This window comes from Caballeronia sp. LZ034LL, assembly GCF_031451215.1.
Taxonomy (GTDB): domain Bacteria; phylum Pseudomonadota; class Gammaproteobacteria; order Burkholderiales; family Burkholderiaceae; genus Caballeronia.
Map to the genome: position 1 here is coordinate 965,384 of NZ_JARUXR010000002.1, position 57,142 is coordinate 1,022,525.

Genomic DNA, 57,142 nt, shown 5'->3' on the forward strand with positions numbered 1-57,142 from the left:
TCCTCGACTCAGCCGTCATGAACCTGTCCTTCGCTTTTCGATGACGGCCAGCATAGCGCAGATCAAGTCAGCGACCCAGGCACAGACTGAAGAAGCGCATCAGCTCGTCGGCCAGCTTCTGAGGCTGCTCTTCGGGTATGTAATGACCGCACGCTTCGATCACGCCGCCGTCAAGCCGCTCGCACAGCGGCTTCATCAGTTCGTGGATGGTCGGCGCGCTGCCGACGTCGCCGCCGAGCGCCAGCACCGGCGGCCGGATGCGTTTGGCGAACAGCTCCCGGTTCTGGCGCATGTCTTCCTCGACGGCGCGGTAGTAGCCCAGCATGCCGCGCAGTCCGCCGGGCGACGCATAGGCTTGCACGTATTCGTCGACATCGGCGGCTTCGAAGGTGGTCATCGCATTCGCGGTCTTGCGGTTGAAGAACCATTCGATCAGGATGCGCTCACGGCCCGCAATCAGGGCCTCGGGCAGGTCTTCCACCGCATTGAACAGGAAATGCCAGCTGCGCCAGTTCGACGGCGCCGTGACCGACACTTCCGGCTTGAGCGTGATGCCCGGAATATTGCCGTCGATGAACACGATGCCGTCGAGATCGTCCGCATAGTGATGCGCATACGGGTACGCGATCCACGAGCCGATGTCGTGCCCCACATAGAAATGCCGGCCCACGCCCAGCGTCTTCAGCAAGTCGTGGATGCGGGCCGCCGCGGTTTCGGTGTCGTAGCCGCTCATCGGCTTGTCGGTATAGCCCTGCCCCGGCAGGTCGATGGCGATGGTGCGGTACGCGCCCGCCAGCAGCGGCTGGACGCGGCGCCACGCGTACGCCGTTTGCGGGAAGCCGGCGAGGAGCACGACCGTCGGCCCGGTTCCGCCGTCCACCATGTGATACCGGATGTCGCCGCTGCGGACGAAGCGGCGCTTGAACGGCTTGCCGCCGAGATCGATCACGCCTTCCATGAGAGTCCTCTTCGTGAATGAAGTGAAGCCTTGCATGCCGATTGTATCGGCGCTCTGCCAACGTTTCAGACGATGGCTTCAGGCAAGCTCGCGCGCCTGCCGCGGGTAATGCGCCGCGACGAACTGCGCGCTGACGAGGCCCGCATCGAGGTCCGCCGCAATGCGAGCCACCGGCCGCCGGGCGGGATCGCCGAAACCGCCGCCGCCCGCATCGCGAATCTCGACGATGCCGCCGTCCGGAATCAGCACACGCGCCTTCGGATCGGTTTCCACGCCATCCACGATCACCCGCCGGTGCGCGCCCGGCTGTGCGCCCGCGAAGCCCTTCGCCGCAATGCGCGTGCGCGACGCCATGAACGACGCTTCCAGCGGCCGTCCGGTGTCGTTGCGGATCGCGAACACCTGGCCGTTGCCGCCCTGATACTCGCCGGGTCCGCCGGTGTCCTCCAGCACTTCCTTGCGCAGGAACGTGCAACTGATCTGCTGCTCCCAGAACTCGACCGAGCCGCCGATGATATTGGCCGGCGCCGGCAGTGCCGCGCGGCCGTCGTAGCCCAGCAGCGCGCCATAGCCGCCCGCCGAAAAGTAGATGGACGAATACGGCTTGCCCGCGCGCGTCTGGCCGCGCAGGTTCATCTGGAACACCATGCCCGAGTCGGCCTGCACGTCGTGCGGAAAGGCATCGGCGAGCGCATTGAAGATCAGCGGCCCGACGAAATGCCCGAACACATGGCGCGCGCCGGTCGGGTTCGGACGCAGCGCGTTCAGGATGCAGTTGTCCGGGGCGTCGATGGTGACGAAGTCCAGAATCGCCTGGTTGTTCGGGATGTTCGGCGCCACCAGCACCTTGGTGCAGAAGTAGCAGAACGCGCGCGTGTAGCACAGCGGCACGTTCACGCCGCGCGCCACCACGGGGTCCGTGCCCGCGAAGTCATAGGCAAAGCCCGCGTCGCTCAGCGTCACCGCGACGGCCAGCGTAATGTCCGGGAAATCGCTGCCGCCCTCGACCGGGATCGTCGCCGCATAGCGCCCCTTCGGCATCGCTTCGAACTTCGCGAGGATCGACTTGCGCGTCAGGGCGAAGATGGCGTCGGCGGCGTCCGTCGTCGTCGCGAGCCCGTGCTCCGCAAGAATCCTGACGAGCCCCTGCGCGCCCACGTTGCAGGCCGCGATGTTGCAGTAGATGTCGCCGAGCACGTAATCGACGGTACGCACGTTGTTCCGGATGAACTCGATCACAAAGCGGTTCTCCACGCCCGCCTCGTACAACTTGACCGGCGGGAGCGAGAAGCCTTCTTCGTAGACATCGCGCGCAACCGAACCCATCCCCACGCCGCCGACATCCGCCAGATGCGACACGGTCAGGCAATATCCGACGAGTGCGCCCTCATGAAACACGGGCTTCATCACGTTGATGTCGAAGGTATGACCGGTGCCGATCCACGGATCATTGGTCACGATGATGTCGCCGTCGCGCAGCGTGGCTGCATCGAATGCGTCGAGCATGTGGCCCAGCGTGCTCGGACCCGTGCCGGTGAACGACGGCACGCTGGTCGCACCCTGCGCGATCAGACGGCCGCGTGCGTCGAACAGCATGCAGGAGAAGTCGCCGCTGGCCCGCACCATCGTCGAGAAGGCGGTGCGCTCCATGGCCGAGACCATTTCATCGGCGACGGAAACGAAGCGCGACCAGATGATGCCGGCATCCACCGGGTCCATGTTGATTGGGGTTGTCACTGCATGATCTCCGCGATGAGGTCCAGCGTCGGCGCCACACGAGCGTGCGCGTACGCGGGTATGTAGAGGGTCGTGTCGTTCTCCTCGATCAGCGCCGGACCCGTCCGCGTCCAGCCGACCGGCAATGCATAGCGGTTGAACACGGGCACGTCGGTCCAGGTGTCGCGCTCACCGTCGCTGATGTAGCAGGCGCGCGGCGCCTTCTCCTGCTGCGCGGCGGGCGTCAGCGCGTCGTAGGTGAAGCGGCGCACGGACTTGAGCTGCTCCGGCATCGACACCTCGACCTCCCAGGTGCTGATCTCGATGCCGTAGTCGGCGAAGTTCAGGCCGAAAATGTCCTTGTACGCGGCAAGAAAGCGCGTGCGAATCGCGGCGGCATCGAGATAACGTCCTTCAGCGGATATCTCGACCGTCACCTCGGAGTCCTGCCCCTCGTAACGCATGCCGAGCTTCACGCTGGTCTGCGCGCCGCCCGACACGAGTTGCCGCGCATACGGCTCGGCAGCAATGAGCGCATCGACTGCGCGGCGGATCACTGCATCGTCCACGTCCGCGAGGTTCATCTTGCGCGTCTGTTGCAGCACGATGCCTTCGCTGCTCGCGAACTGACCCATCGCCGATGCCACGCCCGCGGCGAACGGAAAGATCACCCGGCGGATCGACAGCAGACGGGCAATGGGCAGCGCATGTACCGGCGACGAACCGCCGGTGCAGACCAGCGTGGCCCGCCGGTAATCGACACCGCGTTCCGCCGCATGCACGCGAAAGGCGCGCGCCACGTTCTCGTTGATCGTGCGGTGGATGCCGAGCGCCGCGCGCTCCACGGCGATCCCGAGCGGGCGCGCGATCCGTTCTTCGATGACCCGCTGCGCTTCCGTCCGCGTCGCCTCGATGCCGCTGTTGCGAAAGTTGGCTTCGCCCAGAAAGCCGAGGAACAGGTTCGCGTCCGTGACGGTGGCTTCGGTGCCGCCGCGCGCATAGCACGCCGGTCCCGGCGCCGCGCCCGCGCTGCGCGGTCCGACCGAGAGCGCGCCGCGTTCGTCGATCTCCGCGATGCTGCCGCCGCCCGCGCCGATCTCGATCAGATCCAGCGCCGGGATCATCAGCGGGAAGCCGCTGCCCGCTTCGAACGCCCCTTCACGCGCCACTTCGAGCCCGGCCTGCACATCCACCTTCCCGCCGATCAGGAACGCGCCCTTGGCGGTCGTGCCGCCCATGTCGTAGGCGAGCACGGTGTGCGCGTCCGGCGCGGCATCGTCGGGCGCGTTGCGCGCGGCGATCTCGCGCGCCGCCAGCACGCCCGCCGCCGGCCCGGATTCGATCAGCCGCACCGGCGCGCGCACACAGTGATCGATCGGCAAGGGCAAGCCCGAGGACGTCATCATCAGCAGACGGCCGTCGAAACCTTTCTCGCGCGCGCCGGCATCGAGGCGCGTCACGTATTGCGCCAGCAAGGGCTTGGTGAACGCGTTCACCGCGCAGGTCATCCAGCGTTCGTATTCGCCGGAACGCGGCGCGAGCGCGCTGGACACCGAGACGACCGCATCCGGAAACGCTTCGAGCAGCCAGGCTTCGACGAGCCGTTCGTTGGCGGGATTTTGGAACGCATGCAGGAAGCAGATGGCGAAGTTGCGGATGCCGGTGTCCTCGGCCAGCCGCTGCACCTCTGCCAGCAGCGTGTCCCTGTCGGGCTGCCGCACGACTTCGCCGTCATAGCCCACGCGCTCCTGCACCGGCACCTTCAGCCGATGCTTCGTCAGTGGCTTCGGAAACGCGAGCCGCAGGTTGGACACGTTGTAACGATGCTCGCGGCCGGTCTCCAGCGTCGTGCCGAAGCCTTCGGTATGCAGCAGGATGAAGTCGTGACCGCGCCGCTCGATCACGGCATTGGTAATGACCGTAGTGGCATGCAGGAACACGTCGCAAGCGGCGAGATCGAGGTGCGCGTCGTCGCGCAGATGATCGAAGCCCGAGAAGATGGCTTCTTCCGGGCGCGGCGGCGTGCTCAGCACCTTTGCGGTGGTCACGCGGTGTGTCTCGTGGTCGAGCACGACGAAGTCGGTGAAGGTGCCACCGATATCCACTGAAACAGCAAACCTGGACGTCATGGTGTTTTTCATTTGACGATGCAATGGGCGAAGGGTCGTGGCGTTCATTTCATGCCGAGGTGTTCGGGCAGCCACAGCGCGATCTGCGGAAACGCAATCAGCGCGATGCCGAACAGGATGAGCAATGCGAGGTACGGCAGCGTGGCTTTCGTGATGACGGACAGCTTCTCGCCGGTGATGCCCTGGATCACGAACAGGTTGAAGCCGATGGGCGGATGCACCTGCACGATCTCGACGGCAATCACGAGGAAGATGCCGAACCAGATCGCGTTGAAGCCGGCGGCGAGCACCATCGGCAGGACGATGGGCAAGGTGATGACGATGATGGAAAAGCCTTCCAGGAAGGAGCCGAGCAGGATGTAGCCGATGAACAGCACGAACAGCAGCGCGAACGGCGACAGATGCAGCTGATGCACGAAGGACGCCGCCGCCTGCCCGACGCCGAGGAACGCCGAGGCGCTGCCGAGGATCGAGGCGCCCAGGATGATCAGCGCGATCATCGAGCAGGTCTTCACCGCGCCGAGGCCCACTTCCTTGAGCTTGGCGATGCTCAGGTCGCGCTGAAACCCGGCAATCGCCAACGCGCCCACCACGCCGGCCGCCGCGGCCTCGGACGGCGTGACCAGCCCGCCGTACATGCTGCCGAGCACCGCGCCGATGAGCAGCGAGACCGGCGCGAGATGCCTTAGCGAAGCCCAGCGCTCGCTCCACGGCAGCGTCGCCATGCTCTCTTCCTCGGGGATCAGCTTCTTGTTCCAGGTCGTGTGAATCATGATCCACGCCATGAAGCACGAAGCCAGCAGGATCGCGGGCACGAGTCCGGCCGCGAACAGCTTCAGCACCGACACCTGCGCGAGCACGCCGTACACGATCATGATGTTCGAGGGCGGCACCAGGAAGCCCAGCGTGCCCGCGCCCGCGAGACTGCCCATCGAGATGCGGCGGTCATAGTGACGCCGGTCGAGTTCGGCGAGCGTCACGCGCCCGACGATCTGCGTCGTCGCGGCCGAGGATCCGGAGATCGCCGCGAAGAGCGAGCAGCCGATCACGTTCGAATGCAGCAGCTTGCCGGGCAACAGACTGGCCCATGGCGCGAGTCCCTTGAACAGCGAAGTTGAGATGCGCGTGCGGAACAGGATCTCGCCCATCACGATGAAGAGCGGCAGCGCCAGCAGTTCCTGCGTGGTCATCACGTTCCACGCGTACTGCGCGACGAGGCGGTCGACCGGAATCGACTTGAAGATGAAGAGCGCGAGCGAGCCGGTGATCGCCAGCGTCAGTCCGACCCAGATGCCGATGGACAGCCCGCCGAACAGCAGGACGCCCATCGTGGCCAGTACGGTTCCCATATGCGTTACCTCCGTGTGATCGCCGCTGCGCTCAGCGGATCAGGTTCTTGTCTTCGACCGGCTCGCCGAGCAACAGCTGGCCAAGACGCGCGAGCAGTTGCAACGCGAGCAGCATCGCGCCGAACGCAACCAGCGCTTCCGGTATCCACAGCGGCGTATTGCTGGCGAGCGAGCGTTCGTCGAGCGTGTAGGCCTGATACGAGAAGTGCGTCATCGCGATGGAGAAGAAGGTGGCGAAGGCCAGGCCCGCCGCGCTCGAGATGCATTCGAGCGCCGTCACCACGGCAGGCGACGCATTCGACAGCAACACCCGCACACGAATGTGGCCGCCGGCACGCAACGTGAGCGCCGCGCCGAACGTGAAGGTCACGGCCATCAGGTACGAGCTGTATTCCCATGCGATCGGAATGTCCTTCGGCAGCCAGCTGACCACGCTCGACAGCGTCCGCACGACGATGCCCGCGATCATCAGCAGACACAGCAGGAACAGGCACAGCGCGCCGAGCCAGCCGTCGAGCCGCGCGAGCGTGTCGATCGCGAGCAGCGCCTTCTGCGCGAACGTACGGCCCCGGGAGCCCGTGACGTGGGCTCCTGATTCGATGTTTTCCATGATTGATTCGCTCCGCTTCGGTCCGTGGCCGGTGCGAGAAAGAAGATGCGGCGGCTTACTTGCCGGCTGCCTTCAGGTATCGATCCAGCAGCGGCCGGGCAGCGGGCACGGCCTGTTCGAAGGCGGTCCAGCTCGCCTTGCCCTTCGCCGCCATCGCATTGCGCACGTCGGCGGGCGGCGTGTAGATCGCCATGCCTTTTGCCTTGAGCATCGTGAAGTTGCGCGTGTCTTCTTCTCTCGCCGCTTCCCAGAACTCAGGTTCGAGCTTCGCGGCGAGTTCCTCGATCGCTTTCTGGTCTTTCGGGCTGAGCTTGTTCCATGCGTCGAGATTGACCGTGACGCCTTCGAAGTTCGACTGCCAGTTGACGACGTTGCAGAACTTCTGGAAGTCCCAGAACTGACCGTCCACCGCCGACGATGTAGACGTCGACACACTGTTGATCACGCCCGTCGACAGCGCCGGCACCACTTCGCCCCACGGAATCTGCGCAGGCGATGCGCCCAAGCTGCGGAAGAAGTCGCTGCCGTTGCGGTCGGTGGTACGGATCTTCATCGAGCGGAAGGTATCCGCATTCGCCAGTTCGGCCTTCGAGAAGATGTTCTGGCCGGGCCACGGAATCGTGAACAGCAGCTTCTGGTTGAACTTCTTGAATTCGGCGTCGTAGTAGGGCTTCGAGACGGTGCGGAAGGTCTTCATCTCGTCGAAGCCGGACACCAGATACGGCACGGACGACGCGCCGAGGACAGGCGAGACGCCCACTTGCTGCGCGAACTGGAACGAGCCGATCGGCACGAGTCCGTCGCGGATCACGCCGAGCATTTCAGGGCCCTTGAAGCCGAGTTGTCCGCCGGCGTGAACGGAAATCTGCACGTCGTTCTGCGTGGCCGCGGCCACAGCGGCCGCGAATTTTTCGTCCAGTTTCGTCTGGTAATTGCCGGGCGCGTTGGCGGTCGCGAAGTCCCAGTTCACGGCATGCGCGGGCATCGCCGCAAGCGATGCAACGGCGCACGCGCACGCCGCGCCCAGCATTTTTAATCCGTTCATGTCTCACCTGTTCGAAGGGGTTCATTGGCGAGATCGGGCTTCGCCTGACTCGACTTCGATCAGGTTAATCAGCCGGTATAGGGCCGGCCAGTTCAAAAAAGAAATGACTTGTTGAATGAAATTCAACGGCGCGGAGGGCATGCTTCAAGCAGCATCAGCCGCCCTCCATCAGGGCGTCTGGCGCTCAGGCCTTGCTCACCCGCACGCCGCGCGCACCCGGCGTACGCGCCGGCGCGGTCTTGTAGTGCGTGCTATAGAGCGTCGCGCCGACGAACGTCAACCCGCCGACAAGATTCCCGAGCACCGTGGGAATCTCGTTCCACAGCAGATAGTCCATCAGCGTGAAGTGACCGCCGAGCATCAGGCCCGACGGAAACAGGAACATGTTGACGACCGAGTGCTCGAAGCCCATGTAGAAGAACACGAGAATCGGCATCCACATCGCGACGACCTTGCCGGTGACCGAAGTCGACAGCATCGCCGCCACGACGCCGGTGGACACCATCCAGTTGCACATCACGCCGCGAATGAAGAGCGTCAGCATGCCCGCCGCGCCGTGCGCCGCATAACCCAGCGTGCGCGCCTCGCCGATCCCGCCGATCTTGTGCCCGATTGCGTTCGGCGCCTCCGAAAAGCCGAACGTGAAGATGATGGCCATGAACAGGGCCACGGTCAGCGCGCCCGCGAAGTTGCCGATGAACACCAGCGACCAGTTGCGCATCACGCCGCCCCATGTCGCGCCGGGACGGCCATCGAGCACCGCGAGCGGCGCGAGCGTGAACACGCCCGTGAGCAGGTCGAAGCCCAGCAGATACAGCATGCAGAAGCCCACGGGAAACAGCAGCGAGCCGACCAGCGCATTGCCCGTGTTGATGGTGATGCTCACCGCAAACGCCGCTGCCAGCGCAAGGATGGCGCCGGCCATGTAGGCGCGGATCAGCGTATCGCGGGTGGACATCAGGAGCTTGGACTCGCCGGCATCGATCATCTTCGGAACGAACTCGGCGGGAGACAGGTAGGCCATGGTTGTACTCGCTTTGAAAAGCCAAAAAAAAAACCGCGCACGGGCGACGCATTCACATGCGTGACCTTGTGCGCGGACTTCGTTATCCACGGGTTGACGCGCAGCGTGTTGCGTGCGCGACGATCAAACCACCGTTAGCTTGATGGCCTCTAAAAGCACCTTCCATACCAGGCGACATTCATCACGGTATGGCGGGGCGCGCGTGCCGATCATGCGTTCGCGGCTGCACTGAGGATGTGCTTTGTCGAATCGCGCGGGACCAATCTAGTGCAGGCGTGCTCAGGAAGAGCGCTTGTCCGGCCGTGCATGACCCGGCGAGAAGCTCACCGTCTCCGGCGCGATCAGGAACTCTTCGGCAAGCTCCACGAGCGAGCGGTTGCGGTCCATCGAGGTCTTCTGCAACAGTCTGAAGGCGACGTCCTCGCTGAGACCATGACGTGCCATCAACGCATGCTTCGCCCGCTGCACGAGCTTGCGTTCATGCAGTGCGCGACGTGCTTCGTCGAGTTCGACTTCCATGCGCGCCAGCCGTGCCGACTGCGCCTCCAGCACCGACTTAAGGCTGCTGACCGTCGCGCGGTCCGCGCCGGTCAATGTATCCGACGAGACCGGAGCGCCATCGCCGGCGAAGAAATGATCGAGCGCCTGCGCGTGCGTGGGCGGCGTGTCGCGCAACGCCTGCAACAGCGCTTCGGAATCACGGAGCGCCTGTTGCGCGAGCGCGATGGAGGCATCGCACGCGGCGCGGCCGAGCGCCGTCAACGCGAGTTGCAGATGCCACAGGTCGGTGATGCGCGCACTGCTGGCATCGAACCAGGATTCGGTCAGCGATGCATCGAGCGTCTCGCCCGCCTGCGCGCCGCACAGGATGCGCCGCAGCCGCATCAGCGCGCCGGCATGCGGTGTGAGTGCCCGGCTTGTCCACCAGTCGGCCTGGGCGGCATCGGCGAAATTCTCGAAGACTTCGAGACTGCGGTCCTGTGCGTGGATCAGATGCAGCAAGCGTTGCTGCTGGTCCGCCGGGAAGCCGCCCGACGCGAACATGTGCGCGCCCACCGCGCGTTCCTGTCCGGCTTCTTCCTTGCCCTGCACCACATGCACCAGCGCGACGAGCAGCCGCGAGATGGCCGGCTCGGGCGCGCCGTCGGCGAGCTGGAACACGAGTTCCATCAAGCCGCCGATCACCTTGCTGAAGGCCAGCACGGATGCCGGCGCGGACATGCCGCGACGGTCGATCCGTCCGCGCAAGGCATCGAGCGAGTCGAGGTCGAGCAGCACCCATGCGATCAGCGCCAGCATGCGCGACGACGCAGCGCGCTCCGGCGCGAGCTGGAGTTCGAGATGCGCCTGCAATTGCGCGATGAGCGGCGCAAGCTCGCCGCGCGCCGTCATGCGTTCCTCGCTGAAGCGCTTGCCGCCGGATGCGAGAAAAATGCTCGTGATGCCGCGCTCGCGTTGCAGGACGTGAATGGTGCGGCCGATGAGATCGACGAGTTCGATACGGTCGGCCAGCAGCTGCAACGCGGCAATCTCTCGTTGCTTGGCGCGCAGCGCGAACTGCGAGGCGGGTGCGAACATCGTTCCGGAAAAAACTGAATGCTGGTTGCACGGATTGTAAGCCGGACAATATTCGCCGCGGTTCAGCGTGGCTTCAAAACACGGACGCACGGATTTTTGAAGTGTTCAACTGTGCATCCCGCTGTTTGAATCGACAGGAGGAAACGTCATGCAATCGCAGATCTCGCAGTTGTCGCGCGCCACGCTGAGCGAGGCGCTCGTCGCCGCCAAGGCGCGTCTTGGCATGACCTACGCCGAACTCGCGGAAGGCACCGGCCTGAGCGTGCCCTACGTCACGGCGGCGATACTCGGCCAGCATCCGCTGCCGGAACAGGCCGCGCAGAGCGTCGCCGAAAAGCTCGGCATGAACGGCGATGCCGCCGCGCTGCTGCAGACCATTCCCCTGCGCGGCAGCATTCCCGGCAACGTGCCGACCGACCCGACCATCTATCGTTTCTACGAAATGGTGCAGGTCTACGGCACGACGCTGAAGGCGCTCGTGCATGAACAGTTCGGCGACGGCATCATCAGCGCGATCAACTTCCGTATCGACATCAAGAAGGTGGAGGATCCGGAAGGCGGATCGCGCGCGGTCATCACGCTGGACGGCAAGTTCCTGCCGTACAAGCCCTTCTGAGCGGGCGCGCGATGGCGCGACGACGAGCTTGCTCGTCGCGCCGCCGTCACTCGGCCAGAAGCGACCCGATCACCCGATCCATACTTTTAGCTTGTCTGGTTAGTTCATTTTAAACGATAATGATTCTCATTGATGCAGAAATCCATGCGCGTGACCTTCACCCGTCCCCTGGATCGAGCCCGGACAAACCAACTCTCTTCCAGTGGTCGAACGCTATTACCGCGAGCTGTTGCGATTTCTTTCACGGCGAGTGAAGGACACGGACACGGCATCGGACATCGCTCAGGAAAGCTACGCCCGCGTGCTGGCGCTGCATGCGTCGGGCACGGCGATCAATGATGCGCGCGGCCTCCTGTATCGCACGGCGCGCAACCTCGTCATCGACACGTTCAGGCGCGCCAGCGTGCGCACGCAGCATGTCGTCGAGCTCGACGACGACCATGAACCGCTCGCCGACCCCTGCACCCAGCCCGAACATGCGTGGGAAGCGTCCCAGCGCACGCGGATGCTGATCGGGGCGATCGAGGCATTGCCGCCGCGCTGCCGTGAAGCGTTCATGCTGCATCGGTTCGATGGCCTGAGCCATCTCGAGATCGCCGCGCGCATGGGGATTACGCGAAACATGGTCGAGAAGCACATCATTCGCGCCGTGCTGGCCTGCCGGAGGGAACTGGCGGCCTGGGATGGTACAGTCCGCACCGACGATTGATCGCACCCCCGCCCCCACGATGTCAGGTATTCGCCTCGTCATGCGTCTTCATCCTCATGCGCGCTGACGACAAGACCATGAGACGACCCACTCCTCCCTCCGACGCTTCCTCACACGACGACGACGTCGAACAGCAGGCCGCGACCTGGTTCGTGCAGCGCCGGGAGCGAACCGACGCAGCCGGCGACGCCGCGTTCGCCGCGTGGCTCGCGCAACGCGCGGCGCATCGTGAGGCTTACGACAGTGTCGCGGCGACCTGGGCAGCGCTCGGCGCTCTGCGTGACGAAGACATTGCGCGCCTGACGCCCAGGCCCGCGTCGCCGGGCCGCCGTCTCTTCGTGCCGCGCTTCGCGATGGCTGGCACGGCGGTCGCAGTGGCGGGCGGCGCGCTTGGCTGGAAGCTCCTGCGCGACGAATGGCTGCGCACGCCCGCCTACGCACAGCGCTTCGAGACGCGCCGTGGCGAGCTTCAGGCCGTGTCGCTCCCCGACGGCAGCACCGTGCAACTCGATACCGGCACGCAACTCGAAGCGCGCTTCTTTCCGGACCGCCGCGACGTGCGGTTGACGCACGGACAAGCGATGTTCACGGTGGCATCGGATGCACGGGCGCCGTTCAACGTGTTCGCGCGCACCGTGACAGTCACGGTAATCGGCACCCGCTTCGCCGTGCGCTGCACGGACACGGGCCTCGAACGCGGCAATGTGCGGATCGACGTGGAGGAAGGACGCGTGCGCGTGGCTGCGGCGTCGCCGTCCTTGGTCGAACTGGTTGCGGGGCAGACCGTTGCCACCGATGCCGCAGGCCGCCTCGAACAGGTTGCGTCCGTTTCACCCACCGATGTCGGCGCATGGCGCGAAGGCCGCGTCAGTTTCGACGACACCACGCTCGCGCACGCGCTCCAGGAATTCGAGCGCTATGCGCCGCTGCATGTGGTTATCGCCGATCCCTCGGTGGCCGCGATGCATCTGACTGGCAGCTTCGACGTCAGGCAGGCTGCGAGCTTCATTCGTGCGTTGCCGCGCGTACTGCCGGTGCGCGTGCGCAGCCATGGCGACATGACCGAGATCGTGCGCGCCGTCTGAGCGTTCCATTCGCAAAAAAATTTTGATATCGATGTCAGGGTCCGCGGCAGCGCTGCGTCTTCTCCGGTAGTGCCTTTAATTCATTACCGTTGGAGATGTCGTTGATGCTGCACCCTCGCCTTCCGCTGACCGCCATCACGGCGGCCGTCGTTCTTGCCGTCGCGTCGTTCAATGCGTCCGACGCACGCGCTCAAACACCGTCCGCCGCAACCGCTCCCGCGAGCTTCGACTTCGCGATTCCGGCGCAACCGCTCGGCGGCGCCTTGAACCAGCTTGCACGCACCGCCCGCGTGCAGATGCTGGTCGAGCCTTCGCTGGTGGCGAACCGCATTGCGCCTGCCGTGACAGGACGCATGACCGTGTCGCAGGCACTTGGACGCGTGCTTGACGGCAGCCCGCTCGTCGCGGACACGGAAGGCAGCACGGTGATCATTCGCCATGCAGCGCCCGCCGCACCGACTCAAGCCAGCAGCACGGATGCAACCTTGCCTGCCGTGAGCGTGACGGCAAACGCGGACAACGTGCAGCCGCCCACCGAAAAGACCGGCGCTTATACGATCCGCTCGACCACGGCAGGCAGCAGGATTGCGCTCGCACCGAAGGAAACGCCGCAATCGGTATCCGTGCTCACGCGCGCCGAGATGAACGACTTCCAGCTGAACAGCGTGAACGATGCATTGCGTCACGTGACAGGCGTGACCGTGGAGCCGTACGACTCGTATGCGACCGACTTCATGTCGCGCGGCTTTCACATCACGAACCTGCAATTCGACGGCGTCGGCACGCCGCTCGAATACACGTCGCAGTATGGCGACATCGACACGGCACTGTATGACCGCATCGAGGTATTGCGGGGCGCGGATGGACTGAATGCGGAGACGGGCAACCCGTCGGCTACGGTGAACTTCGTCCGCAAGCGGCCGACTTACCAGTTCCAGGCATCAGGCAACGTGTCGTATGGATCGTGGGACACGAAACGAGTGGACCTCGATCTCTCCGGTCCGCTCAATCAGGCCGGCACGGTGGCGGGCCGTCTGGTCGCGGTGCATCAGGACGGCAATTCCTGGACTGACCGCCTGCAGCCGAGCAAGGATATCGTCTACGGCGTCGTCGAGGCGAACCTCACGCCGGGCACGCTCGCCACCGTGGGCTTCAGCTACGAGTCGAACCGTCTGAAGGGCGCGAGCTGGGGCGGCCTGCCCTTGCTCGATGCAGCGGGCAATCAGCTCAGCTACGGCGTCGGCGCGAGCATGGCGCCGAAATGGGCCTACTTCAACACGCAGGAACAGCGGGCCTTCGCCGAACTGAGCCAGCAACTCGGTTCGCGCTGGACCTGGAAGACGACCGTCAACTACAACGACATCTACAACAACGCCAAATTCTTCTATCCGTACGGTGCGCTGAACGCCGACGGCTCCGGCGTCAATTCGTACACGTCGTCGTATGTGTCGTCGAACCATCAGCTGGTGCTGGATTCGAACGTCACGGGCAAGATCGATCTGTTCGGCCGCACGCATGACCTCGTGTTTGGCGCCAACTTCTCGCGCTCGCAGTTCTCGAATCCGTCCGCTGAAGGCGATGGCGACGGCGTGCCCGTCGCCTACGCCGACCTGCTGGCGGGCACCTATCCGGAGCCGTCCTTTGGCGCCGCGACGTCGCACGTCAACTATCTCGACGTGCGCCGCTCGCTCTATGCATCGTCGCGCTGGAGCCTGACGGACCGCGCGCATCTGCTTCTCGGGATCAACTATACGCAGGCCGCCAGCAGCGGCAGTTCGGACGGCGCGGGCTACAATCAGCAATCGGTAGGCTCGGCTCCCTATATCGGCCTGACCTACGATCTGACGCGGCAAATTACTGCCTATGCCAGCTTCACGAAGATCTTCAATCCGCAGACCGATCTCGACGTCAACAACCAGTTGCTCGGTCCGGCGCGCGGACGCAGCGTGGAAGCAGGCATCAAGGGCGCGTTCCTCGACAACCGCCTGAACACCTCGCTGACGGTGTATCGGATTCACCAGTCGAACATCGCGACGCAGGCCGGCTTCAATCCGGACACGGCGAACTACTATTACTCGGCGGGCGACGCGACCTCGCAAGGCATCGAAGCGGAGATTGCCGGGAAACTGACGCATGACTGGAACGTCAGCGCGGGCGCGACCATCCTGCGGGTCTACGACAACACCGGGCAATCCACGCAGTTGTTCGTGCCGCGCAAGTCGGCGCATCTCTCGACCACATACCGGCTGCCCTGGCTCGATCACAAGCTCATGCTCGGCAGCAGCGTGCGCTGGCAGAGCGCCACACGTTATGTGGAGGAAGGTGTTGGCACCGCCTATCAGGGCTCGTATGTCGAACTCGATCTGATGGCCCGCTACGATGTGAACCGCCACTTCACCATCACCGGCACGTTGAACAACGCGCTCAACCGGAAGTACTGGGCCACGACGGAATACAGCTATGGCACGTATGGCGCGCCGATCAATGGCAGTGTCAATCTGACCTGGCGGTACTGAGCGCAGCAAGCGGCGCTTCGTGGTTCGCAGCGCCCTGCGCGGGCGCGAGACCCATCAGCCGCGCGAGCGTCGTCCAGCGTCGCAGCGCCGCGCGGTATTCATCATCGGCCTGGGCATTGATATAACGCGCGGCGTCGAGCCCTTCCAGCTCGTGCGCCAGCGCCGCAACGTCATGCTGTCCGCGCGGCGGCTTCGCGCCCTGCAACGCATCGCTCATTTCTGCTCCAGCCATACGCCGTCCGGCGTCTTCACGACATAGTCGTTCGCCGTCTTCATCGTGACGGTGCCTTCATTCTCGCCGATCATCGGCGTTTGCGGCAGATTGGCCGCGTATTGCGAGAGCGTCACGCGCGGCTTGAACGGGCTGTTCGACACCAGGTTCGACAGCAACTGCGCAACCGCGAGGAAACTGGTCGGCTGATCGACGACGGTGGTCGGCCCATGATTGCCCGTGAAGCCGACCAGACGCACGCCCACCGGTCCATGCACGACGGAAGGCGTCGGAATCTCGCGCAGGCCGGCGACCTGATTGTTGTCGCCGCGCAGGGCCGCACCGTGTTCGGGCACGAACAGGATCACTGCGCGCCGGCCCGATTGCTGGATCAGATCGGCGAAACGGTCGAAGTCGCTCATCAGCTTGTTGACGCGCACCGGATACGACTCCAGGCTCGTGAGCCTGCTGTTGGGGAGCTTGTTGCCGTCGTGCAGGCTGATGGTGTTGTAGTAGAGCGCGACCGGCCCCGGCACCTGCGCGCGTTGCGCATGCCAGTTCGCCAGCGTGCCGTGCCCCGCGAGCGGCGAGGTTCCACGACCAAACCGAGACCGCCCGTCGAGTGATCGCTCGTGCGGCACGCGACCGTGCTGCCGTCGTTGAGCACGAGCGTGGCGGGCATGTTCATCGCGATGCGGTGCGTGACGCGCACCTGCCGCGCCCAGCATCACGAGGTTGTAGAGCGTCCAGAAAACGTTCATCAGGATGGTCGCGGCTTCGTCGCCGGCATCGAAGGCGAGGCGGTAGAGACCGAAGGCCATCGCCCCCGCGTTCAGGCCGAGCAGGATCAGGTACGGCTTGCTCATTGCCCAGTCGAGATAGGTCTGGTCGATGCGACCGCCCTTGTCCGTCACGTTGAACTTGCCGTGCTTCGGGCTGAAGAACGCGATGGTGGTCGGCAGCGCGATGTACCACGCCAGCACGGACTCATACACCTCGGCCCAGAACGAATGTCGGTACTTGCCCTGCATGCGCGAGTTCGCGATGTTGGCGATCACGATGTACGGCAGCACGAATCCGGCAATCGTGGTCGCCGCCGCGTTGATGAAGTACACCTGGAAGAACAGGTACCACCTCGGCATGGTGAGGAACATCAGGCGCGGGATGCCGTAGAAGAAGTGCAGCATCGCGTTGCCGTAGCACAGACGCTGGAAGAAGCCGAGGCCCCGCCCGATGAACGGATTGTCGATGCGGAAGATCTGCGCCATGCCGCGCGCCCAGCGCGTGCGCTGCTTGATGTGGCTCGCGAGCGATTCGGTGGCGAGACCGGCGGCCTGCACGGTCGGCAGATACGCCGTCGTATAGCCGAACCGGTGCAGCTTGAGCGCCGCATGCGCGTCTTCCGTCACGGTTTCCACGGCGATGCCGCCCACCTCTTCCAGCGGCGCGCGCTTGATGACCGCGCACGAACCGCAGAAGAAGGTCGCGTTCCACAGGTCGTTACCGGCCTGCACGAGGCCATAGAACAGGCTGCCTTCGTTCGGGACGCGGCGGAAGGTGCCGAGATTGCGCTCGAACGGGTCGGGCGAGAAAAAATGATGCGGCGTCTGCACCATCACGCACGCCGGATCCGCGAAGCAGGTGCCCATCGTCGCTTGCAGGAAGGAGCGTGTGGGCACGTGATCGCAATCGAAGATCGCGATGTAGTCGCCCTGCGTCTTCGCCAGCGCGCGGTTGATGTTGCCCGCCTTCGCGTGCTGGTTGTCGTCGCGCGTGAGATAGCCAATACCCGCCTCACGCGCGAGCGCCTCGAACTCGGGCCGGTGGCCGTCGTCGAGCAGATAGATGCGCAACTTGTCCGCCGGCCAGTCGATGCCCTGCGCCGCGAACAGCGTCGGCTTCACGACAGCAAGCGGTTCGTTGTATGTCGGGATATAGACGTCGACGCTCGGCCACAGAGCGGGATCGGCGGGCAGCATCGACACCTTGCGATCGAGCGGCCAGGCTGTCTGGATGAAGCCGAACAGCAGGATGATCCACGTATAGGCTTCGGCGGCGAAGAGCGCGTAACCCACCACCGCTTCGCCCGGCGTGCGGAAGTCGAGCGTCTGCGTGCTGCGCCACCAGACATAGCGCGCGGTGACGAGCAGCGCGATGCCCGCGAGAATCAGCACCGGCATGCGTCCGGGAATGCGGCGGATGACCAGCGCCACGCCGATCAGCACGGCAAAGAAGCCGAACTGGCCGGGCCCCGCGAGCGGCGAGGTACCGACCAGCGCCCACAGCAGCAGCCCGATGGCGGCCAGCACAGGCAGCAGGAAATGCACGCGGCGGAGGCCGTTCGCACCGCCTTCGAGATGCGCGCCCCAGCGGGACCATGGCAGCTTGTCGATCTGTGCCTCGATCTTTGAAGGATCGCGCCTGATCGGCATTGCAGGCGTGAAGCGCGAGACTCTTCGGAAGTTGAGCCACAAGGCTTTCGTCTGGGGCGTGTATGTCGCACAGGACATGCGAGGCAAAAGCGTCAGCCGAAGCCTGCTCTCGCGAAGCCATCGCCTTTGCGCAACGAACGCCGGGCATCACCCAGTTGAACCTGACCGTGAATGCAGACAATGCGGCCGCGATACGGCTCTATGCATCGCTCGGCTTCGAGCAGTTCGGCCCTGAACGCAATGCGATCTTCGCCGAGGGACGCTTGCACGACGAGATGCTGATGCAGCTCCTCCTCGACCCGCAAAGCCGCTGAAGACACGAGCGCCCGCGAACTTTGGTGCGACCGCTTCATGAGCGGTTGTGTAAGCGCGCGTTCCAATCGTTTCCATTCCGAAGTTCTTCCCTCCTCCAGAGTATCAATTTTCGAAACGCATTCCGCTATTTATCGGCGAAAAATATTCCGTTACACGAAAGCCCTGACGGACGCGACGGATCGCAAAGCACAGCCACGTTAAAGAGCCATTGCCGACGAAATTGCTGTTCGAGGTAATACGCACGATTGGCTGAGGTCATGTTTGCGCGCGGTTTTTTTTGGAACGGCTCACCACCGTTTCGAAAAACGTATCGCCCGTAAATGTGATTGCGCAAATCAAGTCGAAGACGTCCTACGAGGTTCAACCGATCATGAAAGCCACCGTCACCCTCCTCGCGCTTGCAGGCGCTTTTTATCTTTCCAATGCCCAGGCGCAGGTCATCGTGGCGCCGCCGCCGGCTGTCGTCGTCGCACCGCCGCCTCCTGTCGTGGTCGCCCCGCCGCCGGTGGTCGCGCCAGCGGGCGTGGCCTATATCGCGCCCGTGGGCGTGGCGCCGGCCCCCGGCTATCTGTGGCGCTATCACGTCGGCGCCGGCTGGGGATGGTGGCATCCGCATTACGGATGGCATGAGCATTACTACGGATGGCATGCGCCGGTCGTTTATCACCGGGGCTATCGCCGGTGGTAAGCCGGGCAAGGGCGCAAAAACTGACCACACCGTATTTTTTATTTGCATTGGAACTCAGATGAACAAGCTATTCGCATTACTCGTCACCTCGACTTTGTTGGCCGGAATGCTCGGCGGATGTGTGGTCGAGCCCGTGCCTGCCGCGCAATGGGTGCCGGCGCACTATGGTCCTTACGGCGGCTGGATCCCGGGGCACTGGAGATGATCGGGCCAATCGGTTCTGACGCACGCGTGCATGCCGCCGGACCTCGCGAAGAGGCTGGCTCGACTGTTTATCGCTGGAGTGGCGAAATCTTGAAAACTCTTTTTGTAATCACCGCGCTCGGTCTGGGCGCAGCACTGGGCGGGTGCGCTGTGTACGACACGCCCGGTGGCCAGCTGGTCGGCCCCATAACGGCCGCGCCCGTGGCGGCATCCACCGCTGTCGATACGACCGTGACGCCCGCGCAGACCGCACCTGTGGTGGCGCCGGCCACCGTCGTGACGGCGGCTCCGCCCGCGCCGGTCGTGGTCGCACCGCCGGCGCCTGTGGTTGTCGCACCGCCCGCGCCTGTGGTGGTTGCGCCAGCGGTCGTGGCGCGGCCCCCTTATGTATGGGTGCCTGCGCACTATGGGCCTTATGGCCGCTGGATACCAGGACACTGGCGCTACTACTGATGGGCATCATGCCGGAGGCGGTTCGCGTCCTTGCAAGGCGATGCACGCGCGAACCGTCCTCACCCGCAAGGCATCACATTCAATCCGAATACTTCTTGATGAGCCGGTGCAGCTCATGCACCGCCTGCCCGCCCTTCAACGCGCTGCCCCACAGCGTTCCCGTCAGATGATCGTGCTTGGCCAGCGCCTCCGGATCTTCCGTGATGGTGCCCACGCCATAGCGCAGGTTGGTTGGCTGGCCGATCCGGAACGGGCTGTTCACGAGATACCGCCGCCCTTCCGCATGGATGATCTGATAGCCGGAGGTGGGCAAGGGCTGTGTCGTCAGGCCGATCTGAACATGCATCGGCGGCGAGGCGATCAGGTCGGCCATGTGCCCGATCTCGCGCGCGGCCTCGCGCCTGAGTTCGGCGCGCTCCGCATACGGCTTGTCGGCCGTCACCGCGAGTCCATTGGCGAGATAGCGTTCGATGCTGCTCAACGGAACGATGTTGACCATCGCCGGTTGTCGGAAACGGAAGATCGCCTTGCGCCGCTCCAGCACCTGCAACAGCCGCTTGCCTTCGGCGGGCGTGAGCGGATCGAGGTCCTGCGGATCGTGCAGGCTGCGCGCGAGCGAGCGGTCGTAACCCGCCGAACTCAGCACGTAGATCAGCGGCCCGAACACCACTGACACCCGGTCCGCCTTCTCTTCCAGACTCGCGACCCGCTCAAAAAAGCGGAACCCATCGGTCAGGTATTCGGCGCCGAGCCCGAGCAGCGTGCTCGGCGACATGCCATATACCCGCGCGAATTTTTCGAGCGTTTCCAGCTTGACGATGTTGCCCGCTTCATACCGGTGCAGCAGCGCGCGCGAGACGCCGATGGCCTCGGCGACTTCATCGGCGGTCATCTTCAATTGCTGGCGATGCCATTTCAGGCGCTCCCCGATGGCGCGAAAACTCTCCATGCGTTCCGTTTTTTAGTGGTGGTCCGTGACTCAAAAAAGTTACATGCGCCATAAATATGCGTCAAATCATAAAAATGAGCGTTGGCCCGCTGGTTTTGCCGCCCGATACTCGCTCCATCCAACCAGGAGCACTTCATGCCCATCATCCGACTCGACGGCGCCCGCGTTCACTACACCGACAGCGGTGGCGAAGGCCGCCCGGTCATCTTCCTGCATGGCGGTTTCGGCAGCTCGTCCGAACTCTGGCAACGCACCATCGACGCGCTGCCGCCCGGATATCGCGGTCTCGCCATCGACAACTTCCTGCGCTCCGATGCGCCGCCCGATGGCTTCACCATCGAAGCGCTCGCGCGCCGCGTGGCGGCCTTCATCGACCGGCTCGAACTGGAGCGGCCGGTGGTAGTCGGTCATTCGATGGGCGGCGTCGTCACCCAGATGACGGCCGTGCGCTATCAGGAAAAGCTCGGCGGCATCGTGCTGGTCTGCACGGGTCCGTCGATGACCAATCACGCGCTGGGCCGCGCGCTGCTCGCGCAACTGGAGAACGACGGCATCGAAACGATGCGCGAGATCAGCGCGCACTGGTTCCGCGAACTGCCGCAACCGTTCTTCGACGGCTACGTGGAGCGCGCCAAGGCCGCGCCGCTGACGGCGATGATCGACATCCAGTCTTCGCTGATCGAGACCGACATGCGCCCGCATCTGCCGGGCGTGCAGCTTCCCGCGCTGGTGGTCTGGGGCGCGCACGACAGCGGCCGCACGATGGAGCATGCGCAGCGCCTGTTGGATGGCCTGCCGAACAGCACGCTCGCCGCCATGACCGACAGCGGCCATTCGCCGATGCTGGAAACCCCCGCCGTATTCGACGAAGCCTTCCACGCTTTCCTGAAGTCCATTCCGGAGTCTGCACGATGAGTTTCACCGCTACGTTCAAGCGCCGCCTGGGTGCGGCCATGTTGTCGGTTGCCGGCGCGATGGCGCTGCTGAGCCACGCCCCGGCCGCGCATGCCGACACGCTCGACACCGTGAAGAAGACCGGTGTGATCCGCGTCGCGGTGCCGCAGGATTACGCGCCGTTCGGCTCGGTGGGCAGCGACATGGAGTTGCACGGCTACGATGTCGAAGTGGCGAAGCTGACTGCCGCCGCGCTGCATGTGAAGCTACAGATCGTGCCGGTGACGATGGCCAACAAGATTCCGTTCCTCGTCACCAACAAGGTCGATCTCGTGCTGAACCTCGGCAAGAATCCGCAACGCGCCGAAGTGATCGACTTCACCTCGCCCTACGCGCCGTACTACACGGCGGTGTTCGGTCCGCAAGCCGATGCACTCACGGACGTCGGCGGCCTGAAGGGCAAGAAGATCGGCGTGGTGACGGGCTCGCAGGAAGACCTCTTCATCACGAAGAACGCGCCGGCCGGCACGCTGTTCTCGCGCTATCAGGACAACAGTTCGGCCGTGGCGGCCTTCCTCTCCGGGCAGACCGAATATCTCGCGACGGGCAACATCGTCGGTGCGAAGCTGCTGGCCGACAATCCGCAGAAGCATTTCGCACAGAAGCTCCTGCTGATCGATTCGCCGGTGTGCGCCGCCGTGCGCAAGGGCGACAGCGCCATGCTGGCCGCCGTCAACAGCGTCTTCGCGGCACAGAAGGCCAGCGGCCAGCTCGACGCGTTGTCGCGTCAATGGCTCAAGCAGCCGCTCGACGCAAAACCCTGACGCACTCCGCTGCCTCATCCGCTTCCCACGCGTTGCATGAGGCAGTGAAGCGCCCTTCCGCCGCATCCTGCTTCGGATAGCCTCAGACCATGTCCTATCAATTCGACTTCGGCGCCATTGCGCCGTATCTGCCCCTGCTCGCCCAGGGCGTGGCAATGACGCTTGCAGTCAGCATCGCCGGCGGCCTTGGCGGCTTCGCGCTGAGCATCGCCGGTGCGTGGATTCATGCGGAAGGCAAGCCGTGGGCCCGCGGCATCACGCGTGCCTATGTGGAGGTGTTCCGCAACACGCCGTTCCTGATTCAACTGTTCTTCATCTTCTTCGGCTTACCGCAACTGCATGTCAGGCTCGATGCCGTCGAGGCCGCGCTGTTGGCCGTGATGATCAACTTCGGCGCCTACGGCACGGAGATCCTGCGCAGCGCGATTGCAGCGACGCCGCGCGGCCAGCATGAAGCCGCCGCGAGTCTCGCGCTGACGCGTCTGCAAACCTTCCGTCACGTGCTGCTGCGGCCCGCATTGCAGAAGGTATGGCCCGCACTCACCAGCCAGTTCATCATCATGATGCTGACGACTTCCGTCTGCTCGCAGATCGCGCTGATGGACCTCTCGCATGTGGCGGACTTCATCCAGGGCCGCACCTTCCGTTCATTCGAAACCTACGCCGCCGCAACGCTCACGTATCTGCTGCTCGCCCTCGCGCTGCGCCATGCGCTGCGCACGCTCGGCAAGCGCTTCGTGACCGCGCGCCCCGCGAGATAAGCCGCCATGGACTTTACTCTGTGGGACATCCTGCGCGTGCTGCTCGCCTCGCTGCGCTGGACCGTGGCGCTCTCGTGCGTCGCCTTCGTCTGCGGCGGCGCGCTGGCCTTCGCGATCATGTGGCTGCGCCTGACGCCCGCACGCCTGCCGCGCGGCGCGGCGGCCGGCTTCATCGAACTGTTCCAGGGCACGCCGCTGCTGATGCAGCTGTTCATCGTGTTCTTCGGCATCGCGCTGTTCGGCTTCGACGTGCCCGCGTGGCTCGCGGCAGGCCTGGCGGTGTCGCTGTGGTCGGCGGCGTTTCTCGCTGAAATCTGGCGCGGCTGCATTGAAGCGGTGCCGCGCGGACAGTGGGAGTCATCCGCTTCGCTGGCGATGACACGCATGCAGCAATACCGTCATATCGTGCTGCCGCAGGCCTGCCGACTCGCCGTCGCGCCGACGGTCGGCTTCTGCGTGCAGATCGTCAAGAACACCTCCGTCACGTCGATCATCGGTTTCGTCGAACTCACGAAGGCGGGCACGATGATCAGCAACACGACCTTCCGACCGCTCGAAACCTTCGGGCTCGTTGCGCTGATGTACTTCCTGCTGTGCTCGGCGCTGTCCGCGCTGAGCCGTCATCTGGAGAAGCATTTCAATGCCCCTTATCGCAATTGACCAGGTCACCAAGCGCTTCGGCGGTCACGAAGTGCTCAAGGGCATCGATCTGAACATCGGCGCCGGCGAAGTCATTTCGCTGATCGGCAGAAGCGGCTCGGGCAAGAGCACGCTACTGCGCTGCATCAACGGACTGGAGAGCATCGATGGCGGCCGCATCGATGTGGCAGGTGCGCCCCTGTCCGACGACGCCGCCGCGCTCAAGCAGTTGCGGCTTCAGGTTGGCATGATCTCCCAGCAGTTCAATCTGTTTCCGCATCTGAGCATTGGCCGCAACGTGATGCTCGCACCGATGATCGTGCTCGGCATGAAGCCCGCCGAAGCACGCCGGCAAGCGGGCCTGCAACTGGAGCGCGTCGGCCTCAGCGACAAGTTCGATGCCTATCCCGATCAACTGTCCGGCGGGCAGCAACAGCGTGTGGCGATCGCGCGTGCGCTGTGCATGTCGCCCAAGGCGCTGCTGTGCGACGAGATCACCTCCGCGCTCGATCCGGAACTCGTGCAGGAAGTGCTCGCCGTGATGAAGCAACTCGCGGCGGGCGGCATGACGCTCGTGATGGTCACGCACGAGATGCGCTTCGCGCGCGAGGTCTGCGACCGCGTGGTGTTCCTGCATCAGGGGCGCATTCATGAAAGCGGCACCCCCAACGTGCTTTTCAATCAGCCGCGCACCGACGAACTGCGCCAGTTCCTTGCAGCGGCCCACGATGCATGAGCGCACTCGCATGACGGCATCGACTGAATACGCGCGCATTGCGCAGCATCTCTTCGACACGGTGCGCAAAGCCACCGCTGAAGGTCGTGGCGTGACGCGCGCATCCTACGGCACGGGCGAGAGCCGCGCGCTCGACTTGCTGACGTCATTCGCACAGGAGCAAGGCTTCGCTGCACATGTCGATCGCGCGGGCAACGTCACCTTCTCGCATCCCGATGACGCACGCACGCGGCCCATCCTGTGCGGCTCGCACATGGACTCCGTGCCGGAGGGCGGCAACTTCGACGGCCTCGCAGGCGTGATCGCGGGCCTGCTGTGCCTGATGCGACAGCGCGACGAAGGACAGCAAGGGATGCATCCGCTGCGCGTGCTCGCGCTGCGCGGCGAGGAAAGCGCGTGGTTCGGCAAGGCGTATATCGGCTCCAGCGCGCTCTTCGGCCGCTTGCCGCATACGACACTGGGCGCGCAGCAGCGCTCCACAGGCGAGACGCTCGCGGCCTGCATGCGCGAAGCAGGCGCCGATGTGGAGGCCATCGCGGCGGGCGAAGTGCTGCTCGACGCGAACGACGTCGCGGGCTATATCGAGTTGCATATCGAACAGGGTGCGCTGCTCGACGATGCACAACGCGCGGTCGCGATCGTGCCGTCGATACGCGGCAACGTGCGTTATCGCAATGTGCGCTGTATCGGCGAGCCGGGTCATTCGGGCGCGGTGCCGCGCGAACGCCGTCACGATGCGGTGTTCGCGGCGGCCCACGTGGTCAGCGCGCTCGATGCGTACTGGAAGCGCGCGCTCGCCGAGGGCGCGGACCTGGTGATCACGTGCGGCGTGTTCGGCACGCGCGCGGAACAGCACGCGATCTCGCGCATTCCAGGCGAAGTCGATTTCAGTTTCGAAGCACGCAGCGCGGACCCCAACGCGCTGGCGCAAGTGCTCGACGTGTTCGAACGCACGCTCGCGGACACGGCTGCATCGCATGGCGTGCGCTTCGAAACGGGCGCGCTGTTGCAGACGGCGCCCGCGCACATGGATGCGGGCTGGATCGGCTTGCTCGAACAGCATGCGCAGGCACTGAACCTGCCGGCGCCGCACGTGCCGAGCGGAGCGGGTCACGACGCCGCCATGTTCGCCGCAGCCGGCGTTCGCAGCGCGATGATTTTCGTGCGCAACCAGAACGGTTCGCACAATCCCGACGAGGCCATGCGTCTCGTCGATTTCATGGACGGCGTGGCGCTGCTGTATGAAAGCATCAACGCCTTCGCCTGACTGGTCGCATGACGCGACGCCTCATCTTTGGAGAAGGAACTATGAACCTGGAACTGGCAGCGGCATCGCTTTCGCGACGGGGTCTCGGCTTGACCGATATCCGCGAGTTCGCGCTGCAATGCCGTGACGGCGCCCGTCAGCCCGGTGGCGATGCCGCCGCGCTGATCCTGCTCGCGGAGAAGGCTTCGGCGTTCTTCGAGCGGCATGAAGGCATCGCGATGACCAACGACTCGCTGCACGGTTTCGTCGAGTCCCTCAGTGGCGATGTCACGCGTCTGCGCACGGCCACGACGGCAGGCGATGCCGCGTTGATCGAGGCGTTGAATACGTTCGCCTCGGCCTTCTCGAACGACGTGGTGATCTGAGCGCGGCGGTCTTCAGCGCATCAGGACGATATGAGTGGCGCGCTCGGTCGGAACATGTTCGACGGTCCGGTATCCCAATGCATGGAGATCCAGTCCGTCGAAGAGCGGTTCTCCGGCGCCCAGCACAACCGGCGCCATCGCGAGATGAATCTCGTCCACATGGCCCGCCTGGATGTACTGCTTCACCGTGGAAGCCCCGCCGCCGATCTTGACGTCCCGTGCGCCCGCCGCTTCGCGGGCCCGCTGCAGCGCTTCATCGATCCCGCCGGTGATGAAGTGAAACGTGGTGCCGCCCAGCATCTCGATGGAAGGCCGCGCGTAATGCGTCAGCACGAACGTGGGCGCGTGATAAGGCGGATCTTCGCCCCACCATCCTTTCCATTGATCGTCGGGCCATTCTCCACGCACCGGTCCGAACATGTTGCGGCCGAGAATGAAGGCGCCGAAGTTATCCATGGCGCGGTGGGCGAAGCTGTCGTCGGGACCGGTTTCGCCATCGTCCTTGCCTTGCATCGCGCGGAAGGTGCGCGTCGGGAAGAACCACTGGAAGATTTCGTGGCCCCGCACGCCGAGCGGATGGTCCAGGCTCTGCGCGGGGCCCGCAGCATAGCCATCGAGTGAAACGCCGAAGCCGGCAACTTTTACTTTGCTCATTCACGTCTCCGTGTCAGGTCGTGCATGTCGGTCACGAGAGCATGAGCACGAATCGACGCGGACGCAATAGAGGTTTGTCTTTTCAAGGCTGCCCTTCGAAAGCCTCCGCCGTGCCGATATCCGGGAGCCAGTCGAAGCGTCGCCGGGTCCACGACTGCCGCTTCGGCACGCCGAGTTCGTAACGCTGCTTCAGCGCGCCTATTCGCAACGAATAAGAAGCAGGGTTCTCTTCCGCCGACGAATACACCGGCCCGCCGCACTCGGCACAGAACGCGTGGATGCGGCGCGCGCCGCTGTCGGCGGTCTTCAGATAGCGTTTGGGCTCGCCCCTGAGGATGCGAAAGCTCTCCGCCGGCGCGGCGATGTTCACGCGAAACGCCGAGCCGGTCAGCGTCTGGCAGTCCGCGCAATGACAGATGGCGACGGTGCCAGGCGTGACGTCGGCTTCATAGGCGATCGCGCCGCAATGACATTGCCCTTCGACTTTCATGGACACCCTCCGATCAGATCTTGAAGCTCTCCAGCGTCGCGGGATGGAACAGTTCTTCCGGTTGCAGCAGCCGGCTCGACAGCCCTTCATCATGATGCCGCTGCAGGAAGCGCGACAACACATGCCGGTTGGGCGCGAACCCATACGACCAGAAATCATGCCCCATCAAGCGGCGCGCATTGCTCAACTGTTCCTCGACGAAAGGCAACGTCACCTTCGTGGCCGACGTGTCGCTCAACTTTGCAAGTGCTACTGCCTTGCTCTTCTCGAACGCCTTGGCCACCGCGCCCGGCAGCCACGGATGCCGCTCGGCGAGCGTGCGCCGCACGCCCAGCAGATGCATCACCGGAAACAGCTTCGTGCGCGTGTACCAGTCGGCGGCGGCTTTCTGCGGATCGTCGTAAAGATACTTCACGTTCGGATGACCGTTCGTGAAACATGACGGCGCGCGCGGACCGATGACCGCATCGATTTCACCGGATGCCAGCATACCCGTGATGGTCGCGTTCGACGGCGCGTTCTCCAGGCGTACATCGACGGGAAGATTCAGCGTGATCTTTTCTTCACGGCCGGTCTCTTCATAACCGCCACGCACCCATGTCACATCCGACGCTTTGACGCCGTGGTCTTCTTCGAGAAACAGACGCGCCCATACATTGGCGGTCAATTGATACTCGGGCACGCCGATGCGCTTACCTTTCAGATCTGCAGGCGTATCGATGCCGCGATCATTGCGCACATAGATGGACGTATGACGAAACGCGCGCGACGGAAACACCGGCACGCCGATATACGGACTCGTGCCCGCCGCCGTCTTCACGCTGTAACTGGAGAGCGACAGTTCGCAGATGTCGTAATCCGCGTGACGGAATGCGCGAAAGAAGATCTCTTCCGGGTCTTGCAGCATGAACACCGGATCGACGCCGTCGATCTGCACTTCGCCATCCACCAGCGGCCGCATGCGGTCGTAGTTGCCCACTGCAACCGACAGATTGAGCTTGCTCATATTCAATGTTCCTGTGTTGTAAGCGTCTCGTCGCCGATGAGTACGTCGCGCTGTTCGGCGCTCGAACGCAGCATGGCAAGGCAGATTTCCAGCGTGCCGCGCGCCCACACTCCGTCATGCAGCGGCGCGACATCGCCCTGCACGGCGGCGATCAGTTCGTCGATGACTTCGGCGCGCGGGACCTGTGGCGCATCCAGCGCGATGCGTTCGCAGCGCTCGTCGCCATACACGGCGATGGCGTCCGGCAACGGCCTCAAGTCGCCCCGTTCGCAAGAGACGATGAGCGGGCCGAAGTGCTGATGCCAGCGTGCTTCGGAACGAGTGGGCGAATACGCGGCGCCGCCATACGTCCCCGCAGCCTTCAACTGCGCCTCTTCATCCCGCGACTGCACACGAGCCAGCTTGCGGCGAGCAGCGCCATAGTCCGCGGCGTGCTTCGTCTGCCCCATCTCGCCGATCCAGCCGGTCCATTCATCGGAATCGAAGTGCGCATAGCCGTTGTAGGAGAGCGTCGCGAACGCCCCGTTCTCGAACCACAAGGTCGCCGTGTAGGCGCCTTCGGTCGGACGCGAGGCGTCCCATCGGCCGACCGCTGCACGAATGCGCGTCACGCGGCTTCCGGCGAGCATTCGCACGATATCGACCTGATGCGCCGCCTGACTGAACACCGCGCCGCCGCCCTCTTCCGTCTGCAATTCCTCGGGCCTGCGCGGCCGGTACAGATAGTCGGTGAAGTTCAGCGCCTGGATCATCTTCACGTCGCCGAAGGCACCCGATGCAATCAGTTCGCGCGTGCGCAGATACGGCGTGTCGAAGCTATGGCAATGACCGACGATCAGATGCACGTGCGCTTCACGGCATGCGTCGATCATCGCGTCGCATTCAGCAAGCGAGAGCGCCATCGGCTTCTCGACCAATACATGCTTGCCATACCGCGCCGCCACCCGCGCATGCGCTGCATGAAACTGATGCGGACTCGCGATGTACAGCGCATCGATGTCCGTCCGGCGCGCGAGCGCTTCGATATCGGCGAAGGTGGGCGCATCGAAGTCGGCGGTGAACTGCGCACGCGCCGTCTCGCGCGGGTCGCATGCCGCGACCAGACGCACGCGCGGATCCGCGAGGAAGGTGGGCAGCATCAACGAGAACGCGCGCCCGAGTCCTGCGATGCCAAGCCGCAGCGGCTCCATCAGACCTGCACCTGATAGTTTGTTTCAAGCTCCGGCGCCGCTTCCGCAGCGGGCTCGATCCACACCGGATGCGCTGGATATTGCTTCCAGTCGGTGTCCTTCGGCACCATCGCCTGGAACGAGCACACGTGGCGCGGAATCGCCTGCTCACCCGTACCGATACCGGCCTTGCCCGCCTGAAATTCCCGCAGCGCGTCGAGCATGCGGCGGCGGAATTCCACCACGGCCACATCGCTGGCGCCGAGCCTTTCTTCCGTACGATCGGCGATCGGACCCATCGTCACCCACATCGCGATGTCCTGATTCGGGAAGCCCTTGATGCCGGTGAAGTTGCCGTTCTTCATCGCCTCGCGATCCTGCCAGAAGCGGTTGTCGTGATTGCGCAGCGGCCGGTATGTCGCATCCAGATCGACGCCCACCTGCTGCCCGAGAAACTTGCGCCATGTTTCGGTTTCCGGCGTCTTGTCCGGATGCCCCCACGCCATGAAATAAAAAGCGGTGCTGGTGTCGTCGCAGGGCACGTTGATGTTCGCGACGTTGTAGAGGTTGTTCGGCGGAATCAGCGCGGTGGCCGGCGCGACGAACACCGTGGAGCGCACATAGTCATGCGTCGCGGCGTTCTGGATGGGACGGCGCAGCGCGGCATAGCGGAAGCCATAGCTCGTGCGATGCACTTGCAGGCGCGGCGCCTTGTCCGTCGAAGGACGCAGCCAGTTCTTCGCGGTGGCTTCCGCGCCGCCCACGCGCGCAGGCACGAAGTCCGACGAATGCAGACTCGAGCTGTGCGCCGAATCGATCGCGCCTTCGAGAATCTGCGCCCAGTTGCACGGCACGATGACCTTGGCGATGCTCACGCGCGTGTCCTCGGTCGGCGCCCACGCGGGCGCAACGAACGCGGGAATCGCGTCCTGCGGGCCCATGTAGGCCCAGACGAAGCCGCCCCATTCCTTCGTTTCATAAGCCTTGTGGCGGACCTTCTTCGTCATGTCGCTGCAGGAAGGCTCCGAGACCATTTCGATGACGTTGCCCTTCACGTCCATCTTCCAGCCGTGATAGAGACAGCGCAGGCCGCAGTCTTCGTTGCGTCCGTACACGAGCGACACGCGGCGGTGCGGACAGTATTCGTCCATCACGCCGACGTTGCCATCGGTATCGCGAAACACGACGAGATCTTCGCCGAACAGCCGCGCCTTGACCGGCGCGCCGTCCGGCTCGCTCACTTCCTCGATGAGACAGACCGGCGTCCAGTGACGACGCATCAACTGGCCCATCGGCGCGTCGCCTTCGACGCGGCACAGCAATTCGTTTTCTTCATGCGTAAGCATTTGCGCTTCTCCTGACCTGCGTATCTGCAATCAATGCAATGGGGATGAATTCAAAGATCCAGCACGAGTTCTTCGCTCCGGGCGCGCGACACGCAGATCATGATCTGGTCGTGCTGCTCGTCTTCGCCGAGCACCATGTCGCGATGCTCCGCCACGCCCGCGCACAGCTTCGTGCGGCACGAACCGCACGTACCGCTCTCGCAGGAACTCGGCGCGCGGATGCCGTTGTCGCGCAGGATTTCGAGAATCGAGCGGTCGGCGGGAATGGCGAAACTGCGACCGGTCCGTTCCAGTTTTATGTTGAACGGCGTGTTCTCCGCCGCGCGCGACTGATCCACGCCGAAGCTTTCGAAATGCACGCTGCCGGTCGGCCAGTGACCCGTCATGTCACGCACGCCATCCATCAGCGCGCGCGGACCGCAGCAGTAGACGTGTGCTCCGCTGCCGGGCTTTTCGAAAACGGGCCAGAAGTCGAAGGCCTGGGCGAGGTCGCCGTGATCGTGATGAACCACCACATGCGGCTGCCATTCCTCACTCGAGAGTTCATCGAGGAACGCCGTGGTTTCGGGGCTGCGCGACACGTAATACAGCTTGAAGCGCGGGCCGCCCGTGGCCTTGAGATGACGCATCATCGAAAGAATCGGCGTAATGCCGATGCCGCCTGCGACAAACACGAAGCTCCGCGCGCGCTCGCTCAATCCGAACTCGTTGCGCGGCTCCGAGACCTCGATGCGCGCGCCTTCCTCTACCTTGTCCGCCATGCTCACCGAGCCGCCGCGACCGGCTGCTTCGCGCTTCACGGCGATCACATAGCGGTCGGTTTCGGCGGGATCGCCGCACAGCGAATAGTTGCGGTTCGCCCCGCTCGGCACCCGCACCGTGAGGTGCGCGCCCGCCGTGAACGGCGCCAGCTCGCGCCCGGCCTCTTCGCGCAACTCGAAACGGAAGATGCCTTGCGCCACGCACTCCTTCTTCGTCACCACGAGCGTCCTGAATGACAGTTCGTGGTTCGCCGACTCGTTCATTGCACCTGCTCCCTTGCTGATCTCCATGGTCTTTATGTTAGATATCTAATCATTTAAGGGCAAGCGGGTTTTCCCTGAACGCGTCATTTTTTACTGGTGCGCCGTTGCAAAAAAAACGGCGCCTTCAAGACGAAGACGCTGTGCTGCCGCAAAAAAACGGAACGTCAGGAGAGCTTTTCCGCGTGCTCGCGCAGCGTGTTCGCCGGCACGCCGATCAGCACCGCCAGCCCGCCGAGCATCACGATCGCCGCGATGGCCGCAAGCCCGATCGCCAGGCTGCCCGTCATGGTCTTGATCCAGCCGAGCGCGATAGGCCCGCAGAATGCGCCGACCTGGCCGAGACAACTGATCGCGCCGATGCCCGCAGCAGCGCCTTCGTCGGAGAGATAGGCCGGCGGAATCGACCAGATGATGGCCGCCGCGCCGAAATACGAAATGGAGATCATGCCGAGACAGATGATCGCGGCCGCCGTGTTACCCGACAGCACCGGCAACAGGAAGCCGCCCAATGCGCCAATGGCCGTGCAGGCAAAGAAGTGCCAGCGGCGTTCGAGCGTGACATCCGAACTGCGCGCCACCGCGAACATGCCAAGCGCGCCGATGATGTACGGCAACGCGGACAGCAGGCCCACGTTGAGCACGTCCGATACGCCGGCCTGACGAATGATGGTCGGCGTCCAGTAGTTGAGGATCGTGCCGCATAGGGGCACCGTGCCCCAGCCCGCCGCGAGGATATACACGCGCGGATCCTTCAATGCGACCAGCAACTGGTGGCGCGTGTGCTTTTCCGTTTTTTTCTCGGCACGGTCGGCGGCGAGCGCATCGAGGATGATCCGCTTTTGTTCGTCGTCGAGCCAGCGTGCGTCCTGCGGGCGATCGACGAGATAGAAGAACGCCACCACGCCCATCAGCAACGCGGGCAGGCCTTCGAGAAAGAACAGCCATTGCCAGTTGCGGAAGCCGAGCACATCGACGAAGTTATGCAGGATCCAGCCCGACAGCGGCCCGCCGATGATCCCCGCCGCCGCAATCGCCAGCAGGAAGCGCGAGGTGATGCGTGCACGCCGTGCGCCCGGATACCAGTAGGTCAGGTACAGGATGATGCCGGGCCAGAAACCCGCTTCCGCTGCACCGAGCAGAATGCGCGCGATGTAGAACTGCATCGGCGTGGTCATGAAGGCCATCGCGGTGGAGATGCCACCCCACAGGATCATGATGCGCGAGATCGTCAGCCGCGCGCCGATCCGCTTGAGCCACAGCGTGCTCGGCACTTCCAGCAAGATATAGCCGATGAAGAACAGGCTGACGCCGAGGCCGTAGGCGGCATCGGACAGGCCGAGATCCTGCTTGAGATGCAGTTGCGCGAAGCTCACGTTCACGCGGTCCAGGTAGTTCAACACCCAGCAGACGAAGATGAACGACATCAGCCGCCAGGTGACCTTGTGATAAGTCGCCTCGACGCGCGCCGCTGCTGCGTCCGATTCCGACATGAATTGCGTGACTGTGGATTTGGCCACCAGACTCTCCGTTTCCCGCATCGATGAGGATGACGCGTGAGCCGGCTCGATCGTCCGGCTCACGCTTTGGTTTTTATTCGATATCTAATCATAATGGTAAGGAGGCGGCGGTTCGCGAACAAGTTCGGGTTTGCACGGAGAGCGTCGCGCGCGCAGCCGGACGGCTGATTGAAGGGAGCAACTGAAGGGGCCAGCGGCTATCATGTCGGGAGATACCCGCTTTCATGAAAGAAGACATCGCCATGACACGAAAGAAGACCGTTGAAGGCGCGCCGCGCGAAACCGTGGAAATGCTGCGCCACTGGCACGAGTCCGTGCCGAACGACCGTCTCGCGCACCTCGTCAAGGACGCCGCGCGCTCGATGGTCCGCGCATTGCAGATGCGGCTCGCGGAACACGCGGTGTCGTTCGGGCACTGGACCTTCCTGCGCATCCTGTGGGAGACGGACGGGCTCACGCAGCGCGAACTGAGCGAACAGGCCGGCGTGATGGCGCCCACGACGTTCGCGGCCGTCACGGCGATGGAGAAGCTCGGACTGGTCGAGCGTCAGCAACGTCCCGAGAACAAGAAGAACACGCATGTGTATCTCACGGCCGAGGGCCGTGCACTGAAGGACAAGCTCGTGCCGCTCGCGGAGGAAGTGAACGACATCAGCGTGACCGGACTGAGCGAGCGCGAGATCAAGGTCGCGCGCAAGGTGCTGTTGACGATCATCGAGAATCTCGCGGATGACGAGTCGGGTTCCACCGATCCGCGACGGCGTGTACTGTCCACGCGCGAATTGGGCAAACTGATCGCCGAACGCGGCGAGAGTCTGGAAGACGCTTGATTCGGCATATGCACAACTGGATCACCACGCCCATCGACGCCGCGCTGCTGCGCGGCGCCATCGAACTCGAACACACGCCGTATGGCGTGCGACCGCATCGCCTGCCGGCCTGGGCACGCAAGCAGTGTCCCGATCCGCAACTGATGCTCGCGGAGGCCAAGCCCTCCGGCGTGCGGCTCGTGTTCGATACCGCCGCGACCGACATCGAACTCGACGTCCTGCCCACGCGCTATGTCCATGCGGGTGCGCCGGTGCGTCCTTCGGGCCTCTACGATCTCATCGTCGATGGCCAGCTCACGCAGCAACTTCGCGCCAAAGGCGGCGACACCGTCACGGTCGATGCAGCGACGAACACCACATCGGTGCAATCCGACGGTCCTGTCACGCTCGCGTTCCAAGGTCTGCCGGAAGGCCGCAAGCGTATCGAGATCTGGCTGCCGCACGACGAACTCAGCGTGCTCGCCGCGTTGCGCACGAACGGCCGCATCGAAGCAGTCGGCACGGAGGGCAGGAAGACATGGATGCACCATGGCAGTTCGATCAGCCAGGGCTCGAATGGCGACAGCCCCACGTCGATATGGACCGGGCTCGCGGCCCGTCGCGCGGATGTCGAGCTGACGAATCTGGGCTTCAGCGGCAGCGCGCTGCTCGACCCGTTCACGGCGCGCGTCATGCGCGACACGCCGGCTGACTTCATCAGCGTCAAGATGGGCATCAACGTGGTCAACTTCGATCTGATGCGCGTGCGCGCCTTCGGTCCGGCGATGCATGGCTTCATCGATACGATCCGCGACGGTCATCCGCACACGCCGCTGCTGATCGTCTCACCGCTCTATTGTCCGATCCACGAAACCACGCCCGGTCCGGGTGCATTCGATTTCGCCGCGCTGGCCGAAGGCAGGATAGCGTTTCGCGCGACCGGCAACCCGGACGATGTTCAGGCCGGCAAGCTGACCTTGCAGGTGATTCGCGAGGAGTTGCGCCGCATTGTCGAGCAGCGCGCCGACGACGATCCGAACCTGCATTATCTCGACGGCACGCGTCTGTATGGTCCTGAAGACCATGTCGCGTATCCGCTGCCCGATGCGTTGCATCCGGATGGAGCGACGCATCGTTTCATCGGCGAGCGCTTTGCACATTTCGCGTTTGCCGATAACGGTCCTTTCTCGCGGCGCGACGCCCGCTGACGGTCACGCGCTACGCCCCTATTCCGGCATCTGCGCCCCGCGCCATATCCGGCACTGCTGACGCACGACCTCATGCAACGAATCATGCGCGCCGTACACACGGCGCAGCCATGCGGCATCGCATGCGCCTTGCGTCACGGCGCGCCGGATGTCCACCAGTCCCTCTTCCGCGCCCAATGCCTGCGCATGTGGCGCCAGGACGTCCAGCGTGGCGAGGATGCGTTCGTGGATCGGCGCGCTTTGTCCGGTCTCGGGATCGACGCAAGCGCCGTCCATACCGAAGCGGCATGCCATGAAGCGGTTCGTCCGATACACCTCATAGTCGCGCTCGCTGAGACGTAACGGCCGGTCGACCAGCAAATAACGCGAAAGCGCCTGGATATACGCGGCGATGCTGGCAGCCCATTCGACGCGCAATGGCGTATCCATCACACGCACCTCGACGGTGCCATAGCCCGGACTCGGGCGAATGTCCCAGTAGAAATCCTTGAGGCTATGCACCAGCCCGGTATTCGTCATGCGCTCGAAATAGGCCTCGAAGTCGGACCAGTTCGTCACGAATGGCGCCTGACCCGACAGCGGAAACGGCGCAACCGAGTTCAGCCGTGCGCACTGGAATTGTGTGTCGCTGCCCTGCACGAAGGGCGAAGCAGCAGCCAGCGCGATGAAATGCGGCACATAGCGCGACAGCGAATGCAGCAGGACGAGTGCCGAATCTGCATCGGGACAGCCCACGTGCACATGCTGGCCAAAAATCGTGAATTGCTGATAAAGCGCGCCGTACAGACCCATCAAATATTCGGAACGCTCGCGCCCGTCGGAACGCTGGTCGTACCAGTTCTGGAAGAAATTGGTGCCGCCGCCGCATACGCCGACGTTCAGGAAATCCGCCGCGCGCACCAACGTGTCGCGCAGTGTCTGCAATTCGCTGCGCGCCTGATCGAAGTTCCGGCAGACGCCGGTCGACAACTCGATCATCCCTTCAGTTGTTTCGGGATTGATCGCGCCCGCGAAGCGCTCTTCCCGCACGCGCGTCAGGAGTTCGGTGGTGGCCTTGGTCAGGTTGTAGTCGTGTGTGTTGACGACCTGGATTTCAAGTTCAACGCCGATCGTGAACGGATCTGATGATGCAAAGGCTTGCAGCATGGGATGTCCTGTGCGGTCGGGAAGCGCGTGTTTTCATTCTACGCGCGCCGTCCCTACGCGATGGCCATCCGCGACGCACGTCCGTGCCATTCCGATTCAGGTCTGAAGCCAGGCATCCGCGAGCGTCGAATAGAACAGCATCGGTCCCTTGCGCAATCCCTTGAGCCGGCTCGAATAGAAGCCGAAGAACTTCAGTTCGAGAAGGTTGATCGAGGGCACGTCGGTCTGCACGAGCAACTGCATCTCGTCGATGAGCGCCTTGCGCTTCGCGACATCGCCCTCTTCCTGAATGCCTTCGATGATCCGGTCCATCTGCGGATTCGCATAACTGGATGCATTGCTGGACGGCACGCCCTGCTTGATGTTCTTGCTCCAAAAACGGCGCGTGACGCCGATCTGCGGATCCGGATAGGCGGAATACCACATCGAGGCCGTGTCGAAATCGCGTTCTGTATAAAGCTTGCGGATCACGCCCGGCAGATCGAGATTGACCAGCGTCATCTCGACGCCCACATTGCGCAACTGCTGGCGCATCAGTTCCGCCGCACGCAGGTACACCTGACCATAGGCCACCTCGGTCACGTGATCGATACGCAAGCGCACGCCGTCCGCACCGCGTTTCAGTCCGGCTTCATCGAGCAGACGCTCGGCTTCCTTGGGATCGAACGCATGTTGCGGCAGTCCTGGCTTGAAGAACTGCTTTTGATAGCTCGGCACGCAACTCTGCGCGACATCGGCGAGACCGAACCAGACGATGCGAGCCAGCGCGGCCCGGTCGATGGCATGCGCGAACGCACGCCGCACGCGGATATCGTCAAAGGTCTTGCGGCGGTAATTGAAGTCGAAGAAGAACATCGGCGCGGGCGCCTGCCAGCCGACCGTATCGAGCACGAGCTTGGGGTTCTTCTGCAAACGCGCGACATCCACTTCCGGCACCGGGTTGTTCGCAGCGAACGTCAATTCGCCCGTCTCCAGCGCGACCGCACGCGCCGCCGCGTCCGGCACCATCTTGAAGATGATCTGCTCCAGATAGGGCTTGTTGTCCTTGCCCGAGGCACCCTTGTCCCAGTAGTCCGGATTGCGCTGCAAGATCACATGACTGCCGCGCACCCACTCCTTGAACATGAAGGCGCCGTTTCCGATTGGCTTCACGTTCCATGGATTCGTCAGCGGATCGGTGCCCTCGTACAGATGCTTCGGGACGATCTGCGTTTCAGTGCCGAACAGTACGGCCCACAGCACCGGCGAAGGACCGCTGAGCCGGAACACGACGGTATGCGGATCGGGCGTATCCACGCCGATCACCTTCGCCAGATTCGACGCGCCACGCGGATGCGTCTTCTTGACGACGTTGAGGATCGAATACTGGACGTCGGCGGAAGTGAACGGCACGCCGTCGTGCCACTTGACGTTCTTGCGCAGCCGGAAGGTGATCGACTTGCCATCGGGCGCGGTGTCCCACGATTCGGCCAGTTGCGGCTTCGGGCGATAGTCGCTGTCGTAGGTCAGGAGGCCATCGAAGATATTCGCCGAGATCACCACGGCCGGACTGGAGATATTGATACCCGCCACGAGACCGCCCGGCTCGGGCGTCACGTTGGCGATCAGCGTTCCGCCCCGCACGACGGCGCCAGGCAGCGAGGCTGCTAGCGCCTGCGCCGCGCTAGCGGAGGACACGAGGCCGGCTCCGGAACTGGCAAGCAACAATTGCAGCATGCGGCGGCGTGTGATGAGGGGCGAATCCGGATTCATGGGCAGATCGGCAGGCAAGGTTATGCGCGGCTGGACGCCGTGCTTTCGAAGGACCGAAAGCGTAGGCCATGCTCGCCGTCGCGCGAACCAATCTGATCTGCTATGCAAAGCTCGCGTGCTGGAAACGCGGTTTGCGCGCGTATAAGGTTGTGACGAATGCTTGGTTCGGAAAGCCGCGTGGCATTTCTAGAATGGGGCTCTCCGCGGAATGCAGCATGCTGCATGCAAAACGCATAACGCATAACGCAAAATGCAAAACGCGACCTCTCTCGAACACCGTGACCGGTACCCACCCATGCCCTTTGCCATCGACGCTTTCCGCTTCATCGACGCTGCCACCCTGCGCGCCTGGCTCAACGATGGCCGCGAACTCGCACTGCTCGACGTGCGCGAGGCCGGACAATTCGGCGAAGGCCATCCGTTCTTCGCGATCCCGCTGCCGTTCAGCCGGCTCGAACTTGATGCGCCGCGCCTGCTGCCACGCACCAGCGTGCGCATCGTGCTGATCGACGACGGCGCGACGGCCAGCGGCGCAGACATCGACCATGCGCCGGTCGCGCAGCGGGCCGCCGCGCGTCTGCATGCGCTGGGCTACGGCAATCTCGCGGTGCTGGAAGGCGGCGCGCCGGCCTGGCAGCGCGCAGGCCGGACACTGTTTCGCGGGGTCAACGTACCGTCCAAGACATTCGGCGAACTCGTCGAACACGCATACGGCACACCGCATGTCAGTGCATCGCAACTGGCACGCTGGCGCGCCGAGCGCGGCGGCTGTCCGCTCGCGCTGATCGACGGACGCACCCGCGAAGAGCATCGCAAGATGGCGGTTCCCGGTGCGGTATGCGTGCCGAACGGCGAGCTGTCTGCGTGGGTGGACGCGTTCGCGGGACCGCCCGACACCACCATCGTCGTGCATTGCGCAGGCCGCACGCGCAGCATCATCGGCGCGCAGACGCTGCGCAATCTCGGCGTGCGCCGCGATGTGTTCGCACTGGAAAACGGCACGCAAGGCTGGGCGCTCGCGGGCCTGGCGCTCGAACACGACAGCACGCGCAGTTATGCCGATCTGCCGCCGTTGAGCGAAGCCGAACGCGATACCGCGCGCGAACGGGCACGGGCGCTGGCGGAGCGCTTCGGCGTCAGCGCCGTGGACGCCGGTACGGCGCGGCAATGGCTCGGCGATCCCGCCCGCACCACGTATCTATTCGATATCCGCACCGCCGAAGAGTACCGCCGCGATGGCCTGCCGCTGGCCCGGCACGCGCCCGGTGGCCAGTTGATCCAGGCAACGGACCAGAGCGTGGCCGTGCGGCATGCGCGCATCCTGCTGGTGGATCATGACGGCATTCGCGCACCGGTGGTGGCGCACTGGCTGGTGCAGCTGGGCTATGACACGGCCCTCGTGGAAGCGGGATCGCTGGCGTCGGCGTCGGGGCAGGCGGGCGCTGAGGCCGAGTCATCTTCCACAGTGGACGAAGACCTTCCCGTCGATCCGGCCGCCCTCGTGCTCGATCTGCGCGCCAGCGAAGCGCATCAGATATCGCGGCCGGCCGGAAGCATCTGGACGAACCGCGCGCGTGTCTTCGACACATTGCGCGCCCGCGACGTGCATCGCGATGCGCCGCTGATCGTATTCGCCGATGCCCGTTCGCGCGATGCCGCGCGTCTCGTCGTGCAGGATCTGCGCGATGCCGGCCATGCACGTGTGACCCTCGCGGCATACGAGATCGCAGGCTGGCCCGTGGATGACACGCCGCTCCGTCTCGCGCCTGAAGACCGCATCGATTTTTTATTTTTTGTACACGATCGGCACGACGGCAATCTCGATGCCGCGCGCGCCTATCTCGAATGGGAAACCGGCCTGATCGCGCAATGCGCGGAGGATGAACTCGCGGTGTTTCGCGTGGGCGAGGCGGCGCTGAGCGGGCGCTGATTCACGCCGCATCCGCTCCACGCTCGTACTGACTGCGTGGACGCGGCAAGCCCAGATGCTCGCGCAAGGTCGTGCCTTCGTACTCGCGTCGAAAGATGCCCTTGCGCTGCAACAGCGGCACGACATGATCGACGAACGCCGCCAGGCCGGACGGAAACACATCCGCGTTCAGATTAAAACCGTCCGCGCCGCGTTCATGAAACCAGCGCGCGATATCGTCGGCGATCTGCTCCGGCGTGCCGACGATCATCCTGTGCGCACCCGGATTGCGATCGAGCAGGTCGCGCACCGTGAGACCTTCGCTGCGCGCCAGCGCAACTGTCGAATCGATGAAACCGCGCGGCAGGTCCGAGCGCGACACCTTCGCGATCAAGTCATACGGCAGCGGCGCATCGATGCGCAGATCGTCCGGTGCGAGCCCCAGCGCACCCGCAAGCCGCGCGATCTCGCGCTCCGTATCGAGCAGCGCATCGAGTTCGGCCTTGCGTTGCCGCGCTTCGGCTTCGGTCCCGCCGATCACCGGATACAGCCCCGGCAACAACAGGAAATGATCCGGATTGCGCCCGTGACGCCGCACGCGCTCCTTCATCTCCGTATAAAAAACCTGCGCGGTAGGAAGCGTGGTCTGGGCGGTGAACACGGCATCGGCGAAACGGGCAGCCAGCGCCCGCCCGCCTTCCGACGATCCCGCCTGCACCAGCACCGGCCGTCCCTGCGGACTGCGCGGCACCGTCAGCGGCCCGCGCACCGCGAAATGAGCGCCGCGATGCGCGATCGCATGCACGCGAGCCGGATCGGTATAACGCCCGCTATGCTGCTCGGCGATGAAGGCATCGTCTTCCCAGCTGTCCCACAGCTTCGTGACCACCTCCACGAACTCCTGCGCACGCGCATAGCGCTCTTCGGTGGAGAGCGGCACGTCGTGACTGAAGTTCGCCGCAGCGGACGCGTCGTATGTCGTCACCGCATTGAACGCCACGCGTCCGCCGCTCACGTGATCGACGGATGCGAAACGCCGCGCGAGATTGAACGGATCGTTGAACGTCGTCGATGCCGTGCCGATCAGCCCGACATGCGACGTCGCGCCCGCGAGCGCCGTCAGCAGCACGGTCGGCTCCAGCGCCTGCGACGGCCCTTCTGCGTGATTGCGCAGCGCCAGCAGGTCGGACAGGAAGATGGCATCGAGCTTGCCGCGTTCCGCCGTCCGCGCGATCTCCTTGTAGAAGTTCAGATCGACGATCGCGCGCGGATTCTCGAGCGTGCGCCATCCCGCCGGATGACGTCCGACGCCCGTGACATTGGTGTTCAGATGAAGCTGACGTGGCTGGCTCATGACGTTGCCTGAAGTGAAGCGCGAAGCGGCGCTGCGGGCACGCGCAAGCCCGCTTCCACGAGCAGCGGCAGCACGGCTTCACCGAAATACTCGAGGTCCGGCTCGAAGTCGAAGAAGGTGAGCTGGACGCCGTCGCAGCCTGCCCGCTTCAGCGCGATCAGTTGCTCCACGATCTGTTCCGGTGAGCCGATCAGATGCAGGTTTCCGCCCAGCACGCGCTGCTCGCGCTTGTGCTTCGCCCACGCTTTCGCATCGCTGCGGCCATGCATGCCGATGAAACCATCGAGCGCGCCTTCGTCCGGATGCGCGACGATGGCATCGTGATACGCGCGGGCTTCGCGTTCGGTCGGCCGGCAGACGATGGTCGGATTGATCAGCGTACGCACGCGCCGTCCGACGCGCGCCGCGCCTTCGCGGATCTTCGCCGTATGCGCGGGCAGCGCGCCGATCGCATCCTTGAAGTCGGCTCCGGCCGGGCTCGTGATGAAGATCAGGTCGGAATGCCGCACGGCATAGTCGATGCCTGCCGCCGAGCCCGTCGCGTTCACCAGCACCGGCCGATGAAAACGCGGACGCGGACTGACGAAGGCATCGTCGAGTTGCCAGTGCGGCGTGCGGATGGTCAGGTTGGCATCGCTGCGCCACAGCGTGTCCAAGACGCCGACGAACTCCGCCGCGCGCACATAGCGTTCGTCATGCTCGATCATCGGCTGGCCGAACATCGCCCATTCGCTCGCGACGTGGCCCGTCACGAGATTGATGCCCCAGCGCCCGTTCGAGATGTGATCGAGCGTCGCGCCGAACTTCGCCAGATGCAGCGGATGCCACGGGCCGTAGAGCGCGTGCACCGTCGAGATGAGCAGGATGCGTTCGGTGATGGCGGCGAGCGCGCTCGTCGCGATGAACGCATCGAGCGACTGCTCGCGATATTTGAGCGTGCCGCCATGCCCGTTCTTGCCGAGCCACTGCGCGAGGCCGAACACGAGATCGAAGCCGAGCGCTTCGGCCTGCTTCGTCAGGCGCGCGTTGTAGTCGAAGCGCCAGTCGGTCCCGCGCGGCAGCGTCGAGATCGACCAGCCGCCGTTCTGGATCGGCAGGAACAGACCAAGCATCAGCGGCTGCGCGAAGGCCGCCGCGAGCGGACTGCCGGGAATGTCGGCGGGGCTCGTGGCGCCGTCGAAGACGGGCGAGATTGTCGTGGTCATGCGGCCCGGGCCTGGCTGGACTTCAGTTCATCGAGCCGCGCATGACTGCGCTTCGCCGTGGCCGTGCCGAAATCGAGCACGTCGATGGACGCAATGGCGTCGCGCTCCAGTTGCTCGACCAGTTGCAGTTCCCATGCAAGATACGCGTTCATCTGCTCGGCGACGCGTTCCGGCGCAGCGTGATAGGGGCTGTACCAGGCGTCGTCGTCGCCAGTGAGATTGCCGGTGTCGCCGGATGCTTGCGGCAGGCCCAAGGACAACCAGCGCCGCGTGCCGCCGGCCAGCGCGGCCACATTCGCGCGCTGTTCCACCAGTTCCGCCGCAACCAGCGCTGCCAGCGTGCCGTCTTCCGAAGTCAGCACCAGATCACGATCCGACGGGAGATCCGCGAGCTTCGCCTGAAGTTCGCTCGCCGCGATGAAGCGCGCGCCCTCGATATGCGCGCGCCTGAACCCGAGACTGCTGTCGATATCGATGACCTGCGCCGTGCGCTGCTCCAGCGCATCGGCCAGCCGGTCCGCCTCGATCCAGCGCGTGCGCACGCCGTGCGGCCGCACGTTCAGCGGCTCGGGGCCGGCCGCGTAGCGATCGTTGCTCAGCGCAGCGCTGGCGGTGTCATCGAGGACGCGGACATCGAGATAGCCAAGCTGCTTGAGCCACGACGCGGTCATGCGCGCGCGCACGCCGTCGTCATCGCGCAGGACCACGCGTGCATGCAAAGTACCGATGTACTCGTCCGTCGCCTGAACCAGTTGGCCGCCCGGCGCCGAACGCCAGCCCGCCGGATGCCCGGCTTCGTATTCCAGCGGATCGCGCACGTCGAAGCGGTACAGCGTGCGCGTGCCGCTTTCCTGTTCCAGCGCGGCGAGCGCGGCGCCGTCGATGACCGGCACGTCGGCCTTGCGTGCCGCCGCGGCGGCAAGCTCGCGCGCGGCTGCGAGCGTCGCGCCTTCCGGGCGTGGCGCCGTGCGCACTTCGCCGTGTTGCAGTTCGAGGCCTTCGAGCAGCCACGCCATCGAGCCGCCCGTGAGCGCCGCAACCGGATTCGGCACGCCTGCGTTGATGAGCGATTGCGCGCCGAGAATGCTGCGCGTGCGCCCCGCGCAATTCACCACGATCAGCGTGTCCGGCGAAGGCACCGCCGCCAGCGCTCGATACACCAGTTCAGCGCCCGCGCAGTCGATGCCGCCCGGAATGTTCATCGTGTGATATTCGCCGAAGGGACGCGAATCCAGCACGACGAGATCGTCGCCGGCATCCTGGCGGGCCTTGAGCGTGACAGCGTCGATGTTGGGCGTATGCAGGCGATGCTCGATCAGTTCGCCGAATGCCTTGCCCGGCACATTGGTGCCGCTGAACACTTCGAAACCCGCCTGCTCCCAGCCGTCGATGCCGCCCGCAAGCACCGCGACGTCCGTATAGCCCCAGCGCGCAAGCAATGCGGCAGCGCGCGGCGCGTGCTCCCCATGACTGTCGACGAGCACGACCGGCGTGCCACGTCGCGGCACGAGCCGATCGATCAACAGGCCGAGCCGCCCCACCGGCGCAACCGACGAATAGAACAACCGCCTGCGGGCAGACACGCCTTCCTCGCGGACGTCGAGCACCGCGAGTTCGGAGCGTTGGGCGATGAGCGTGCGCAATTGCGCGGGAGACACGGAGCGGGACATGAGCGCTGGATCCTGGGTAATGAATATCAATGAAGGTTGGCCGGACACGGCGCGTCAGCGCGTTGCCACTGCCTGCGCGTCGAACACCGGGTTGAACTCGATGTCGACCTTGATGGGGTGCTTGATGTCGCCCGACTTGTGAAGCGTGTCGGCGATCTTCTGCTCGCGTGCGACCAGCGCGCCATCGAGCGGATAGAACACGGAGCGGCCGTTCTCCGCCGAGAACTTCGCGCGCGCCGGGCTCTGCTTCATCTTCTCCAGATAGATCTTCTCGACGGCCGGCACGTTCTGCGCCCACCAGGTCCACGAGTTCTTCAGACGGCCGAGAAAGTCGCCGAGCGCGCGGCTCTTTGCCGGATCGCGCAGCACGTCGGTGCGCGCCGCGAACACTGAAAGCGCAGGGATCTCGAGTTCGTCGCTCTTGATGATGACGCGCGCCTCGCCCTTGTCAACGGCTTCCTTCACCGGCGCATAGCCGCCCGAATACACCGCGACCTGACCGGCATTGAAGGCCGAAGCCGACACGTTGCCGTCGCCGAACTTCACGCCTTCGAAGTCCTTCGGCTTCAGATCGGCCTTGATGTACGAGAGCACGTATTGGAGATAGTTGAAGCCGCCGAAGTTATAGCCCCAGGTCTTGCCGCGCAGGTCCGCAATGGTCTTCACATTGGCGTTGTTGCGCACCACCGTGACAATGGGCGGATAGCTGCTGTCCGGATTCCGCCATCCCGCGATGATCTGCAACGGCGCGGTGTCCGCAGTCCATGGCGTGCGCGCGTTGCCTTGCTCGATGATGAGCGAGGTATCGCCCATCAGGCCCACGTCGAGGCTCTTCGAATACAGCGCGGAGAGCTGCGCGGCGGGGCCCGTGAGCACGGCCCACTTGACCTTGTAGGGCGCGCCGTCGAGCACGTGCGACTGCTCGACGATCAGCGGCCACGCCGCATCCTGCGTGCCGATGGTAATAGTGAGCGGTTCATCGGCGAACGCGGAAGAGGCGCCCGCAAGCAGGCTCGTGAAGAAGACAGCGGCAAGACGTGTTCTGATGCGCATGGTGCTTGAAGAAGAGTGGAGTGAGAGGTTCAGGCGGCGTCGGCATGCGTGACGCCAAGCTCAGCGAGCAGCCTTGTTCTAAGTGCGACGGCGGCGGCATCGCTGCGTGAGCGCGGGCGCGGCGTGTCCACTTGCAGGTCCGCGCTGATCTCGCCTTCTGCCAGCACGACGATGCGGTCCGACAGCAGAATGGCTTCGTCGATATCGTGTGTGACGAGCACCACGGCCGGCGTATGTGCACGCCACAACCGCGCGACGAGTTCGTACATGCGGATGCGAGTCAGCGCGTCGAGCGCGGCGAAAGGCTCGTCGAGCAGCAGCAGCTTCGGCTCACGCACCAGCGCACGCGCCAGCGCGACACGCTGCGCCTCGCCGCCCGAGAGCGTCTTGGGCCAGCCATCGGCATGACGCGCAAGGCCGACTTCATCGAGCGCGGCGAGCGCCGCCGCCTTCGCGCTGCCCAGCCGCGCATGACCGATCACGACGTTCTCCCACACGCGCCGCGCCGGCACGAGGCGTGGCTCCTGGAACACCACGGAGCGCGCGCCCGCGACGCGCACGCGGCCGCTGTCGGCCTGATCGAGTCCGGCGAGGATGCGCAGCAGCGTGGTCTTGCCCGCGCCCGATGCGCCGAGCATCGAGACGAACTGGCCGCGCCGCACGTTCAGCGAGACGTCCTTCAGCACGGCGCGGCCGTCGAAGACGCGGCTGACGGCTTCGAGCGCGAGCGCGTCGTGAGCGTGGGTATGCGTGCGTTCAGGCGAGTTCAAAGCGCGGCCTCCATGGCAGGGCGAGATGTTCGAGCGCGCGCATGACGAGGTCCGTCACGATGCCGAGCGTCGCATAGACCAGGATGCCCGCGATGATGATGTCGGCGCGCTGGTTCTGGTTCGCATTGACGAGGATGTAGCCGATGCCGTTCTGCGCGTTGATCTGTTCGGCGACGACGAGCGCCAGCAGCGCCACCGCCGACGCATAGCGCACGCCGACGAGGATCGCGGGCAGCGCGGTCGGCAGGATGATGCGCCACGCGACCTGGCGACCCGAGAGGCCGAACACGCTGGCCGCTTCGAGCAGTTTCGGATCGACGCCGCGCACGCCGGCATAGGTGTTGAGATACATCGGGAAGATGGTGGCCGCGAGAATCACCGCGACCTTCGCGCCCTCGCCGATGCCGAACCACGTGATGAACAGCGGAATCAGCGCGATGAAGGGAATGGTGCGCAGCATCTGCAACGGCGCGTCGATGACTTCTTCGCCGATGCGCCAGAGTCCGGCCAGCAGCCCCGCAATCAAGCCGATGCCGCCGCCAATCGCGAGTCCCGTCGCCGCACGCACCAGCGACACGCCGATGGCGCTCTGCAACTCGCCATCGGCGATCAGTTCCTTGAGCGCGGCAAAGATGACAGTGGGTGGCGGCAGCGTTTCAGGCGTGACCAGCTGCAAGGAAGAGGCAAGTTGCCATAGCACGACAATCGCCACCGGCACGCCGATGCGCAGCGAGCGTGAGCGCAATGCCGCGCGGCGTTGCGTGCCGCGTCGGGCGGCGGCGCGCGTGGGGAGATCAATCAGCGAAGTGTTCGTGCCGCGCGCGCCCGGGCGTTCGAGCGGCGTGCCGGGATCGAGTCCGAGCGCGGCGGAGGGAAAGCGGGGGACGGTCATCGGTGTTCATCGGCGGATGGGTGAACAACCGATGGTACGGCTGCCCTATCCCGTGCCCAACCAACGAATTACCAGATGCTATGCGCATGAATCGTCATTTGGAATCCCGCGTAGGCGCAATGGACGCGCGCGCCTATTCCACCGTCGATACCGCCTTATCCGCGAGCGCCGGCTCAAACTCCGGCATGCGCATGCCGCCCAGCGCGAACAGCGCGAGCGCCGCGACGAAAGCCGGCACCGTGAGCAGCATGAACACCACCGACCGCGGACACATGGCGGCGGGACTGCCGTTGCTGATCACGCTCTTCGTGCATGTCGGGCGCCTGTGCGAAGCAGCGCCGGCCTCGCGCACGGCGGCCGGCGCCAGCCTGTCCGCCACGCAACGGCGCGCCGGGCAGATCAGGCGCTTCAGGGAACTGTTGGTCAAGCATGCGCGGGAACATCGTCCGGTCGATTTCTATGCGCAGACGCTCGGCACGACCGTGGCGCAGTTGGGACGGATCTGCCGTGAGGAGATTTCGAGTTCTCCGCTCGCAGTCATCAACGAGCATCTCGTACGCGAGGCGCAACGGGCTCTCGTCTACTCGCATATGTCGGTCAAGCAGATTGCACATGACCTTGAGTTTGACGATATCGCCTATTTCAGCCGCTATTTCCGCAAGCAGACCGGCGTGACGCCGACCCAATTCCAGAAGGAAGCGATTCGCGCGCTGGCGATCGACCGGCGCGGTGCATGACGCGCCGGTCCTGTTGTCCGGTTACGAAAATGTCCGCTCAACGCACGCCCTGACTCCTCGCCGCCGGCGGCGTGGCCTCCCGCTCCGGCGCTTCATCGTTGACGTCGTTCACCTTCGGCGCCCACTTGCGCCGCATGAGCACAATCGTGCTCGTCGCGCCGACCAGCAGGAACACGAAGATCGCCATCATCGGCAGTGTGTAGCTATGCCCCACATGCAGCAGCCAGCCGGAGAGACTGGCGGACACGCCGCCCGCGAGGCTCGTCGCGACCTGCTGCAAGCCGGTGTTCAAGCCCACAGCCTGCTTCGGAATCAGCGTGAGCTTGACGAGCGCGAGGTTGTTCGTCGTGACGAGACCCACCAGCGTCAACGACAGCACATTCCAGAACAGCGCCATCTGCACGCTCGGTGCGTAGGCCCCGAACAACACCGTCATGCCGCCGATGAAGCCGACCACCATGAACGACTTGCGCACCACGACGGCATCATGACCGCGGGCAATCAGCCGGTCCGCCAGCCAGCCGCTGAGCGCGGCCGTGACCGCCACGCCGCAGAAGCTGAACGCCGTGTACAGGCCCGACTGCTGCAATGAGAGCCCCCGTTGCTCCACCAGATACGCGGGCATCCACGTCATGCAGTAGAACGCGAAATAGGCGTAGCAGAAGTTGGTGAGCAAGCCGCCCCACACCACCGGGCTCGCAAGCAGATTGCGCAGCGGCACCGAGGCGGCGCGCTGCTTTCTCGATGCGAGTTCGGTCGCATCGGGGAAGTCGTTGCGCACCATCAGCAGCCAGGGCAGAAGCCACACCAGTCCTGCGAGACCCGTCACGATGAACATCATCTTCCACGACGTGCCCGCGATCAGCCACGCGGCAGCCGGCGCACCGAGCGCCGGACCCATCTTGCCGCCGACCGAATAGATGCCGAGCGCCGTGCCCTTCTGCGTTTCCTCGAAGCGGTTGGCGATATAGCGATAGGTAGCGGGCACGACCACCGCTTCCGCCGCGCCGATCAGCACCCGCACGATGATGAGCGCCGACAGCGTGGTGACGATGCCGGTGACCGCCGCCGCGACACACCACAGCAGGAAGCAGATCGCATAAGGCCATTTGACGCCGTAGCGGTCGACGAGCCAGCCCATCGGCAATTGCAGCAGCCCGTAGGCCCAGAACACCGATGAGCCGAGCCAGCCGCGCTGCACCGACGTGAGCGTGAAATGCTGGACGAAATGATGATCCGCGAGCGCGGCCGACATGCTCGTGCGGTCCATGAACGCGATCATCAGGCCAAAGGCGAGCAGGAATACGACGCCCCAACGGCTCTCGAGGCGTGCCTCTCTTCGAATAGTCTCCATCACTTCGTCTCCGTCTGATTTTTTTGTTATCACTGCGCGCCTGTGCGCGAGTCTATCCGAGGCTGCCGGTTACATCGTCGAACAGTTCGTCCACCGAGAAGCGGCGCGGAATGATCTTCTGGTCGAGTGCCCAGTCGATGGCGAGCTGGATACCCTTGCGGTTCGCCTCCAGACCGAAGGGCGGGATGACGGCGGGCACGCCCTCGCCCAGTGCGCGGCTCTCCACGATCATCCGGTACAGCTCGCGCACGATGTCCGGCCGCTCCTTCGACAGCCCGGCATGCACGACGAACATATGGTTGATCGGCACCACGCCTTCGCGCGCGAACCAGTCCTTCGCGGCGGCCTGCGCATCGGGCACGAGCGTTTTCACGCGCGGGTCCTTCGGCATGTCCTCGCCCGCCAGCACCGCCGCGAGTTCACCGTCCAGCATCATCTGCCCGACCGACGATCCCTTCGGCAGCCGCTGGCAATTGGCCGGGTCCGTGTATTCGGCGAGATGCCCCTCGCCTTGCGTCATCCACGTGACCTTGTCGAGATCCACGCCGTACTCGTGACGCAGGATGCCGCGAATCCACAGGCCAGTGGTCTGTGCATAGGTGCGCACGCCCACCCGCTTGCCCTCGATGTCCTTCGGGTCGAGATGACCCAGCTCACCGTTATAGCCCGCGCAATGATGCTGGAAGCGGCCCGAGATCGGCGCCGGAAGCAGCACGTAAGGCTTGCCGTAAGCCTTCGCCTGCAGATACGTGACGATGGCCAGCTCGCCCGCATCGAAGGCATTCTCGCGCAGCATCGGCTTGAAGCCGTCGTGCGCGCGTGCCGGACCGCAGTAGTCGAGATTGACCACGCTCGACGACACGCGGCCGTCTCTCATCGCTTTCGTGGCCGCGTATTCGGCCAGGTTGACCCGCAGCGTCGGCAGGTCGGTTTGAATCGTCGCCATCTGGTTGTTCCTCACGCTTCGTTCACTGAAGATCCGTCGTCACGCCGCTCAGGCCAGCGCCGGATACAACTGTTGCGCTGTCTTGCCGAAGATCCACGCGCGGTCGTCTTCGTTCAGGCAACGGAGGCCCGCCTCGGCTGTCGCGAGAATCTCGGGCAGCGTGCCCTTCGAACTCGGGAAGTTCGAACCCCACGCCAGACGCTGCGCGCCAAACACTTCGATCAGCCGCGGGAAAAAGGTCTCGGCGTTCGCATCGCCCTTCTGCATGTCGTCGAAAATGCGCGGCGTCAGCTTCATGTAGATGTTCGTGAGCGGCGCAAGGTCGAACATGCTCTGTGCCTTCGCGTAAGGCGCGCCGTCGGTCACGTCGGGACGGCCGAGGTGATCGAGAATGATCTTCACGTTCGGAAAGCGCCGCGCCAGATCGGCGACCTGCGGCAGGCCCACCGGACCCGTCTGGATGCACATCGGCAGATTCAGTTCCACGCAGGTTTCCCAGGCAGGCCAGGAGCGCGGATCTTCGAGCTCGCTCGGATCGAAATCCTTCGTGCTGCCGCCCGTGAACATGCGCAGGCCCGCGAGGCCACGCTCCACGCAGGCGCGAATGGTGCGCGGGGCATCGGGCAGCGTCACATCGACAGAGCCCACTGCGACGAGACGGTCCGGATAGGCCGCGCACGCGTCGAGCACATAGCTGTTGTCGAAGCCATACGTGGTCGACGAATGCACGACGGCGGCCTTCGCCACGCCGGCTTCGTCCATTGCTGCGATCAGCGACTCGACGGTGGAAGGACGCTCCTTCGACCAGTCGGAACGCTTGCCGCCCAGCGGCGCGACGGGATAGCGCGCGGTATCGTCGGAGATGATGTGCGGATGAATATCAACGATGGATGCCATGAGTCGTTCTTTGATTCGGTTGAATGGTTATGCGGTGGTGGCTATGAATTAAGCAAGCGGATCGACGAACAGCTCGGCCATCGACATCCGGCGCGGCGTGAGCCGCTGCTCGAAGGCGGTGGCTTCCAGTGCCTCGATGGTCTTGCGATTGGCCTCGATTCCGTACGGCAACGGATCGTGTCCGACGATCTTGCGCAGTTCGAGGTACTTCTTGTCGCTGGCGTTGGCCGGGTCGTTGCGGTCGAGCGTGGCGAGCCATGCCTGCTTGGCCTGCTCGAATGCGTCGTAAAGCGACTTCGCGATCCATGGATGCTCGGCGAGCACCGCATCCTTCACGACGATGGTGCCGTGCATCGGATACACGCCCGTGCGGCGGTAATAGTCGGCTTCGAGTTCGGCCGCGTTTGGCAGCAGGTCGGGATAGTTGGCTTCCACTTCCTGCCAGCCGCCGTTCGGGTTGCCGGTGCGGCCGATGCCGGCATTCGCCGCAAAGCCCGCCGCGAGTTCGCCCGAGGCCATCAGGTCAGCAAGCGACTTGCCTTGCGGTGCGTGAATCACATTCGACGGAAGCTTGAGTTGCGTGACGTGTTCCTCGTCATCGACGACCCATGTGACCTTCGACGAATCGAGACCGAACTCGTCGATCAGCACTTGCCGCGTCCACACGCCGGTCGTGACGGAATACGCGCGCACGCCGACCTTCTTGCCTTCGAGATCCTTCGGTGTAGCAATGCCCGCATCCGGGCGCACGAGCAGGCCGCCATGATGAAAGCGCCGCATGACGAAGATCGGCAGCGCGACGAACGGCGCGCCGTAGGCTCGCGCGATGATGTAGGTGGTCGGTGCAAGCTCGCACACGTCGAACTCGACATCGCGCACCATGCGGCGAAACGCGCCGATCTGCGGCTTGACGGTAACGATCTCCGCATCGACGCCTTCGATGGGAATCGAGCCGTTGCGAATGGCCGACGTATGCGGATACTCTGCAATGGCGATCTTGAGCGGGACTTTCCTGGTCAACGGGGTCTCCTGTTGGATTCGAATGATGTTCGGGGACCGTCGGGCGATCCGGTCAGCAGATCATCGGGTAGCGTGTGTTTCCCGTCTATTGAAATAAGCCGTGGGTGCGTTAACCAACTGGTAAATGCTTCGGGATCCGTACATGTCCGCTTCGCTAACGCAACTGCGCCACATATCGGGCCACGTCCCGCACTTCTTCATCGTTCAGGACGTGCGGATAAAGGCGCGGCATGATGCCCGAGGGTTCGCGAATGCGCCCTTCGATGTCGCTGGTTCCATAACGGCTCGCGATGCCGCGCAGCGCGGGTCCCACACCGCCCTCGCCACTCGCGCCATGACACGCCGCGCAATTCGCCGCGTAAATGGACGAGCCGTGTCCCGGCGGCGCCGATGCTTGCGCCGTGGGCGCCGCGCCATCGTTCAGCAACGCGAGACTCTCGGCGGGAGGATTCGGCGGCAAGGAGGCGAGATAAGCGTGGATGCGGGCGATCTCGTCATCGGAGAGAATCCGCTTGCTGTAGACCGGCATCTCGCCCTTGGGATCGTGCACATACGCTTGCATCGCCGATAGCGGGACAGGATGCGGTGCGAGCGCAGGCCCCGTCGATGCGCTGCCCTGCCCCAGCACGCCATGACATTCGTAGCAGCCCTTCTGCATGAAGAGCGCGCGGCCGGTTTCAATATCGGCGTTCGTGTCGGCGTGTGCTCCCGACGACACCGCGAACGCGATGCACGCCAGTGCCTTCATCGGCAAACGTGAATAGAGAGGCATTGCGGCGTCCGTCATCGAGGTTGGGTCAGCACGTCGAGCAGCGCGGGCTTGCCGCTTCTGACCTGCGCCATCGCGCGCGTCAGGGCCGGGCCGAGATCGGCGGGACTGGAGATCGGGCCTTCCGCCCAGACGCCCATGCTCTTCGCCATCGATGCGTAATCGATCGGCGGATCCTGCAACACGGTGCCGATGCGCCCGCGCTCCGGATGACGATCACGCCGTCCCGCCATGCGCTGGATATGCATGGTCTCCTGATGCCACGCGCGGTTGTTGTGCATCACCATCAGCAAGGGCACTTGATGATGCGCGGCCGTCCACAGCACGCCGGGCAGCACCATCAGATCGCCGTCGGTCTGGATGCTGACGGCGATGCGCCCGGCATCGCGATGCGCGATCGCCGCGCCCACGGCAGCGGGCGCCGCATAGCCGACGCCATACCCTCCGCCCGCGCCGATGAACTGATACGTCTTCGTGAAGTCCCACAGGCGGTTGGGCCACTGGCTGCACGCGCCGGGCGGCGAAACGAGCGCCCAATCATCGTGGCGGATGACGTTCCACACTTCCTGCGCGAGACGTGCGGTGCTGATGGGCGTGCCGTCCCATCCGCGTGCGGCGGCTTCCCGCGCGGCGTGCAGCATGCTGTCGTGCGAAGCCCGCAGCGTTGCCGCACGCGCCTCGACGACCGTGCGTTGCGCAGCGGTCATGGTCGTGCGGATGGCCTCCGTCAGCGCCGGTATCGACGCCTGGGCATCCGCGCCGATGGGCAAGGTCGCAGCGTAATAACGCTCCGCATCCTGCATGTTCGACTTGCCGTAGAGATAGGACGTCGAGATGCTGATGACGCGCACGTCCGGCTTCGCGCGCCGCTTCGACGCGCGGCCGATCGTATCCGGCACGCTCTGTGTAAGACCCCAGACATCGCCCACTTCGAGCGCGAGGATCACGTCGGCATCGGCCAACAGGCGCGCCTGCATCGACGAATGATTGAGGGGATGCCGCGTGGGGAAGTTCATGCGGCCAAGCAGGTCGATCACCGGCGCGTTGAGCGATTCAGCCAACGCGACCAGCGACTCCAGGCCCGCCTGCGTACGCACCGCGCGATCCGCGACGATCACCGGCGCCTTCGCCGCGCACAGCATCGTGGCAGCGGCTTGCAAGGCATCGGCGCTTGCGGCGGGTGGCGACACTTCGCGCAGCGGCGGCACCGTGATGCCATGCGGGTCCGCGATCGGCTGCTCCTGCAACTCCGCATCCGCGACGATCAGCACAGGCGCCATCGGCGGCGTGACGGACATCGTGTAAGCGCGCATGAACGATTCGGCGTAATGCTGGAGCGACACCGGATAGTCGTCGTACTTGGTGTAGTCGCGTACCAGCGCACCGAGGTCCTGCGCCGTGTGATACCACTCGACACCCGGACGGCGCTTGGTCGCATCGGCGATATTGCCGGCGATGACCGTCATCGGCACGTGATCGCACCAAGCGTTGTAGAGCGCCATCGACGCATGCTGCAAGCCTACCGTGCTGTGCACGAGACAGGCCATGGGCTTGCCCGCGACTTTCGCGTATCCGTGCGCAATCGCCGCCGACGCTTCCTCGTGGGTGCAGACGATCATCTGCGGATGCGTGTCGCCCGCATAGTTCACGATCGACTCATGAAGGCCGCGGAAGGTCGAGCCGGGCATCGTCGCGACATAATCGATACCCGCGATGCGCAGCAGATCCACCATGAAATCGGAGCCGGGATTGCCGATGTGCGCGGCATCCGTGGCAGGTGCTTCGTCGAGCGACGGCGCCAGGGCATCGCCTTGCGTTTCCGCCGCCACCAGCGCCGGCGATGGCCTGCTCACTGAAGGCCGCTGCGGCGCGTTGGATGTCGGCGTGGCCGCCGCGGGCTTGACGAGCGCCGCCGCTGTGCCGGTGATGAGCGCTTCCTTCAGAAAGGTGCGTCGGCCTGTCATGCAGGATCTCCCCCTTTTTTTTATATCGTCGAAATGTGATGGCCGTGCGTGCAGGCGTACGGAGGCCGGCCGCGAATGCGCCGGCGGAGATGGAACTCTGATTGACTGGAACGGGAAGCGCCTTCGGATAGCGAAGGCTAGCGTCGCGGCTGGCTCAGATCGTCCATGCCGAAGATGGGGATCAACACCGGAAATTGTCCCGGCCAGGCACGCGCGATTTCTTTCGTGATGCGCGCCGCCGTGCCGCACCATGCCGCCGCGCGACGCCATGCTCTCATGATCGGGATGGGCATCCGTCTGTCTCCTTTACGGTGAAACGCCGGCGCGTCAACGCGCTCTTGATGCGGGTTCGATGAGGACATCATCGCGCCGCCTGCGTTTCCCGTCCATTGAATAAAAGGGCAGATCCCTTAACCTTTCGGTTAAGCCCCTTGACCGGATCGGGCGGGCTCGGCCATCCCGGCGAGGTCGGCTTCATCCTTGACATCGCTCGGCGGACATTCACGTTCGAGGCATTGCAGAAGTAGCATGGCGCTGGGCGCGAGCGGCTTGTCGGCACGCCAGATCACGCCGAGCGGCCGGGTCGCGAGGTTCATGTCGAGCGGCAGCACATGGAACGGGCTGGCCCCCGAATCCGGATACAGCATGTCCACCGTATGCAGCGCAATGGCGTCATTGATCTGGATGTAGGCGCGGATCAGATGCGTCGAAAGGGTTTCGATGGTGTTAGACGGCATCGGCAGACCATGGCGCGCCAGCGTGTTTTCGATCGGCTCACGCAGCAGCGAACCCGAAGGCGGCAGGATCCACGGATAGTCCTTGAGGTCCGACCATTGCACGGTGCTTCTGCTTGCGAGCGGATGCTGCACGCCGGTCACGAGCTTGATCGGCGTGTTGATGAGCGCTCGTTCGTGCAGGCCCACGGTGTCCGCGCGATTCGGCAGGCGGCCGACGATCATGTCGAGATCGCCGCGCCGCAAGTCCTGCAACAGCCCGGTCATGCGGCCTTCGAGAATCGATACGTTGGTCTGCGGCGCTTCCTGCTTCAGGCGCGCGAGGGCGCGCGGCATGAGCGTGGAGATGAGCGTCGGCAGCGCGCCGACATGCACCTTGCCGGCGCTGCCGGTCTGCAGCGCCTTGATCTCTTCGGCCGTCTGGCTCAGGCTGCTCAGAACGGCGCGCGCGTGGCGCACCACGCATTCGCCATATGCAGTGGGACGCAGGCCGTTGACGGTGCGCTCGAAGAGCTTCACGCCCAGAGCACTTTCAATCTCGCCAAGCGCCTTCGATACCGCTGGAACCGTAATGTAAGAATTCGACGCCACTTGCCGCAGGTTGCGGAAATCATAAATGGCGACGAGCAGGCGCAGATGACGCGCCTTCATGTTGACGCTCAAATACCAGTCCAGCTGACTCATAATGTCTCCGATGCGCCTTGCGCATCGGACGATGACACGCTTCGACGCTAGTCGTTCTGCGTGCGGCTTTCCGCTCGCGCCGTCGCGCGATTCTTATGCCGCACTTGTTCCACTGCCCGCCGCGCGAGAACCGGCCGCGCGGCGGTAAAGAATAACGCAGCAGGATAATGGAAACGACAGGGAGCGTGCAGAACCGGCATCGAAGATGTGCTGACCGCGTTGTCAGAACCCATGGTTGATCCCCACGGTGAAGGCGAGCTGATGCGGCTGCTGGGTGGCGTTCAGGGTCTTGTTGGTGATGTAGGTTCCTGAGAACTTCGTGTAGTCGAACTCGGCGTAGAGCACAGTCTGCTTCGACAGAGAATAGGCGACGCTCGCCAGACCCTGACTGCGCTTGCCGCCCGTATTCGGCAAGTCCGTGATGTAGTACGCCGCGCCCACGCGCGTGTACGGCGTCAACTGATACGTCAGGCCGCCCCAGTAATTGAGCGTGCGCACGTCGCGGTTCGGCGCGGCCACGTCGACGTTATCGTTCATGTAGCCGCCCGCGAAGCGCAGATCGCCGAAGGTCAGCGCCGCGCCGAGCGTGTAGTAGTTATCCGGCTGATAGGTCGTGCCTGACAGCACCGATCGATGGATATAGACGCCGCCCACGTTCACCGGTCCCATTTTGTATTGCAAGCCCACGCCGCGTGCCGATCCCGCGTTGAAATCGCCCGCCACGCCGCCGAAGGAATTCTCCGCGCGGAAGCGGAACGGTCCATACGTGCGGCTGTACTTCACGTCGTTGTTGAAGCGCGTGCCCGCGGTCGCGGGCGTGAGCGGGGTGATGCCGGGATACTCGAAGTTGAAGGGATCGTAGTCGTAGATCACGTCATGCGCGATGGTGTACTGGCGGCCGAAGTCGAGCGAACCGAACCATCCGCCCAGGCCGACATACGCGCCCCGGTTGAACGCGACGTTGTTCGTGTTGTCGTACGCGCCATTGC

General features: G+C 64.4%; 53 protein-coding genes and 2 pseudogenes (2 of these 55 cut by a window edge). 18 read left to right on the forward strand and 37 right to left on the reverse strand.

Annotated elements, in window-relative coordinates; genetic code table 11:
• From QCE83_RS18890 to QCE83_RS18930, 9 genes are all read right to left on the reverse strand, one after another.
• A protein-coding gene (locus QCE83_RS18890) for a LysR substrate-binding domain-containing protein (protein WP_309814145.1) crosses the window boundary here: on the reverse strand, positions 1–19 show its 5' portion. It extends 944 nt beyond the left edge of the window; 19 of the gene's 963 nt are visible here — the first part of the coding sequence; it begins with the start codon at positions 17–19; its stop codon lies beyond the left edge, outside the window.
• A gap of 48 nt (positions 20–67) precedes the next feature.
• Positions 68–958: an alpha/beta hydrolase gene (locus tag QCE83_RS18895; protein ID WP_309814148.1), complete on the reverse strand. Its 891-nt coding sequence runs from the start codon at positions 956–958 to the stop codon at positions 68–70.
• Positions 959–1,036: 78 nt separating this feature from the next.
• Positions 1,037–2,695, reverse strand: a complete 1,659-nt coding sequence (locus QCE83_RS18900; protein ID WP_309814152.1) for a hydantoinase B/oxoprolinase family protein — start codon at positions 2,693–2,695, stop codon at positions 1,037–1,039.
• Complete coding sequence (locus QCE83_RS18905; RefSeq protein ID WP_309814155.1) at positions 2,692–4,803, reverse strand: hydantoinase/oxoprolinase family protein; 2,112 nt, start codon at positions 4,801–4,803, stop codon at positions 2,692–2,694. Before QCE83_RS18905 ends, QCE83_RS18900 begins: the two co-directional genes overlap by 4 nt.
• A 44-nt stretch (positions 4,804–4,847) precedes the next feature.
• A complete protein-coding gene (locus QCE83_RS18910) occupies positions 4,848–6,152 on the reverse strand; it encodes a TRAP transporter large permease subunit (protein ID WP_309814158.1) in 1,305 nt (434 codons plus the stop codon).
• A 31-nt stretch (positions 6,153–6,183) separates the two neighbouring features.
• Positions 6,184–6,762: a TRAP transporter small permease gene (locus tag QCE83_RS18915; RefSeq protein WP_309814161.1), complete on the reverse strand. Its 579-nt coding sequence runs from the start codon at positions 6,760–6,762 to the stop codon at positions 6,184–6,186.
• A gap of 55 nt (positions 6,763–6,817) precedes the next feature.
• Positions 6,818–7,807, reverse strand: a complete 990-nt coding sequence (locus QCE83_RS18920; protein ID WP_309814164.1) for a TRAP transporter substrate-binding protein — start codon at positions 7,805–7,807, stop codon at positions 6,818–6,820.
• Positions 7,808–7,991: 184 nt separating this feature from the next.
• Positions 7,992–8,831, reverse strand: coding sequence for a formate/nitrite transporter family protein (locus QCE83_RS18925; protein ID WP_309814169.1), 840 nt, complete (start codon positions 8,829–8,831; stop codon positions 7,992–7,994).
• Between the two features lie 279 nt (positions 8,832–9,110).
• Positions 9,111–10,409, reverse strand: a complete 1,299-nt coding sequence (locus tag QCE83_RS18930; RefSeq protein WP_309814172.1) for a nitrate- and nitrite sensing domain-containing protein — start codon at positions 10,407–10,409, stop codon at positions 9,111–9,113.
• Positions 10,410–10,557: 148 nt separating this feature from the next.
• On the opposite strand from QCE83_RS18930, the gene cynS reads away from it, so the two are divergent.
• The 4 genes from cynS (at position 10,558) to QCE83_RS18950 (ending at position 15,335) form a co-directional block, all read left to right on the forward strand.
• On the forward strand, positions 10,558–11,025 hold the full coding sequence (gene cynS, locus QCE83_RS18935) for a cyanase (RefSeq protein ID WP_309814176.1): 468 nt from the start codon (positions 10,558–10,560) through the stop codon (positions 11,023–11,025).
• Positions 11,026–11,275: 250 nt separating this feature from the next.
• On the forward strand, positions 11,276–11,734 hold the full coding sequence (locus tag QCE83_RS18940) for a sigma-70 family RNA polymerase sigma factor (protein WP_404985070.1): 459 nt from the start codon (positions 11,276–11,278) through the stop codon (positions 11,732–11,734).
• A 77-nt stretch (positions 11,735–11,811) separates the two neighbouring features.
• Positions 11,812–12,819 (forward strand): FecR domain-containing protein, encoded by a 1,008-nt coding sequence (locus QCE83_RS18945; RefSeq protein WP_309814182.1) that lies wholly within the window; start codon positions 11,812–11,814, stop codon positions 12,817–12,819.
• A gap of 104 nt (positions 12,820–12,923) precedes the next feature.
• Positions 12,924–15,335 (forward strand): TonB-dependent siderophore receptor, encoded by a 2,412-nt coding sequence (locus QCE83_RS18950; RefSeq protein WP_309814186.1) that lies wholly within the window; start codon positions 12,924–12,926, stop codon positions 15,333–15,335.
• On the opposite strand, the gene QCE83_RS18955 is transcribed toward QCE83_RS18950, so the two are convergent.
• The 3 genes and pseudogenes from QCE83_RS18955 to bcsA form a co-directional block, all read right to left on the reverse strand.
• Positions 15,313–15,552 (reverse strand): hypothetical protein, encoded by a 240-nt coding sequence (locus tag QCE83_RS18955; protein WP_309815556.1) that lies wholly within the window; start codon positions 15,550–15,552, stop codon positions 15,313–15,315. The two genes, QCE83_RS18950 and QCE83_RS18955, sit on opposite strands and share 23 nt — an antisense overlap.
• A complete protein-coding gene (gene bcsG, locus QCE83_RS18960; protein ID WP_309814192.1) occupies positions 15,549–16,187 on the reverse strand; it encodes a cellulose biosynthesis protein BcsG in 639 nt (212 codons plus the stop codon). The genes QCE83_RS18955 and bcsG overlap by 4 nt, the downstream gene beginning before the upstream one ends.
• Positions 16,136–17,978: pseudogene (gene bcsA / locus QCE83_RS18965) on the reverse strand (UDP-forming cellulose synthase catalytic subunit); the annotation flags it as partial. The gene bcsG and the pseudogene bcsA, both read right to left, overlap by 52 nt.
• Before the next feature lie 155 nt (positions 17,979–18,133).
• Between bcsA and QCE83_RS18970 the strand changes: the two are divergent.
• From QCE83_RS18970 to QCE83_RS18980, 3 genes are all read left to right on the forward strand, one after another.
• Positions 18,134–18,292 (forward strand): GNAT family protein, encoded by a 159-nt coding sequence (locus tag QCE83_RS18970; RefSeq protein WP_309814195.1) that lies wholly within the window; start codon positions 18,134–18,136, stop codon positions 18,290–18,292.
• Between the two features lie 371 nt (positions 18,293–18,663).
• Positions 18,664–18,981 carry a hypothetical protein gene (locus QCE83_RS18975; RefSeq protein WP_309814198.1) on the forward strand — a complete coding sequence of 106 codons (318 nt, stop codon included), beginning with the start codon at positions 18,664–18,666 and terminating at the stop codon, positions 18,979–18,981.
• A gap of 294 nt (positions 18,982–19,275) precedes the next feature.
• Entirely contained in the window at positions 19,276–19,638 is a 363-nt protein-coding gene (locus QCE83_RS18980) for a hypothetical protein (protein WP_309814200.1), read from the forward strand.
• 79 nt (positions 19,639–19,717) lie between these two features.
• Here the strand turns inward: QCE83_RS18980 and QCE83_RS18985 are convergent, their stop codons facing one another.
• A complete protein-coding gene (locus QCE83_RS18985) occupies positions 19,718–20,587 on the reverse strand; it encodes a helix-turn-helix transcriptional regulator (RefSeq protein WP_309814203.1) in 870 nt (289 codons plus the stop codon).
• 135 nt (positions 20,588–20,722) lie between these two features.
• On the opposite strand from QCE83_RS18985, the gene QCE83_RS18990 reads away from it, so the two are divergent.
• From QCE83_RS18990 to QCE83_RS19020, 7 genes are all read left to right on the forward strand, one after another.
• Positions 20,723–21,502 (forward strand): alpha/beta hydrolase, encoded by a 780-nt coding sequence (locus tag QCE83_RS18990; RefSeq protein ID WP_309814205.1) that lies wholly within the window; start codon positions 20,723–20,725, stop codon positions 21,500–21,502.
• Complete coding sequence (locus QCE83_RS18995; RefSeq protein WP_309814207.1) at positions 21,499–22,305, forward strand: transporter substrate-binding domain-containing protein; 807 nt, start codon at positions 21,499–21,501, stop codon at positions 22,303–22,305. Before QCE83_RS18990 ends, QCE83_RS18995 begins: the two co-directional genes overlap by 4 nt.
• An 89-nt stretch (positions 22,306–22,394) precedes the next feature.
• Complete coding sequence (locus QCE83_RS19000) at positions 22,395–23,066, forward strand: amino acid ABC transporter permease (protein WP_309814209.1); 672 nt, start codon at positions 22,395–22,397, stop codon at positions 23,064–23,066.
• A gap of 6 nt (positions 23,067–23,072) precedes the next feature.
• A complete protein-coding gene (locus tag QCE83_RS19005) occupies positions 23,073–23,726 on the forward strand; it encodes an amino acid ABC transporter permease (RefSeq protein WP_309814212.1) in 654 nt (217 codons plus the stop codon).
• Positions 23,707–24,441: an amino acid ABC transporter ATP-binding protein gene (locus tag QCE83_RS19010; protein ID WP_309814215.1), complete on the forward strand. Its 735-nt coding sequence runs from the start codon at positions 23,707–23,709 to the stop codon at positions 24,439–24,441. The genes QCE83_RS19005 and QCE83_RS19010 overlap by 20 nt, the downstream gene beginning before the upstream one ends.
• Positions 24,442–24,451: 10 nt before the next feature.
• Complete coding sequence (locus QCE83_RS19015) at positions 24,452–25,708, forward strand: hydantoinase/carbamoylase family amidase (RefSeq protein WP_309814218.1); 1,257 nt, start codon at positions 24,452–24,454, stop codon at positions 25,706–25,708.
• A gap of 41 nt (positions 25,709–25,749) precedes the next feature.
• Positions 25,750–26,073 (forward strand): hypothetical protein, encoded by a 324-nt coding sequence (locus tag QCE83_RS19020; protein WP_309814220.1) that lies wholly within the window; start codon positions 25,750–25,752, stop codon positions 26,071–26,073.
• Positions 26,074–26,085: 12 nt separating this feature from the next.
• Here the strand turns inward: QCE83_RS19020 and QCE83_RS19025 are convergent, their stop codons facing one another.
• The 7 genes from QCE83_RS19025 to QCE83_RS19055 all read right to left on the reverse strand — a co-directional run bounded on the left by QCE83_RS19025 (position 26,086) and on the right by QCE83_RS19055 (position 33,253).
• Positions 26,086–26,727, reverse strand: a complete 642-nt coding sequence (locus tag QCE83_RS19025; protein ID WP_309814223.1) for a dihydrofolate reductase family protein — start codon at positions 26,725–26,727, stop codon at positions 26,086–26,088.
• Between the two features lie 82 nt (positions 26,728–26,809).
• Entirely contained in the window at positions 26,810–27,217 is a 408-nt protein-coding gene (locus QCE83_RS19030) for a GFA family protein (RefSeq protein ID WP_309814226.1), read from the reverse strand.
• A 13-nt stretch (positions 27,218–27,230) separates the two neighbouring features.
• On the reverse strand, positions 27,231–28,223 hold the full coding sequence (locus QCE83_RS19035) for an ABC transporter substrate-binding protein (protein WP_309814230.1): 993 nt from the start codon (positions 28,221–28,223) through the stop codon (positions 27,231–27,233).
• Between the two features lie 2 nt (positions 28,224–28,225).
• The gene (locus QCE83_RS19040; RefSeq protein ID WP_309814233.1) at positions 28,226–29,413 is read right to left on the reverse strand and encodes a Gfo/Idh/MocA family oxidoreductase; all 1,188 of its coding nucleotides are present in this window, start codon (positions 29,411–29,413) and stop codon (positions 28,226–28,228) included.
• On the reverse strand, positions 29,413–30,738 hold the full coding sequence (locus QCE83_RS19045) for a Rieske 2Fe-2S domain-containing protein (RefSeq protein ID WP_309814236.1): 1,326 nt from the start codon (positions 30,736–30,738) through the stop codon (positions 29,413–29,415). Before QCE83_RS19045 ends, QCE83_RS19040 begins: the two co-directional genes overlap by 1 nt.
• A 50-nt stretch (positions 30,739–30,788) precedes the next feature.
• On the reverse strand, positions 30,789–31,763 hold the full coding sequence (locus QCE83_RS19050; protein ID WP_309814239.1) for a PDR/VanB family oxidoreductase: 975 nt from the start codon (positions 31,761–31,763) through the stop codon (positions 30,789–30,791).
• Positions 31,764–31,927: 164 nt separating this feature from the next.
• On the reverse strand, positions 31,928–33,253 hold the full coding sequence (locus QCE83_RS19055; protein WP_309815477.1) for an MFS transporter: 1,326 nt from the start codon (positions 33,251–33,253) through the stop codon (positions 31,928–31,930).
• Positions 33,254–33,522: 269 nt separating this feature from the next.
• Between QCE83_RS19055 and QCE83_RS19060 the strand changes: the two genes are divergently transcribed.
• Together QCE83_RS19060 and QCE83_RS19065 are read left to right on the forward strand one after the other, a co-directional pair.
• On the forward strand, positions 33,523–34,110 hold the full coding sequence (locus tag QCE83_RS19060) for a MarR family transcriptional regulator (protein WP_309814242.1): 588 nt from the start codon (positions 33,523–33,525) through the stop codon (positions 34,108–34,110).
• 8 nt (positions 34,111–34,118) lie between these two features.
• Positions 34,119–35,297: an SGNH/GDSL hydrolase family protein gene (locus QCE83_RS19065; protein WP_309814246.1), complete on the forward strand. Its 1,179-nt coding sequence runs from the start codon at positions 34,119–34,121 to the stop codon at positions 35,295–35,297.
• Positions 35,298–35,315: 18 nt separating this feature from the next.
• Here QCE83_RS19065 and QCE83_RS19070 read toward each other — a convergent pair whose 3' ends face one another.
• Together QCE83_RS19070 and QCE83_RS19075 are read right to left on the reverse strand one after the other, a co-directional pair.
• Entirely contained in the window at positions 35,316–36,443 is a 1,128-nt protein-coding gene (locus QCE83_RS19070; protein WP_309814249.1) for a YbdK family carboxylate-amine ligase, read from the reverse strand.
• Between the two features lie 96 nt (positions 36,444–36,539).
• Entirely contained in the window at positions 36,540–38,120 is a 1,581-nt protein-coding gene (locus QCE83_RS19075; protein WP_309814252.1) for an ABC transporter substrate-binding protein, read from the reverse strand.
• A gap of 370 nt (positions 38,121–38,490) precedes the next feature.
• On the opposite strand from QCE83_RS19075, the gene QCE83_RS19080 reads away from it, so the two are divergent.
• On the forward strand, positions 38,491–40,125 hold the full coding sequence (locus tag QCE83_RS19080) for a rhodanese-like domain-containing protein (RefSeq protein WP_309814255.1): 1,635 nt from the start codon (positions 38,491–38,493) through the stop codon (positions 40,123–40,125).
• A 1-nt stretch (position 40,126) separates the two neighbouring features.
• Here QCE83_RS19080 and QCE83_RS19085 read toward each other — a convergent pair whose 3' ends face one another.
• The 6 genes from QCE83_RS19085 to QCE83_RS19110 are packed head-to-tail and all read right to left on the reverse strand — an operon-like array spanning position 40,127 to position 47,048.
• Positions 40,127–41,458, reverse strand: coding sequence for an LLM class flavin-dependent oxidoreductase (locus QCE83_RS19085; RefSeq protein ID WP_309814258.1), 1,332 nt, complete (start codon positions 41,456–41,458; stop codon positions 40,127–40,129).
• Positions 41,455–42,663: an LLM class flavin-dependent oxidoreductase gene (locus QCE83_RS19090; RefSeq protein WP_309814261.1), complete on the reverse strand. Its 1,209-nt coding sequence runs from the start codon at positions 42,661–42,663 to the stop codon at positions 41,455–41,457. The genes QCE83_RS19085 and QCE83_RS19090 overlap by 4 nt, the downstream gene beginning before the upstream one ends.
• Positions 42,660–44,333 (reverse strand): rhodanese-like domain-containing protein, encoded by a 1,674-nt coding sequence (locus tag QCE83_RS19095; RefSeq protein WP_309814263.1) that lies wholly within the window; start codon positions 44,331–44,333, stop codon positions 42,660–42,662. Before QCE83_RS19095 ends, QCE83_RS19090 begins: the two co-directional genes overlap by 4 nt.
• 54 nt (positions 44,334–44,387) lie before the next feature.
• Entirely contained in the window at positions 44,388–45,386 is a 999-nt protein-coding gene (locus tag QCE83_RS19100; RefSeq protein WP_309814265.1) for an ABC transporter substrate-binding protein, read from the reverse strand.
• 29 nt (positions 45,387–45,415) lie between these two features.
• Positions 45,416–46,156: an ABC transporter ATP-binding protein gene (locus QCE83_RS19105; RefSeq protein WP_309814267.1), complete on the reverse strand. Its 741-nt coding sequence runs from the start codon at positions 46,154–46,156 to the stop codon at positions 45,416–45,418.
• Positions 46,143–47,048 (reverse strand): ABC transporter permease, encoded by a 906-nt coding sequence (locus QCE83_RS19110; protein WP_309814269.1) that lies wholly within the window; start codon positions 47,046–47,048, stop codon positions 46,143–46,145. The genes QCE83_RS19105 and QCE83_RS19110 overlap by 14 nt, the downstream gene beginning before the upstream one ends.
• Before the next feature lie 263 nt (positions 47,049–47,311).
• Here QCE83_RS19110 and QCE83_RS19115 point away from each other — a divergent pair.
• A pseudogene (locus QCE83_RS19115) lies at positions 47,312–47,785 on the forward strand (helix-turn-helix domain-containing protein); the annotation flags it as partial.
• Between the two features lie 37 nt (positions 47,786–47,822).
• On the opposite strand, the gene QCE83_RS19120 reads toward QCE83_RS19115, so the two are convergent.
• The 9 genes from QCE83_RS19120 to QCE83_RS19160 all read right to left on the reverse strand — a co-directional run.
• Positions 47,823–49,139, reverse strand: a complete 1,317-nt coding sequence (locus tag QCE83_RS19120; RefSeq protein ID WP_309814271.1) for an MFS transporter — start codon at positions 49,137–49,139, stop codon at positions 47,823–47,825.
• A 52-nt stretch (positions 49,140–49,191) separates the two neighbouring features.
• Positions 49,192–50,085, reverse strand: coding sequence for a phosphate ABC transporter substrate-binding protein (locus QCE83_RS19125; RefSeq protein WP_309814275.1), 894 nt, complete (start codon positions 50,083–50,085; stop codon positions 49,192–49,194).
• Between the two features lie 48 nt (positions 50,086–50,133).
• Positions 50,134–50,982, reverse strand: a complete 849-nt coding sequence (locus QCE83_RS19130) for an amidohydrolase family protein (protein WP_309814278.1) — start codon at positions 50,980–50,982, stop codon at positions 50,134–50,136.
• Between the two features lie 48 nt (positions 50,983–51,030).
• Positions 51,031–52,002, reverse strand: a complete 972-nt coding sequence (locus QCE83_RS19135; RefSeq protein WP_309814279.1) for an ABC transporter substrate-binding protein — start codon at positions 52,000–52,002, stop codon at positions 51,031–51,033.
• A gap of 154 nt (positions 52,003–52,156) precedes the next feature.
• Positions 52,157–52,774, reverse strand: a complete 618-nt coding sequence (locus QCE83_RS19140; RefSeq protein ID WP_309814281.1) for a cytochrome c — start codon at positions 52,772–52,774, stop codon at positions 52,157–52,159.
• 11 nt (positions 52,775–52,785) lie between these two features.
• Positions 52,786–54,735: a thiamine pyrophosphate-dependent enzyme gene (locus QCE83_RS19145; RefSeq protein WP_309814282.1), complete on the reverse strand. Its 1,950-nt coding sequence runs from the start codon at positions 54,733–54,735 to the stop codon at positions 52,786–52,788.
• 137 nt (positions 54,736–54,872) lie between these two features.
• Positions 54,873–55,028, reverse strand: a complete 156-nt coding sequence (locus tag QCE83_RS19150; protein ID WP_309814286.1) for a hypothetical protein — start codon at positions 55,026–55,028, stop codon at positions 54,873–54,875.
• A gap of 129 nt (positions 55,029–55,157) precedes the next feature.
• Entirely contained in the window at positions 55,158–56,153 is a 996-nt protein-coding gene (locus QCE83_RS19155; protein ID WP_309814288.1) for a LysR substrate-binding domain-containing protein, read from the reverse strand.
• 222 nt (positions 56,154–56,375) lie between these two features.
• Positions 56,376–57,142 carry the 3' portion of a porin gene (locus QCE83_RS19160; protein ID WP_309814292.1) on the reverse strand. Its footprint extends 247 nt past the window's final position, so 767 of the gene's 1,014 nt are visible here — the last part of the coding sequence; its start codon lies beyond the right edge, outside the window; its stop codon occupies positions 56,376–56,378.

What these genes read in the sequence shown, in the direction of transcription:
- QCE83_RS18895 (WP_309814148.1), bottom strand. Translation starts at nt 958, where the DNA reads ATGGAAGGCGTGATCGATCTCGGCGGCAAGCCGTTCAAGCGCCGCTTC.
- QCE83_RS18905 (WP_309814155.1), bottom strand. Translation starts at nt 4,803, where the DNA reads ATGACGTCCAGGTTTGCTGTTTCAGTGGATATCGGTGGCACCTTCACC.
- QCE83_RS18910 (WP_309814158.1), bottom strand. Translation starts at nt 6,152, where the DNA reads ATGGGAACCGTACTGGCCACGATGGGCGTCCTGCTGTTCGGCGGGCTG.
- QCE83_RS18915 (WP_309814161.1), bottom strand. Translation starts at nt 6,762, where the DNA reads ATGGAAAACATCGAATCAGGAGCCCACGTCACGGGCTCCCGGGGCCGT.
- QCE83_RS18920 (WP_309814164.1), bottom strand. Translation starts at nt 7,807, where the DNA reads ATGAACGGATTAAAAATGCTGGGCGCGGCGTGCGCGTGCGCCGTTGCA.
- QCE83_RS18925 (WP_309814169.1), bottom strand. Translation starts at nt 8,831, where the DNA reads ATGGCCTACCTGTCTCCCGCCGAGTTCGTTCCGAAGATGATCGATGCC.
- QCE83_RS18930 (WP_309814172.1), bottom strand. Translation starts at nt 10,409, where the DNA reads ATGTTCGCACCCGCCTCGCAGTTCGCGCTGCGCGCCAAGCAACGAGAG.
- cynS (WP_309814176.1), top strand. Translation starts at nt 10,558, where the DNA reads ATGCAATCGCAGATCTCGCAGTTGTCGCGCGCCACGCTGAGCGAGGCG.
- QCE83_RS18945 (WP_309814182.1), top strand. Translation starts at nt 11,812, where the DNA reads ATGAGACGACCCACTCCTCCCTCCGACGCTTCCTCACACGACGACGAC.
- QCE83_RS18950 (WP_309814186.1), top strand. Translation starts at nt 12,924, where the DNA reads ATGCTGCACCCTCGCCTTCCGCTGACCGCCATCACGGCGGCCGTCGTT.
- QCE83_RS18955 (WP_309815556.1), bottom strand. Translation starts at nt 15,552, where the DNA reads ATGAGCGATGCGTTGCAGGGCGCGAAGCCGCCGCGCGGACAGCATGAC.
- QCE83_RS18975 (WP_309814198.1), top strand. Translation starts at nt 18,664, where the DNA reads ATGAAAGCCACCGTCACCCTCCTCGCGCTTGCAGGCGCTTTTTATCTT.
- QCE83_RS18985 (WP_309814203.1), bottom strand. Translation starts at nt 20,587, where the DNA reads ATGGAGAGTTTTCGCGCCATCGGGGAGCGCCTGAAATGGCATCGCCAG.
- QCE83_RS18990 (WP_309814205.1), top strand. Translation starts at nt 20,723, where the DNA reads ATGCCCATCATCCGACTCGACGGCGCCCGCGTTCACTACACCGACAGC.
- QCE83_RS18995 (WP_309814207.1), top strand. Translation starts at nt 21,499, where the DNA reads ATGAGTTTCACCGCTACGTTCAAGCGCCGCCTGGGTGCGGCCATGTTG.
- QCE83_RS19000 (WP_309814209.1), top strand. Translation starts at nt 22,395, where the DNA reads ATGTCCTATCAATTCGACTTCGGCGCCATTGCGCCGTATCTGCCCCTG.
- QCE83_RS19005 (WP_309814212.1), top strand. Translation starts at nt 23,073, where the DNA reads ATGGACTTTACTCTGTGGGACATCCTGCGCGTGCTGCTCGCCTCGCTG.
- QCE83_RS19010 (WP_309814215.1), top strand. Translation starts at nt 23,707, where the DNA reads ATGCCCCTTATCGCAATTGACCAGGTCACCAAGCGCTTCGGCGGTCAC.
- QCE83_RS19015 (WP_309814218.1), top strand. Translation starts at nt 24,452, where the DNA reads ATGACGGCATCGACTGAATACGCGCGCATTGCGCAGCATCTCTTCGAC.
- QCE83_RS19020 (WP_309814220.1), top strand. Translation starts at nt 25,750, where the DNA reads ATGAACCTGGAACTGGCAGCGGCATCGCTTTCGCGACGGGGTCTCGGC.
- QCE83_RS19025 (WP_309814223.1), bottom strand. Translation starts at nt 26,727, where the DNA reads ATGAGCAAAGTAAAAGTTGCCGGCTTCGGCGTTTCACTCGATGGCTAT.
- QCE83_RS19030 (WP_309814226.1), bottom strand. Translation starts at nt 27,217, where the DNA reads ATGAAAGTCGAAGGGCAATGTCATTGCGGCGCGATCGCCTATGAAGCC.
- QCE83_RS19035 (WP_309814230.1), bottom strand. Translation starts at nt 28,223, where the DNA reads ATGAGCAAGCTCAATCTGTCGGTTGCAGTGGGCAACTACGACCGCATG.
- QCE83_RS19040 (WP_309814233.1), bottom strand. Translation starts at nt 29,413, where the DNA reads ATGGAGCCGCTGCGGCTTGGCATCGCAGGACTCGGGCGCGCGTTCTCG.
- QCE83_RS19045 (WP_309814236.1), bottom strand. Translation starts at nt 30,738, where the DNA reads ATGCTTACGCATGAAGAAAACGAATTGCTGTGCCGCGTCGAAGGCGAC.
- QCE83_RS19050 (WP_309814239.1), bottom strand. Translation starts at nt 31,763, where the DNA reads ATGAACGAGTCGGCGAACCACGAACTGTCATTCAGGACGCTCGTGGTG.
- QCE83_RS19055 (WP_309815477.1), bottom strand. Translation starts at nt 33,253, where the DNA reads ATGTCGGAATCGGACGCAGCAGCGGCGCGCGTCGAGGCGACTTATCAC.
- QCE83_RS19060 (WP_309814242.1), top strand. Translation starts at nt 33,523, where the DNA reads ATGACACGAAAGAAGACCGTTGAAGGCGCGCCGCGCGAAACCGTGGAA.
- QCE83_RS19065 (WP_309814246.1), top strand. Translation starts at nt 34,119, where the DNA reads ATGCACAACTGGATCACCACGCCCATCGACGCCGCGCTGCTGCGCGGC.
- QCE83_RS19070 (WP_309814249.1), bottom strand. Translation starts at nt 36,443, where the DNA reads ATGCTGCAAGCCTTTGCATCATCAGATCCGTTCACGATCGGCGTTGAA.
- QCE83_RS19080 (WP_309814255.1), top strand. Translation starts at nt 38,491, where the DNA reads ATGCCCTTTGCCATCGACGCTTTCCGCTTCATCGACGCTGCCACCCTG.
- QCE83_RS19085 (WP_309814258.1), bottom strand. Translation starts at nt 41,458, where the DNA reads ATGAGCCAGCCACGTCAGCTTCATCTGAACACCAATGTCACGGGCGTC.
- QCE83_RS19090 (WP_309814261.1), bottom strand. Translation starts at nt 42,663, where the DNA reads ATGACCACGACAATCTCGCCCGTCTTCGACGGCGCCACGAGCCCCGCC.
- QCE83_RS19095 (WP_309814263.1), bottom strand. Translation starts at nt 44,333, where the DNA reads ATGTCCCGCTCCGTGTCTCCCGCGCAATTGCGCACGCTCATCGCCCAA.
- QCE83_RS19100 (WP_309814265.1), bottom strand. Translation starts at nt 45,386, where the DNA reads ATGCGCATCAGAACACGTCTTGCCGCTGTCTTCTTCACGAGCCTGCTT.
- QCE83_RS19110 (WP_309814269.1), bottom strand. Translation starts at nt 47,048, where the DNA reads ATGACCGTCCCCCGCTTTCCCTCCGCCGCGCTCGGACTCGATCCCGGC.
- QCE83_RS19120 (WP_309814271.1), bottom strand. Translation starts at nt 49,139, where the DNA reads ATGGAGACTATTCGAAGAGAGGCACGCCTCGAGAGCCGTTGGGGCGTC.
- QCE83_RS19125 (WP_309814275.1), bottom strand. Translation starts at nt 50,085, where the DNA reads ATGGCGACGATTCAAACCGACCTGCCGACGCTGCGGGTCAACCTGGCC.
- QCE83_RS19130 (WP_309814278.1), bottom strand. Translation starts at nt 50,982, where the DNA reads ATGGCATCCATCGTTGATATTCATCCGCACATCATCTCCGACGATACC.
- QCE83_RS19140 (WP_309814281.1), bottom strand. Translation starts at nt 52,774, where the DNA reads ATGCCTCTCTATTCACGTTTGCCGATGAAGGCACTGGCGTGCATCGCG.
- QCE83_RS19145 (WP_309814282.1), bottom strand. Translation starts at nt 54,735, where the DNA reads ATGACAGGCCGACGCACCTTTCTGAAGGAAGCGCTCATCACCGGCACA.
- QCE83_RS19150 (WP_309814286.1), bottom strand. Translation starts at nt 55,028, where the DNA reads ATGCCCATCCCGATCATGAGAGCATGGCGTCGCGCGGCGGCATGGTGC.
- QCE83_RS19155 (WP_309814288.1), bottom strand. Translation starts at nt 56,153, where the DNA reads ATGAGTCAGCTGGACTGGTATTTGAGCGTCAACATGAAGGCGCGTCAT.